Source organism: Agrobacterium vaccinii (genome assembly GCF_021310995.1).
Taxonomy (GTDB): Bacteria; Pseudomonadota; Alphaproteobacteria; order Rhizobiales; family Rhizobiaceae; genus Agrobacterium; species Agrobacterium vaccinii.
Genome location: NZ_CP054150.1, coordinates 2750172 through 2807842 on the forward strand (window position 1 = coordinate 2750172; position 57671 = coordinate 2807842).

The 57671-nt window shown below is 57.2% G+C and carries 54 protein-coding genes (2 of these 54 cut by a window edge); 21 read left to right on the forward strand and 33 right to left on the reverse strand.

The features are described from left to right. The 4 genes from HRR99_RS13455 to HRR99_RS13470 all read left to right on the forward strand — a co-directional run. Positions 1-1812: the final stretch of a translocation/assembly module TamB domain-containing protein gene (locus HRR99_RS13455; protein WP_233122084.1), read on the forward strand. The gene continues 2349 nt to the left of window position 1, outside the view; only the last 1812 of its 4161 coding nucleotides appear in the window; its start codon lies beyond the left edge, outside the window; it ends in the stop codon at positions 1810-1812. 270 nt (positions 1813-2082) lie between these two features. Beyond that, positions 2083-3798 (forward strand): methyl-accepting chemotaxis protein, encoded by a 1716-nt coding sequence (locus tag HRR99_RS13460; protein ID WP_277877892.1) that lies wholly within the window; start codon positions 2083-2085, stop codon positions 3796-3798. Continuing rightward, positions 3798-4274 (forward strand): chemotaxis protein CheW, encoded by a 477-nt coding sequence (locus HRR99_RS13465; RefSeq protein WP_111840404.1) that lies wholly within the window; start codon positions 3798-3800, stop codon positions 4272-4274. The genes HRR99_RS13460 and HRR99_RS13465 overlap by 1 nt, the downstream gene beginning before the upstream one ends. A 329-nt stretch (positions 4275-4603) precedes the next feature. Beyond that, positions 4604-6361: a methyl-accepting chemotaxis protein gene (locus HRR99_RS13470; RefSeq protein WP_233122086.1), complete on the forward strand. Its 1758-nt coding sequence runs from the start codon at positions 4604-4606 to the stop codon at positions 6359-6361. A 69-nt stretch (positions 6362-6430) separates the two neighbouring features. On the opposite strand, the gene HRR99_RS13475 is transcribed toward HRR99_RS13470, so the two are convergent. From HRR99_RS13475 to HRR99_RS13525, 11 genes are all read right to left on the reverse strand, one after another. Beyond that, entirely contained in the window at positions 6431-8086 is a 1656-nt protein-coding gene (locus tag HRR99_RS13475) for an OFA family MFS transporter (protein WP_233122087.1), read from the reverse strand. Positions 8087-8438: 352 nt separating this feature from the next. Next, entirely contained in the window at positions 8439-10460 is a 2022-nt protein-coding gene (locus HRR99_RS13480) for a cache domain-containing protein (protein ID WP_233122088.1), read from the reverse strand. Continuing rightward, positions 10453-11838 (reverse strand): sigma-54-dependent transcriptional regulator, encoded by a 1386-nt coding sequence (locus HRR99_RS13485; RefSeq protein ID WP_233122089.1) that lies wholly within the window; start codon positions 11836-11838, stop codon positions 10453-10455. The genes HRR99_RS13480 and HRR99_RS13485 overlap by 8 nt, the downstream gene beginning before the upstream one ends. 153 nt (positions 11839-11991) lie before the next feature. Continuing rightward, the gene (gene fdhD / locus HRR99_RS13490; protein WP_233122090.1) at positions 11992-12819 is read right to left on the reverse strand and encodes a formate dehydrogenase accessory sulfurtransferase FdhD; all 828 of its coding nucleotides are present in this window, start codon (positions 12817-12819) and stop codon (positions 11992-11994) included. A 165-nt stretch (positions 12820-12984) separates the two neighbouring features. Next, a complete protein-coding gene (locus HRR99_RS13495) occupies positions 12985-13395 on the reverse strand; it encodes a F0F1 ATP synthase subunit epsilon (protein ID WP_111840410.1) in 411 nt (136 codons plus the stop codon). Positions 13396-13462: 67 nt separating this feature from the next. Further along, a complete protein-coding gene (atpD, locus tag HRR99_RS13500) occupies positions 13463-14920 on the reverse strand; it encodes a F0F1 ATP synthase subunit beta (RefSeq protein WP_112499077.1) in 1458 nt (485 codons plus the stop codon). Between the two features lie 24 nt (positions 14921-14944). Next, positions 14945-15823, reverse strand: a complete 879-nt coding sequence (locus HRR99_RS13505) for a F0F1 ATP synthase subunit gamma (RefSeq protein ID WP_112499076.1) — start codon at positions 15821-15823, stop codon at positions 14945-14947. Positions 15824-15851: 28 nt separating this feature from the next. Continuing rightward, positions 15852-17381, reverse strand: a complete 1530-nt coding sequence (gene atpA / locus HRR99_RS13510; protein WP_065700562.1) for a F0F1 ATP synthase subunit alpha — start codon at positions 17379-17381, stop codon at positions 15852-15854. Then, the gene (locus HRR99_RS13515) at positions 17381-17947 is read right to left on the reverse strand and encodes a F0F1 ATP synthase subunit delta (protein ID WP_233123507.1); all 567 of its coding nucleotides are present in this window, start codon (positions 17945-17947) and stop codon (positions 17381-17383) included. The genes atpA and HRR99_RS13515 overlap by 1 nt, the downstream gene beginning before the upstream one ends. Before the next feature lie 260 nt (positions 17948-18207). After that, the gene (locus HRR99_RS13520) at positions 18208-18594 is read right to left on the reverse strand and encodes an AGROH133_08824 family phage infection protein (protein WP_233122091.1); all 387 of its coding nucleotides are present in this window, start codon (positions 18592-18594) and stop codon (positions 18208-18210) included. Between the two features lie 66 nt (positions 18595-18660). Beyond that, positions 18661-20892, reverse strand: coding sequence for a primosomal protein N' (locus HRR99_RS13525; protein WP_233122092.1), 2232 nt, complete (start codon positions 20890-20892; stop codon positions 18661-18663). A 131-nt stretch (positions 20893-21023) separates the two neighbouring features. Between HRR99_RS13525 and HRR99_RS13530 the strand changes: the two genes are divergently transcribed. From HRR99_RS13530 to HRR99_RS13540, 3 genes are all read left to right on the forward strand, one after another. Continuing rightward, positions 21024-21959: a tyrosine recombinase XerC gene (locus tag HRR99_RS13530; protein WP_233122093.1), complete on the forward strand. Its 936-nt coding sequence runs from the start codon at positions 21024-21026 to the stop codon at positions 21957-21959. A gap of 94 nt (positions 21960-22053) precedes the next feature. Next, positions 22054-23148, forward strand: coding sequence for a TraB/GumN family protein (locus tag HRR99_RS13535; RefSeq protein ID WP_233122094.1), 1095 nt, complete (start codon positions 22054-22056; stop codon positions 23146-23148). A 152-nt stretch (positions 23149-23300) separates the two neighbouring features. Continuing rightward, positions 23301-25295: a BCCT family transporter gene (locus HRR99_RS13540; protein ID WP_233122095.1), complete on the forward strand. Its 1995-nt coding sequence runs from the start codon at positions 23301-23303 to the stop codon at positions 25293-25295. Between the two features lie 75 nt (positions 25296-25370). On the opposite strand, the gene lpdA is transcribed toward HRR99_RS13540, so the two are convergent. From lpdA to tsaD, 19 genes are all read right to left on the reverse strand, one after another. Then, positions 25371-26777: a dihydrolipoyl dehydrogenase gene (lpdA, locus tag HRR99_RS13545; protein WP_233122096.1), complete on the reverse strand. Its 1407-nt coding sequence runs from the start codon at positions 26775-26777 to the stop codon at positions 25371-25373. Positions 26778-26842: 65 nt separating this feature from the next. Continuing rightward, a complete protein-coding gene (locus HRR99_RS13550; RefSeq protein WP_233122097.1) occupies positions 26843-27484 on the reverse strand; it encodes a LysE family translocator in 642 nt (213 codons plus the stop codon). 11 nt (positions 27485-27495) lie between these two features. Beyond that, a complete protein-coding gene (locus HRR99_RS13555; protein ID WP_111840531.1) occupies positions 27496-27909 on the reverse strand; it encodes an MAPEG family protein in 414 nt (137 codons plus the stop codon). Positions 27910-27978: 69 nt separating this feature from the next. Beyond that, on the reverse strand, positions 27979-29199 hold the full coding sequence (gene odhB / locus HRR99_RS13560) for a 2-oxoglutarate dehydrogenase complex dihydrolipoyllysine-residue succinyltransferase (protein ID WP_233122098.1): 1221 nt from the start codon (positions 29197-29199) through the stop codon (positions 27979-27981). A 56-nt stretch (positions 29200-29255) separates the two neighbouring features. Next, entirely contained in the window at positions 29256-32252 is a 2997-nt protein-coding gene (locus HRR99_RS13565) for a 2-oxoglutarate dehydrogenase E1 component (protein WP_111840422.1), read from the reverse strand. 160 nt (positions 32253-32412) lie between these two features. Further along, positions 32413-33315, reverse strand: coding sequence for a succinate--CoA ligase subunit alpha (gene sucD / locus HRR99_RS13570; protein ID WP_045230852.1), 903 nt, complete (start codon positions 33313-33315; stop codon positions 32413-32415). A 17-nt stretch (positions 33316-33332) separates the two neighbouring features. Then, positions 33333-34526: an ADP-forming succinate--CoA ligase subunit beta gene (sucC, locus tag HRR99_RS13575; RefSeq protein ID WP_233122099.1), complete on the reverse strand. Its 1194-nt coding sequence runs from the start codon at positions 34524-34526 to the stop codon at positions 33333-33335. A 30-nt stretch (positions 34527-34556) separates the two neighbouring features. Then, positions 34557-35519 carry a malate dehydrogenase gene (gene mdh / locus HRR99_RS13580; protein ID WP_045230854.1) on the reverse strand — a complete coding sequence of 321 codons (963 nt, stop codon included), beginning with the start codon at positions 35517-35519 and terminating at the stop codon, positions 34557-34559. 180 nt (positions 35520-35699) lie between these two features. Continuing rightward, on the reverse strand, positions 35700-36863 hold the full coding sequence (zapE, locus tag HRR99_RS13585) for a cell division protein ZapE (protein ID WP_233122100.1): 1164 nt from the start codon (positions 36861-36863) through the stop codon (positions 35700-35702). Between the two features lie 49 nt (positions 36864-36912). Next, complete coding sequence (locus HRR99_RS13590) at positions 36913-37452, reverse strand: protease inhibitor Inh/omp19 family protein (RefSeq protein WP_233122101.1); 540 nt, start codon at positions 37450-37452, stop codon at positions 36913-36915. Between the two features lie 204 nt (positions 37453-37656). Continuing rightward, positions 37657-38436: a succinate dehydrogenase iron-sulfur subunit gene (locus tag HRR99_RS13595; protein WP_111840426.1), complete on the reverse strand. Its 780-nt coding sequence runs from the start codon at positions 38434-38436 to the stop codon at positions 37657-37659. 17 nt (positions 38437-38453) lie between these two features. Next, positions 38454-40298, reverse strand: a complete 1845-nt coding sequence (sdhA, locus tag HRR99_RS13600) for a succinate dehydrogenase flavoprotein subunit (protein ID WP_233122102.1) — start codon at positions 40296-40298, stop codon at positions 38454-38456. A 6-nt stretch (positions 40299-40304) separates the two neighbouring features. Further along, entirely contained in the window at positions 40305-40685 is a 381-nt protein-coding gene (gene sdhD, locus HRR99_RS13605) for a succinate dehydrogenase, hydrophobic membrane anchor protein (protein ID WP_233122103.1), read from the reverse strand. Between the two features lie 12 nt (positions 40686-40697). Then, positions 40698-41090, reverse strand: coding sequence for a succinate dehydrogenase, cytochrome b556 subunit (gene sdhC / locus HRR99_RS13610; RefSeq protein WP_045230942.1), 393 nt, complete (start codon positions 41088-41090; stop codon positions 40698-40700). Positions 41091-41746: 656 nt separating this feature from the next. Then, positions 41747-42391 carry a class I SAM-dependent methyltransferase gene (locus HRR99_RS13615; protein WP_233122104.1) on the reverse strand — a complete coding sequence of 215 codons (645 nt, stop codon included), beginning with the start codon at positions 42389-42391 and terminating at the stop codon, positions 41747-41749. Between the two features lie 6 nt (positions 42392-42397). Continuing rightward, positions 42398-42838 carry an EVE domain-containing protein gene (locus HRR99_RS13620; RefSeq protein WP_233122105.1) on the reverse strand — a complete coding sequence of 147 codons (441 nt, stop codon included), beginning with the start codon at positions 42836-42838 and terminating at the stop codon, positions 42398-42400. A 5-nt stretch (positions 42839-42843) separates the two neighbouring features. Then, positions 42844-43137, reverse strand: a complete 294-nt coding sequence (locus tag HRR99_RS13625) for a YciI-like protein (protein ID WP_233122106.1) — start codon at positions 43135-43137, stop codon at positions 42844-42846. A gap of 20 nt (positions 43138-43157) precedes the next feature. After that, positions 43158-44147: an NAD(P)H-dependent glycerol-3-phosphate dehydrogenase gene (locus HRR99_RS13630; protein ID WP_233122107.1), complete on the reverse strand. Its 990-nt coding sequence runs from the start codon at positions 44145-44147 to the stop codon at positions 43158-43160. Next, positions 44144-45241, reverse strand: coding sequence for a tRNA (adenosine(37)-N6)-threonylcarbamoyltransferase complex transferase subunit TsaD (tsaD, locus tag HRR99_RS13635; protein ID WP_233122108.1), 1098 nt, complete (start codon positions 45239-45241; stop codon positions 44144-44146). Before tsaD ends, HRR99_RS13630 begins: the two co-directional genes overlap by 4 nt. A gap of 72 nt (positions 45242-45313) precedes the next feature. Here tsaD and hemC point away from each other — a divergent pair, with 72 nt between their 5' ends. The 6 genes from hemC (at position 45314) to HRR99_RS13665 (ending at position 51030) form a co-directional block, all read left to right on the forward strand. Next, positions 45314-46243 carry a hydroxymethylbilane synthase gene (hemC, locus tag HRR99_RS13640; protein WP_233122109.1) on the forward strand — a complete coding sequence of 310 codons (930 nt, stop codon included), beginning with the start codon at positions 45314-45316 and terminating at the stop codon, positions 46241-46243. Positions 46244-46245: 2 nt separating this feature from the next. After that, the gene (locus tag HRR99_RS13645; protein WP_233122110.1) at positions 46246-46983 is read left to right on the forward strand and encodes a uroporphyrinogen-III synthase; all 738 of its coding nucleotides are present in this window, start codon (positions 46246-46248) and stop codon (positions 46981-46983) included. Positions 46984-47055: 72 nt separating this feature from the next. Then, positions 47056-48423 carry a COG4223 family protein gene (locus HRR99_RS13650; protein WP_233122111.1) on the forward strand — a complete coding sequence of 456 codons (1368 nt, stop codon included), beginning with the start codon at positions 47056-47058 and terminating at the stop codon, positions 48421-48423. A 3-nt stretch (positions 48424-48426) separates the two neighbouring features. Further along, the gene (locus HRR99_RS13655) at positions 48427-50025 is read left to right on the forward strand and encodes a heme biosynthesis protein HemY (protein WP_233122112.1); all 1599 of its coding nucleotides are present in this window, start codon (positions 48427-48429) and stop codon (positions 50023-50025) included. Positions 50026-50043: 18 nt separating this feature from the next. Continuing rightward, the gene (locus HRR99_RS13660) at positions 50044-50535 is read left to right on the forward strand and encodes a tellurite resistance TerB family protein (protein WP_233122113.1); all 492 of its coding nucleotides are present in this window, start codon (positions 50044-50046) and stop codon (positions 50533-50535) included. A gap of 204 nt (positions 50536-50739) precedes the next feature. Then, complete coding sequence (locus HRR99_RS13665; protein ID WP_111840440.1) at positions 50740-51030, forward strand: YggT family protein; 291 nt, start codon at positions 50740-50742, stop codon at positions 51028-51030. 83 nt (positions 51031-51113) lie between these two features. On the opposite strand, the gene ppa is transcribed toward HRR99_RS13665, so the two are convergent. Next, complete coding sequence (gene ppa / locus HRR99_RS13670; RefSeq protein WP_233122114.1) at positions 51114-51647, reverse strand: inorganic diphosphatase; 534 nt, start codon at positions 51645-51647, stop codon at positions 51114-51116. 294 nt (positions 51648-51941) lie between these two features. After that, on the reverse strand, positions 51942-52178 hold the full coding sequence (locus tag HRR99_RS13675) for a hypothetical protein (protein WP_233122115.1): 237 nt from the start codon (positions 52176-52178) through the stop codon (positions 51942-51944). Between the two features lie 111 nt (positions 52179-52289). Here HRR99_RS13675 and HRR99_RS13680 point away from each other — a divergent pair, with 111 nt between their 5' ends. After that, complete coding sequence (locus HRR99_RS13680) at positions 52290-53201, forward strand: HpcH/HpaI aldolase/citrate lyase family protein (protein ID WP_233122116.1); 912 nt, start codon at positions 52290-52292, stop codon at positions 53199-53201. Continuing rightward, positions 53198-53404 (forward strand): DUF1737 domain-containing protein, encoded by a 207-nt coding sequence (locus HRR99_RS13685; protein WP_112499048.1) that lies wholly within the window; start codon positions 53198-53200, stop codon positions 53402-53404. Before HRR99_RS13680 ends, HRR99_RS13685 begins: the two co-directional genes overlap by 4 nt. A gap of 27 nt (positions 53405-53431) precedes the next feature. On the opposite strand, the gene HRR99_RS13690 is transcribed toward HRR99_RS13685, so the two are convergent. Beyond that, the gene (locus HRR99_RS13690) at positions 53432-53872 is read right to left on the reverse strand and encodes a metallopeptidase family protein (protein ID WP_062452937.1); all 441 of its coding nucleotides are present in this window, start codon (positions 53870-53872) and stop codon (positions 53432-53434) included. A 326-nt stretch (positions 53873-54198) separates the two neighbouring features. Here HRR99_RS13690 and rplU point away from each other — a divergent pair, with 326 nt between their 5' ends. The 6 genes from rplU to proB form a co-directional block, all read left to right on the forward strand. After that, a complete protein-coding gene (rplU, locus tag HRR99_RS13695) occupies positions 54199-54513 on the forward strand; it encodes a 50S ribosomal protein L21 (RefSeq protein ID WP_045230876.1) in 315 nt (104 codons plus the stop codon). 40 nt (positions 54514-54553) lie between these two features. Beyond that, positions 54554-54823, forward strand: a complete 270-nt coding sequence (rpmA, locus tag HRR99_RS13700) for a 50S ribosomal protein L27 (RefSeq protein WP_111840445.1) — start codon at positions 54554-54556, stop codon at positions 54821-54823. Between the two features lie 129 nt (positions 54824-54952). Beyond that, the gene (locus HRR99_RS13705; protein WP_233122117.1) at positions 54953-55585 is read left to right on the forward strand and encodes a GNAT family N-acetyltransferase; all 633 of its coding nucleotides are present in this window, start codon (positions 54953-54955) and stop codon (positions 55583-55585) included. Next, positions 55582-56160, forward strand: a complete 579-nt coding sequence (locus HRR99_RS13710; RefSeq protein WP_233122118.1) for a GNAT family N-acetyltransferase — start codon at positions 55582-55584, stop codon at positions 56158-56160. The genes HRR99_RS13705 and HRR99_RS13710 overlap by 4 nt, the downstream gene beginning before the upstream one ends. A 182-nt stretch (positions 56161-56342) precedes the next feature. Next, complete coding sequence (obgE, locus tag HRR99_RS13715) at positions 56343-57410, forward strand: GTPase ObgE (protein WP_111840448.1); 1068 nt, start codon at positions 56343-56345, stop codon at positions 57408-57410. Next, positions 57407-57671, forward strand: partial view of a glutamate 5-kinase gene (proB, locus tag HRR99_RS13720; RefSeq protein WP_233122119.1) — the 5' end (the start) only. It continues 905 nt past the right edge of the window; the window shows 265 of its 1170 coding nt (coding positions 1-265); it begins with the start codon at positions 57407-57409; the stop codon falls past the right edge of the window. Before obgE ends, proB begins: the two co-directional genes overlap by 4 nt.

Consider the following 57671-nt stretch of genomic DNA (forward strand, 5'->3'; position numbering starts at 1 on the left):
CTGGTGCTGAAAGGCAGTGCCGACACCGGCACAGGCGCTCTGACCGTCAAACTCGATGCTTTGTCCGCCACACCGCTTGGTATTGCCGTCAAGCTTGCGCAGCCTACGACGATAGCCGTCAATGCTGGCGTAGCGCGCGTATCGGGCCTCGTGATCCAGACCGGCAATGGACGGGTGGAAGTTAGTGGCACAGCAGGTTCAGCGCTCGATCTCACCACCAACATCCGTGCTTTGCCAGCCAATCTCGCCAATGCATTTTCACCAGGTCTTGAAGCGGCGGGAACCATCTCCGGCACTGTGACGGCGAAGGGTTCCGCGTCTGACCCGAGTGTTGACTACGACCTGACATGGTCGGATGCAGCGGTCAGCCAGACCCGCGCAGCGGGAATCGGCGCGCTCGGTATCAAGGCAAATGGACGCTTTGCTGGCGGAACCTTGCGTCTCGACACCAATGTCACCGGTCAAGGTGGCCTGACCCTCTCGGGTGGCGGCACGCTGGGCATCGGCGGCAATCGCCCGCTCTCCATGGCATTCAAAGGCAACCTGCCCTTCGGCGCGGTCGCTGCCCAGACGGCAGCACAGGGTTTCGATGTGAACGGCAAGGCAGCTGTCGATGTGAAGATCGAGGGCACGGTGGCCGCGCCTATCATTACCGGCAGGATAACCACCGATGGCACGCGCGTGACGGATGTGCGCCGAAACCTGACCATCAACAATCTCGGTGCAACAATCGATCTCCAGCGTGACCGGGCGACCATCTCGCGTCTGACCGGGCGACTGGCAGGCGGCGGCAGCATTTCCGGTACCGGTACGGTCGGCATCGCACCCGGCTCGGGCTTTCCTGCGGACCTGACGATCACGCTGAACCGTGCAGCCTATAATGACGGCACATTGTTCACGACCAATGCCAGCGGCACCTTGACGCTCAAAGGTCCTGTTCTGAACTCACCCGTTCTAGGCGGCACGATCACGCTTGAGAAAAGCGCAATCACCATTCCAGAGCGCCTGCCTGCTTCGCTGGCCCAGATCGACGTCAAGCACAAGAATGCACCGCCTGCCGTACGTGCTCAGGAGAGAAAGCTCAACGCCGACAAGGGTGGCTCCGGGAGCTCATCCACCATCGCCCTCGATCTTCAGATCAATGCGCCAAGTGGTATATTCGTGCGCGGTCGCGGTATCGATGCTGAGTTGACGGGTAGCCTGACGGTGCGCGGTACGGCTGCGGCTCCTGCCGTATCCGGCGGCTTTGAAATGCGTCGGGGCCGACTTGAAATCCTGACCCGCCGCCTTGATTTCACCACCGGCGACATCACCTTTGGCGGCGGACTCGTGCCCGTCCTCAATATGGCCGCCGAATCCACCGCTGGCTCTACGACGGTCACGGTATCGGTCACCGGAAATGCCAACGACCCTGCCTTTGCCTTCACCTCCTCACCGGCGCTGCCGCAGGATGAAGTCATGGCACAGCTGATTTTCGGCCAGTCCATGTCCAAGCTTTCCGCATTGCAGATCGCCCGGCTTGCCGACGCTGCCGGACAGCTTGCAGGTGGACGCTCGACATCCCTGTTCGACAGTCTTCGCAGCAATCTCGGCATCGATGATCTCGATATTTCAACGGATTCCGAAGGGCAGGCCCGCGTTTCCGCCGGTAAGTATCTCAATGATCGCACCTATTTAGAGCTGGAACAAAGCGGAAGCTCCGGTGCCAAAGCCATCATCAATCTTGATGTCGGAAAAGGCGTAAAGTTGCGCGGCGAAGCCGGTGGCGATGGCGAAGGTGCGGCGGGCATTTTTTATGAAAAAGAATATTAATATCCGCGAACCCTCAGCCTGTTACGGACTCGGTGACAACTCTGAACGTCTGTAAGCACGCAGGCGAATTCAGATATTCTTAAATATGATCTTGTAGATGAATTGTTGTTGCCTTGAACAGTTGGCTCGCCCGCTGATCACGCCCCGCACGCAACGGCCTAAGCTGCATCGGACACCTCAGCCTGTCCCTGCGATGGAGTTCATCTAGTGCTATCTCTCCTCGGAACACATGCAAAAGCTGTTCTTACCGCCCTGGGCCGCTCCCAGGCGATGATTGAGTTTGATACCAGCGGCAAAATTCTCTCAGCCAACGAAAACTTCTGCCGCGCCATGGGTTACAGCGCCGAGCAGATCGTTGGTAGACACCACAACATGTTTTGCGAGCCTGCCTATGCCCAGAGCGTGGATTACAGCACCTTCTGGAAAAATCTCGGCGACGGAAAATCCGACGCCCGCCAGTATAAGCGCATTGCCAATGGTGGACGCGAAGTCTGGATACAGGCGTCGTACAATCCGATTATTCTCGGCGGCAAGGTCAAGAGCATCGTCAAGCTTGCAACCGTCATCACCGAAGACAAAGCCAGATCTGCCGAAGATGCCGGAAAGCTCGCAGCGCTTTCGCGTGCGCAGGCAGTAATCGAATTCACTACCTCCGGCGACATCATCACCGCCAACGAAAACTTCCTGAATTGCCTTGGATATGGCCTCCATGAAATTCGCGGCCAGCATCACCGTATGTTTTGCGACGATCAGTTCCGCAACAGCCCTGATTATGCGGAGTTCTGGCGCAAGCTTGCGGCGGGCGAGTTCATCTCGGCGGAATTCAAGCGCATTGGCAAGGGCGGCAAGGAAGTCTGGATTCAAGCGTCCTACAACCCCATCATGGATGCGGATGGAAGGGTCTTCAAAGTCGTGAAATTCGCGACCGATGTGACCGAACGGGTGCGTGCTGTGGACGAACTGGCCGGTAGCCTGACCGCACTGGCGAACGGCGACCTCACCGCGACCATCGAGACCCCTTTCATTCCCACGCTGGAAAAAGTCCGCCAGGACCTGAACAGCTCGCTGCAGAAACTTCAGGGCGCGATGCGCGAAGTTGCCGAAAGCGCCAGCGGCATTGCAACGGGATCACGCGAAGTCAGCGAGGCCTCCGACAATCTGGCCAAGCGGACTGAGCAGCAGGCAGCCGCGGTGGAGGAAACCTCCGCAGCGCTGAATGAAATCACCAGAACCGTTGCGCAGAACACCGTGCGGGCCGAACAGTCTGGCGAGCTCGTGGCTAAGACGAAGGCTGGAGCCGAACATTCCGGTGCCGTGGTCGGCAAGGCGATCGAGGCAATGGGCCGCATCTCGCAGTCCTCCAACGAAATCGGCAACATCATCAGCGTTATCGACGACATAGCCTTCCAGACCAATCTGCTGGCTCTGAATGCCGGTGTTGAGGCTGCACGCGCCGGTGAGGCTGGCAAAGGCTTTGCCGTCGTGGCGCAGGAAGTGCGGGAGCTCGCCCAGCGCTCTGCCCAGGCCGCCAAAGAAATCAAGACGCTGATCAACACGTCTGCACAGCAGGTGAAGGACGGTGTCGAACTGGTAGGAGAAACCGGCAAGGCGCTCGACACGATCGTTTCGCAGGTCGCGGAAATCAACGTCAATGTCGGCGCGATCGTCGAGACTGCGCGCGAGCAAGCCAGTGGCCTGAAAGAAATCAACCACGCCGTCGAAGCCATGGACACCAATACGCAGCAGAACGCAGCGATGGTGGAAGAAACGACAGCCGCCAGCCACAGTCTTGCCCATGAAGCAGACGTGCTGAGAAATTTGTTAACGCAGTTTAGATTTGGGAAACATTCTTCTGCTACGAATCAAAGAATGAAGCCGGAGAATAAAGCTCCAGTTGTTCGTACACCAGGCAGGATGCCAAAGTCCGGATACGCAAGCGTCGGTGCGCTCGCACTAGCCCAGAACAAGGATTGGGAAGAATTCTGATGGTTACGATTAATTCTACGAACTTCGGCGGCGATACCCTCGAAATCATCGCGTTTCGTCTGCACGATCAGGAGTTCTGCGTCAAAACGACCACGATCCGTGAAATCCGCGGCTGGGCTCCATCCACCCCTCTTCCGCACGCACCGAAGGACGTCATCGGCGTGATGAACCTTCGTGGCTCGGTTATTCCTATTATCGACCTGGCCTACAAGCTGGGCATGAAGAGCACCGTTGCCAACGAGCGCAGCGCCATCGTCGTGGCTGAAGTCCACAACATGGTCATCGGCATGCTCGTTGATCGCGTGTCTGACATCCTGACCATTCCGGCAAGCCAGGTACAGCCCGTTCCTGAAGTGTCCGCATCCTTCGACAAGTCCTTCTCGGAAGGCATCATTGCCAACGAGCATGGCATGATCTGCTTCCTCAACCTTGCGAAGATGTTCAAGGGCGCAGAACTGGATGACTTGGCCGCGTAAGCGCCATCATCTATACATCGGCGAATTTAAAGCGCCACCCGGAAACGGGTGGCGCTTTTTCTGTTTTATGCTTCTTTTGAACATTTTGTTTCCAAATATAACAATCAACAACAAATCTCATTGTAAGAAGAAAGGAGAGAAAAGAGCTATTTAGACTTAAATTAAACATAGACTCGACTTGAGATCGCTCTTTTGTCAACTCAATATTAATATTACCAATGTCTAATTCAATCAAAGACTGAATAAATGCTCTAAATTAACCCCATTACAAAAATCGCACGCGACACTGAAGTCACTGCCGCGGCATTTTAAGCTCACTTGGAGATGACATGCTTTGGCTGGGAAAAAGCGCGGATGACCGCAACATTTTGGGGGCGATCTCGACCTCGCAAGCCGTGATCGAATTTGACCTCAATGGCAACATTCTCGCGGCGAACAAAAACTTCTGCACTGCTCTGGGATATGACCTGAGCGAAATTCTGGGCAAACATCACAGGATCTTTTGTGATCCCGAATATGTCGCGTCGCCAGCCTATCAGGATTTCTGGTCAAGCCTTGGCAGCGGCAAATACGATGCCCGCGAATATAGACGCATCAGGAAAGATGGTCGCGAAATCTGGATCGAGGCATCCTACAATCCGGTCTGTCGCGGCGGTCAGCCCTACAAGGTCGTCAAAATCGCGACCGACATCACAGCAAAAAAGCTGAAGGCGGACGACGACAAGAGCAAGCTGGAAGCGATCTCCCGTTCGCAGGCCGTTATCGAGTTCACGCCAACAGGTGAAATTCTCACGGCCAACGAAAATTTTTGCAGCACGCTAAACTACACCTTGAGCGAAATTGCAGGCAAGCACCACCGCCTCTTCTGCGAGCCGGGTTATGCCGCATCCAGAGAATATGCCGATTTCTGGAAACGGCTGGCTGCCGGTGAGTTTATTTCCGACGAGTTCGTGCGGTTCGGCAAAAACGGCAAGGAGGTCTGGATACAGGCGGCCTACAATCCCATTCTCGATCATGCTGGCAAGGTTATCAAGGTCGTCAAATTCGCGACGGATGTCACACCGCGCATGAGCGCCATTTCGACATTGGGCGACGCCTTGCGCCAACTTGCAGACGGCGAACTTCGGCAACATCTCGATAAGCCGTTCGTTCCCAGCATGGAAAAGCTTCGGGCGGATTTCAACGAGGTCATCGAGAAGCTGCGCGAGACCATGCAGACTGTCGCTCAGAACTCCGCGACCATCGCATCCGGCTCTGCGGAAATCCGCGTCGCCGCGGACCAGCTCGCCCGCCGCACAGAACAACAGGCCGCCTCACTTGAAGAGAGTGCCGCCGCGCTTGAGGAGATTACGACAACCGTCAAGGATTCCAGCATGCGCGCAGATGAGGCAGGCAAACTCGTCAGCTCGACCAAGGAAAGCGCAGAGGTCTCCGGCGCTATCGTCCACCGCGCCATCGGTGCCATGGACCAAATCTCCCAGTCGTCAGGAGAAATCACCAACATCATCGGCGTCATCGACGACATCGCCTTTCAGACAAACCTGCTGGCACTGAACGCTGGCGTAGAGGCTGCTCGAGCGGGCGAAGCAGGCAAGGGTTTTGCAGTCGTTGCGCAGGAGGTGCGTGAACTCGCTCAACGCTCAGCCAATGCCGCCAAGGAAATCAAGCAGCTCATCAACACCTCGCGCCAGCAGGTGGAAAATGGCGTTGATCTCGTGAACCAGACAGGTGATGCGTTGAAGCAAATCGCCAAACAGGTTGGCCTGATCGATGTCAACGTGGCGGCCATCGTCGAGGCATCGAAAGAACAGGCAAACGGTCTTGCGGAGATCAACGACGCCGTCAACCTGATGGATCAGGCAACCCAGAAAAACGCTGCTATGGTAGAGGAAACCACAGCAGCCAGCCATGGCCTTGCGCGTGAGGCGGAAAGCCTTCGGCAGTTGCTGACGCAGTTCAATGTCGGCAATACACCAGCGCAAGCAGCGCCCCAGCGTCCCAGCGCAGTGCCTGATGCGTCACCCGTACACAAATTGGTGGCATCAGCACGCCAAGGCATGGCGGCGGCACAATGGTCTGAATTCTAAATCTTCGAAGTCTCGGGACCATAAAAAAAGGCGGCACGAGTGCCGCCTTTTCTTTTCGAGCTCACCTGATCAGGTGAACAGCACGAACGTCTTCTGCAGGGTGATCCAGATACCCCAGACGATCGGGATACCGACAACGGCCCAGGCAATCGCTGCCTTGGCGTCGAAGCCGCCCTTGCCGATGCCGAAGGAACCTGTCGGGCCGCTGCTTGCAGCAGACGTTTTGGCCTGAAGGGACGCGACTTCCTCGTCGGACATATACCACTTGTCTGCGAGTGGCTTGACCATCAGGTTGGCGATGAGGCCAAGAACCAGCATGCCAGCCAGAATATACATCGTGAAATCGTAGACCTGAGCGCGCGGAATGCCCGCTGCGATCTGCGCTTCACGAATGTAGTTGACCACGACAGGACCGATGATGCCAGCCGTTGCCCAGGCTGTCAGCAGACGACCGTGGATGGCGCCGACGAACTGCGTACCGAAGATATCGGCGAGGTAAGCCGGGATCGTTGCGAAGCCGCCGCCATACATCGAAACGATGATGCAGAGCATGCCGACGAACAGCGCCTTGTTGCCAAGACCTGCAGCCCATGGAGCGGATGCATAGAGCACGATGCCAAGCGCAAAGAAGGTGAAGTAGGTTGCCTTGCGACCGATGCGGTCAGACAGCGATGCCCAGAAGAAGCGGCCAGCAATGTTGAAGACCGATAGCAGACCGGTGAAACCGGCAGCGATGGCGGCGATCTGCGCAAGCTGCTCTGGCGTCAAATCGGCGAATTTCACTTCGGGAAGACCGATGAGGGAGCCCGCGAAGATTTCCTGCAACATGGGCGACGCCATGCCGAGAACGCCGATACCAGCTGATACGTTGAGGCAAAGAACGAGCCAGATCATCCAGAACTGCTTGGTCTTGTGCGCGTTCTTGAGGTGAACGTGACGTGTGGTGATCATCGAGTTCTTGGCAGCCGGTGCTGTCCAGCCCTCTGGTTTCCAGCCAGCAGGCGGGATGCGGTAACCGAATGCACCAGCCATCATGAAGACGAAATAGATTGCCGCCATGACGAGGAAGGTTTCCCAGACGCCGATGGACACATCGGTGCGGAAGTGGCGCATCAGGGCATCAGCCAAGGGCGCACCAATCATCGCGCCGCCGCCGAAGCCCATGATGGCCATGCCGGTTGCCATGCCCCGACGGTCAGGGAACCACTTGATAAGGGTCGAGACAGGGGAGATGTAACCGAGACCAAGGCCGATACCGCCGATGACACCGGCGCCGAACCACATCAGCCAGAGCTGGTGCGTCATGATACCGATGGCGGCAATGGTCATGCCACCGCACCAGCAGATCGCGGAAACAAAACCGGCCTTACGCGGACCCGCGCGTTCCAGCCATCCGCCCCAGATGGCAGCGGAGCAGCCGAGAAGCACGAAGAACAGCGTGTAGATCCAACCGAGATCGCTCACACGCCAGTCGCAGGTGGTGGTGAAAAGAGCGGATGCGAGGTTGAGGTCAGCACAGGCAACGGTGGAGGTAATGCCGATTGCCTTGGTCAGTGGAAGCCAGAAGACCGAGAAGCCGTAGGCCATGCCGATGCAGAGATGGATTGCCAGCGCTGCCGGTGGCACCAGCCAACGGTTGAAGCCGGGTTTCGCGATAATGCGTTCACGGTCCAGAAGACCGGCACCCGCAGCCACCGGCGCGAGCGTTTCGTTGGTCGCAGTCATGTGTGTCCCTCCATTCACCGCTTTGCGCGCTGAATTTCGATGTTGTTGTTAGCTTCACGGAGGTGACGCGCAGCCCGAAATAACTACGGGCTGCGCCTTCATCCCTTGAAACAAGGTCCCAAGCCCACTTGTCCGAATGCGTAGGCGCTCCTTCTTTGTGACGCTCGCACGCAGGGACATTTGTGTTGCTAGCAACAACGGAGCAATTCCTGTGCCAAAAATGAAATTGTTATTTATCAATACGATAGTCTTACCCATACCATCGCCCGAGACAAATTGTCTCACTTGAGCGACAAAATGTCCGTAATTTTGCTTTTATTTCGCCATTTTCTGATGTGCGAAGCCCTCGCTGTCAGACAGCATGAGGAAGCCAGATCGTAAATGCGGTTCCGGTGCCAACCACACTTGTGACAGTGATGTCTCCGCCTTGCCGCGCCACCAGCATCTGGCTGACCGAAAGGCCCAATCCCGTGCCTTCCTGTCGTTTGGTCGTGAAAAATGGATCGAAAATCCTCGCGACGACATCCTCGGCCATGCCGACGCCCGTGTCCGCGACTGTGACAGCCACGCCCTGCGAACCGTGACGTTCCTCGTCTGCACTGGTCAATGTCAGCGTTCCGCCTTGCGGCATGGCATGCGCAGCGTTGACGATGAGATTGACGAGTACCTGCTGCAACTCGGTCCGGTTCATGGCGAGAAGCCCTTGCGCGCTGTCATTCCTGACGACTTCGACACCAGCACGGTTCAGCACATGCTTGACCAGCGGCATGCAGTCCGAGATCACGGTCGCTGGGCTTTGGCGCTCCACATAACCCGCAAACTCTTCCGGGCGGGCAAATTGCAGGAGCTTGCCGACGATCCGGCTGATCCGGTCTACCTGCTCATCGATGAGGTTGAATTCGGTCGTCGCAACGTCCGCCCCGTCACCAAGCATGCTGCGCGCAACCTCCAGATTGCCCTGAATGACGGCAATGGGATTGTTGATTTCATGCGCAACGCCAGCGGTTATCTCGCCGATGGTCGCCAGTTTCTCGGACATGACGAGCTGCTTGGTGGTCGCTTCCAGACGCAGATTGGCCAGTTGCAGTTCCTGCGTTCGCTGCTCTACCCGGACGTTCAGCTCCTCATTCCAGGCGCGCAGCTCGCCTTCGCGCTGTTGAAGACGATCCAGCAATTCATCGAGATGCACAGCCACCCGGCCAATCTCGTCGCCTGTAGGTGGCAGGCCTGTCCGCGCGCCGAGATCGCCGTCATCAACTTTGGAAATCGTCTGCGTCATGCGTTCTAGAGGTTTGAAAATGCCTCTTGCCCACCGCAGAAACACCGGAATGCTGAGAATGGTGATGCCGAGAAAGGCCGCGATCACCGAACCAAGAGTTTCGTATTTCGCCTGCGCAAAGGGCGCTTCCAGAAAGCCCACATAGAGCATGCCGACACGCTTGCCATAGCTGTCAACAAGCGGCTCATAGGCAGAAATGTACCAGTCGTTGACCACGAAAGCGCTGTCTAGCCAGACCTGCCCTGCCCCCAAAACCGCAGTGTGCACCGCCTCCGACACTCTGGTGCCCAGCGCGCGACGATTTTCGAACAGGCGGACATTGGTGCTGATGCGAACGTCATCCAGAAAAAGGGTGGCCGTGCCCTGGCTTCCCTCCGGCAAACTAGCTTCACGGTAAACGAGATCATTGATCGTATCGATGAAATCGAGATTCTGGTTGAGCAACCGTCCGCCCACGAGCGCCAATGCAGTACCACCCGGCAAACGCATCGGACTTGCGGCATGGATCATCATGCCACGTGTCTCAACAGCCCTGTCCCCTTCATGCGCTGATTTCGTCGGCACGAGTTCCAGATGTGCCCGCTCTGCAAGGGCTGGAGAAAGCCCCGCCAAATCTTCCTGCGAAAAGATATCGATGGAATAAGAAGCCTTGCCTGCAAGCGCCGTTGCACGGACCGGCCAGTCCACCCGAAGTCGCTTCGCATCCGTACCGGCGCTGGCCGAGACATTCCCCACGCCATCAACGACGAACAGAAAATCCAGACCGAGCTGCTGCCGGTTTTCTTCCAGAACCCCGGCAAGCGAGGATTGGTCGCCATCGGCAACGATATCGCGCAAGCGTGCAGAATTTGCGATCGCCCCCAGCCGCTCGCCGGTATTTTCCAGAATGGTCGCAAGATATTGGTGAGCCACGGTCAGGTCGCTATTGACCTTCGTGATCAAAAGCGCGTCGAACTTGCCGCTCCAGCGCACCATAGTCACGCCTAGAAGGAGCGGCAGAATGACCAGTGTTGGCAAAAGAGCGATCGCCAACAGCCGGAAACGAACGGACCTGACAGCATACCAGAACGGTGTCAGCGCCGGTTTCTCAGCCATGCCAGGACGACATTTTACGATCGATGGTTTTGCGGGAAATGCCCAAACGTTTGGCCGCTTCGTCTCTGTTGCCCGCCATCTCGTTCAAAACCGCGAGAATGTGACGACGCTCGACCTCTTCGAGTGTACCTGTTGCAGGAGGGACGGCATTACTGCCCCGCAAATCCAGCGGGAAGCGCCCGAGGATGAGGCTCCGTTCTATGAAATTGCGCAATTCCCGCACATTGCCCGGCCAATGATAGGCAAGCAGCATTGCGCGCACCGTATCATTGATGGCAACAGGCGGCATGCCAAGCTGCTGTGATAACTTATGCATGAAAAGGTCGGTCAGTTCGACCACATCACGCTCCCGGTCCCGCAGTGGTGCGAGATAGATCTGCATGACGTTGATACGGTAAAACAGATCAGCGCGGAAACGTCCTTTTTCCACGTCCGCCGCCAGATCCGCATTGGTCGCGAAGATGAAGCGGATGTCGATCGGCACTTCCCGCTCGGCACCAACGGGTCGTACTTTGCGATCTTCGATGACCCGAAGAAGCTTGCTTTGAAGCGCCATCGGCATCTCACCGATTTCATCTAGAAACACCGTGCCGCCTTGGGCGTGAAGAAAGAGCCCCTCCCGCCGACTATCGGCGCCCGTGAAAGCGCCTTTGACATGGCCGAACAGCTCCGTCTCCAGCATATCGGCGGGAATGGCTGCGCAGTTGATGGGCACGAATGGTTTGTCGGCCCTGTCCGACAATTCGTGAATGGAATGGGCCAATACTTCCTTGCCCGTTCCCGACTCACCCGTCAGCAAAACAGACGTCGGCAAAGGCGCAACGCGACTTATCATGTCGCGGGTCTGCTGGATGGTCGCCGAACTGCCGACCAGCCTGTCCCGCAGGAATATGTGTTCTGACGCCGTTTTCAGCTGGTATCTCAACGCCGAGTTTTCCTGCTGCAGGTTGGACCGGTCAAGCGCGCGGGAAATGGCATTCAGTATCTGGTTGGAACGAAACGGTTTCAAAACGAAGTCAGCCGCACCTGCGCGGATGGCCTGAATGGCGGTGTCCAGATCGGCATAGGCCGTCATCAAAATCGCATCGGCATAGAACCCGATGGCTCTCTGCTCAGCCAACCATTCCAACCCGGTTTTCTTCGGCATGATGTTGTCGAGAATGACGACGTCGAAATGCCGCTCGTCGAGTTTTCGGCTGGCTTCGACGGTGTCGGCGGCCTCATCCACGAAGGCGCACCGCGTCTCCAGCGTCCGCATCAGGAAATTGCGCATGCCGGGCTCATCATCGATGATGAGGATCGACGCTTTCGCCAGCCAAGGTCCGAAATCCGTTTCCTGAACGGCATGCCGCGTCTTCGAGATCAAATCATGCTGCATTGTCGTCTCCCGGAAACGTCATCGCGACGCAGCCCGTCAAATATGGTTCTGGAATGCACACGGAGACCACTGGCACGGTGGCGAGCGTCCGTTGATATCCAGTTGACGAATATCAAAGCAGAAGCAGAAAGCAAAAGGAATGCGGGCAAGCTCTCAAGATTTATCGTCAGGCATATTCAAAACGATCCGATCCGGGCGGGTAAAGATTTCCAAATCCTCGCCCCTCACAAGTGCGACGAGCGTCATTCCAGCCTTCTCAGCGGTTTCGATTGCAAGCGCAGTCGGGGCTGAGACCGCTGCGAGTATCGGACTGCCCAAAATCGCAGCCTTCTGCACCATCTCCACGGAAATACGGCTTGTGACCACAACGACGCCGGTTGAACGAGAGTGACCACTTCGCAAAACGCGACCAGCGAGCTTATCCAAGGCGTTATGGCGGCCAACGTCTTCTCTGGCAGCGATGAGGCCGGACGCCGGAATATAAAAGCCCGCCCCGTGTACCGCTCGTGTATGTCGAAAAATGACCTGCTCTCCATTCAGAGCATCCATCGCTTTGACGAGATCGGTTGTATGGAGGCTCAATTCGACGGACGACACATCGGGTATCGGGCGTACAGCCTGCTCGATGGATTCGATCCCGCATAAACCGCAGCCGACTGGGCCCGCCATGTGACGCTTGCGCGCCCGCAATGCGTCGGCCTGTTGATCGAACAACGTGACCTGAACGTCGAAACCTTGGTCCGTTTCGAGGACGTCAACCGCTTCAATCTGTGAGGCCTCGGAGATTATACCTTCGGTCAGGCTGAAACCATAGGCGAAATCCTCCAGATCGACCGGTGATGCCATCATCACCGCATGGGTCGAGCCACCATAGGAAAAGGCAACAGGAATCTCTTCTGGTACGTTGCGCGCGTCTTCCTTGACGGCACCATTTTTAAGCGAGATGCGCTTGACCGAACGATAGGCTGGAACTTGAGACATGCGAGATACCCTTGTGACGTCACTCGCCAACCTAGCGACGCATAATCGCTATAACCCAGTTTGTGGGTTTAACGAACACAACGCTTGAAAAACAAAAAGCGGCCAAATTGGCCGCTTTTCTTATGTTTTAGTAGGCAGTCATTCCTTGGAACCTGCCCGGTGCTTTCAAGCGGCGACGAGAACCTCATGAAGGTTCGTCAATTCATAAAGATGCTTTTCAAGCTTTGTCAGATGCTCGTGGTGATGGTTGCCTTCCTGAATTTCAGAACGGGCAGCATCGATACGCTTCTGCAAATCGTCCGGCGTGATGTCGTCAGCAGCCGTTGCGGATTCGGCCAGCAACGTGCAGCCGCTCTGAACGATATCCGCGAAGCCACCGAACACGACGTATTTATGCGTTTCGCCCGAAGCAAACTTCACGGTAACAAGACCTGGCTTGATCGTGGTCATGACAGGCGCATGGTTCGGCAGAACAGTCATTTCGCCAAGCGTGGCAGGAATGACAACTTCAGTGACCGTCTCGGAAACAAGCAGGCGCTCTGGGGAAACAAGTTCGAATTTGAAACTGTCGGCCATGGCTATTTACTTCTTTTGCGTTGGGCGGCGGACGAAAGCGCGTGGGGGCCACGCGCTTTCAAGATAATCAGGCGGCTTCAGCAGCCATCTTCTTGGCCTTTTCGACGGCTTCTTCCATCGAGCCAACCATGTAGAACGCAGCTTCCGGCAGGTGGTCGTACTCGCCGTTGACCAGACCCTTGAAGCCCTTGATCGTGTCTTCAAGAGCAACCAGCTTGCCTGGAGCACCGGTGAAGATTTCAGCAACGAAGAACGGCTGCGACAGGAAGCGTTCGATCTTACGAGCGCGCGCAACGGCCAAACGGTCTTCTTCAGACAGTTCGTCCATGCCGAGGATGGCGATGATGTCCTGGAGAGCCTTGTAGCGCTGCAAAGTCATCTGAACCTTACGGGCAACTTCATAGTGCTCTTCGCCAACGATCATCGGGTCAAGCATGCGCGAGGTGGAGTCGAGCGGGTCAACAGCCGGGTAAATACCCTTTTCAGCGATCGAACGCGACAGAACCGTCGTTGCGTCCAAGTGGGCGAACGAGGTTGCTGGTGCCGGGTCGGTCAAGTCGTCGGCAGGTACGTAAATGGCCTGAACCGAGGTGATAGAACCCTTGGTCGTGGTGGTGATGCGTTCCTGCATCTGGCCCATGTCGGTCGCCAGCGTCGGCTGATAACCCACAGCGGAAGGAATACGGCCCAAGAGAGCCGACACTTCGGAACCAGCCTGCGTGAAGCGGAAGATGTTGTCCACGAAGAACAGAACATCCTGGCCCTTGTCGCGGAAGTCTTCAGCGATGGTCAGACCTGTCAGAGCAACGCGAGCACGCGCGCCTGGCGGTTCGTTCATCTGGCCGTAAACGAGAGCAGCCTTGGAGCCTTCGCCACCGCCCAGCTTGTTCACGCCGGATTCGATCATTTCGTGGTAAAGGTCGTTGCCTTCGCGGGTACGTTCACCCACGCCGGCAAACACCGAGTAACCACCATGCGCCTTGGCGACGTTGTTGATCAGTTCCATGATCAGAACGGTCTTGCCAACGCCAGCGCCGCCGAACAGGCCGATCTTACCGCCCTTGGCGTAAGGCGCCAGGAGGTCGACAACCTTAATGCCCGTGACCAGAATCTGGCCATCTGTGGACTGCTCGACGTAGGAAGGTGCTTCCTGGTGGATGGCGCGCATGCCGGATGTGACCAGCGGACCTGCTTCGTCAACGGGCTCGCCGATGACGTTCATGATACGACCGAGCGTCTCAGGACCAACGGGAACGGTGATCGGAGCGCCCGTGTCACGAACGGCCTGACCGCGAACCAGACCTTCGGTCGAGTCCATGGCGATTGTACGCACGACATTTTCGCCGAGGTGCTGCGCAACTTCGAGAACCAGACGGTTGCCGTTATTGTCAGTTTCAATCGCGTTGAGGATCGCAGGCAGGTCGCCTTCGAACGCCACGTCGACAACAGCGCCGATAACCTGCGTAACCTTGCCGGTCGCGCCAGTGATCGCTGCGGTTTTCTTTGGGGTAGCTGCCTTAGCCATTATCCTTACCCTCTTTCCTTAACCTCAGAGCGCTTCCGCGCCCGAAATGATTTCAATCAGTTCCTTGGTGATCTGAGCCTGGCGCTGACGGTTATAGGAAAGCGTCAGCTTATTGATCATTTCACCGGCGTTGCGCGTGGCATTGTCCATCGCGCTCATCTTGGCACCCATTTCGCCAGCCACGTTTTCGAGCAGAGCCCGGAAAACCTGAACCGAAATGTTGCGCGGAATAAGGTCTTCCAGAATGGAAGCCGCATCCGGCTCGTATTCGTAAATCGCCGTCGTTGCAGACTGCTCGACCTCGACGGCGGGAGCCGCAGCAGGAATAAGCTGCAGACCTGTCGGGATCTGGCTGATGACCGACTTGAACTCGGAATAGATCAGCGTGCAGACATCGAACTCACCGGCGTTAAAACGCGCGATGATCTTCTTGGCGATACCATCGGCGTTCTCGAAACCCACCCGCTTCACGTCACGCAATTCGATGCGCTCGATGATGTTGGACGAGAATTCGCGACGCAGGCTATCGTAGCCTTTTTTGCCGACAGTCATGATCTTGACCGTCTTGCCTTCTGCAATCAGCTTGCGAGCGCGATCACGGGCAAAACGGGAAATCTGTGCATTGAAACCACCGCAAAGACCACGGTCTGCCGTGCAGACGACGAGCAGATGCACGTCGTCCTTGCCCGTACCGGTCATCAGAACCGGAGCAACGTCTGCCTCTACCGCCTGAGCGATGTTGGCAAGAACGGCACCCATGCGCTGCGAGTAAGGCCGGGCGGCCTCCGCAGCTTCCTGGGCGCGCCGAAGCTTCGCCGCAGCGACCATTTTCATCGCCTTGGTAATCTTCTGCGTCGCCTTTACGGAGGCTATGCGGTTTTTCAGATCCTTTAGTGAAGGCATCCGTTATCCGTCCCAGTCACGAGGCTAATCAGGAGAAAGACTTGGCGAAGTTCTCAAGAGCAGTCTTCAACTTGCCCTTGGTGTCATCGCTAACAGCCTTTTCCGTGCGGATGGTGTCGAGAATGTCCTTGCCTTCCGAGCGGAGGTAAGACAGCAGACCCTGTTCGAACTTGCTGATGTCAGCAACAGCGACCTTGTCCAGGTAACCGTTAACACCAGCGAAGATCACAGCAACCTGTTCTTCCGTCTTGAGCGGGGAGAACTGTGGCTGCTTGAGCAATTCGGTCAGACGTGCACCACGGTTCAGCAGGCGCTGTGTGGAGGCATCGAGGTCGGAACCGAACTGGGCAAATGCTGCCATTTCACGATACTGGGCAAGCTCACCCTTGATCGAACCGGCAACCTGCTTCATGGCCTTGATCTGAGCGGCAGAACCAACGCGAGACACCGACAGACCGACGTTAACAGCCGGACGGATACCCTGATAGAACAGGTCGGTTTCAAGGAAGATTTGGCCGTCGGTGATCGAGATCACGTTGGTCGGAATAAACGCGGAAACGTCGTTACCCTGTGTTTCGATGACCGGCAGAGCCGTCAGCGAACCATTGCCAGCATCGTCGCCCATCTTGGCGGCGCGCTCGAGCAGACGCGAATGAAGGTAGAAAACGTCGCCAGGGTAAGCTTCGCGGCCCGGAGGACGACGCAGAAGAAGCGACATCTGACGGTAGGCAACAGCCTGCTTGGAAAGGTCATCGTAACCGATCAGCGCGTGCATGCCGTTGTCACGGAAGTATTCGCCCATGGCGCAACCAGCAAACGGTGCCAGATACTGCATCGGAGCAGGATCGGAAGCCGTTGCAGCAACGATGATCGAATACTGAAGAGCGCCACGCTCTTCCAGAACCTTCACGAACTGAGCAACAGTCGAACGTTTCTGGCCGATAGCGACGTAAACGCAGTACAGCTTTTCGCTGTCTGGACCGCTATCGTGAATGGCCTTCTGGTTCAGGATCGTGTCGAGAATGATCGCTGTCTTGCCGGTCTGACGGTCACCGATGACGAGCTCGCGCTGGCCACGACCAACTGGGATCAGAGCGTCGATGGCCTTGAGGCCTGTCGACATCGGTTCATGAACCGACTTGCGCGGAATGATGCCGGGAGCCTTGACGTCAACACGCGAACGGCGCGTTGCGTTGATCGGGCCCTTGCCGTCAATCGGGTTGCCGAGAGCATCGACCACGCGGCCGAGAAGCTCTGGACCGACAGGAACGTCAACGATGGCGCCGGTCCGCTTGACGGTGTCGCCTTCCTTGATGTCACGGTCAGAACCGAAAATAACAACACCGACGTTGTCGTTTTCGAGGTTGAGTGCCATGCCGCGAATGCCGCCTGGGAACTCGACCATTTCACCGGCCTGAACATTGTCGAGGCCGTAAACGCGGGCAATACCGTCACCGACGGAAAGCACCTGGCCGACTTCCGAGACTTCTGCCTCGTTGCCGAAATTTTTGATCTGGTCTTTTAGAATAGCGGAAATTTCCGCGGCGCGGATATCCATCAGCCAACCTCTTTCAGTGCAAGCTTAAGGGTGGAAAGTTTGGTGCGAAGAGACGTATCGGTCTGGCGCGAACCAACCTTGACGATAAGACCGCCAAGAATGGATGGATCGATGGTCAGAGCGACCTTCACATCCTTACCAGTAACGCTCTTCAGCGCCGCTTTCAGTTCAGTTTCCTGCGCTTCGTCCAGCGCATGAGCCGAGGTAACCTCGGCAGTAATCTCACCGCGATGCGCGGCAACGATTTCACGATAGGCAACGACCATGCCGGGAACGGCAAACAGACGACGATTGCCCGCAACGACTTTCAGAAAGTTTGCAGTCAGGCCAGCGATACCGGCTTTTTCTGCAATGGCGGAAATAGCGCTGGATTGCTCTTTCGCCGAAAAGACGGGGCTCGCAACCAGACGCTTCAGATCGTCGCTTTCATCAAGCAAGCCCTGAAACTTTTCGAGGTCGGCACCAACCGCTTCAATGACACCCGCTTCCAAAGCAAGCTCGAAAAGCGACGACGCATACCTTTCCGCTACACCGGATGTTCCATGGGAGGTATCTGCCACGGGCACTTTTTCCCTGCTAATCGTCCAAGAAGACGGCGCCAATTCCTCAGCTTTCCAAATTCTTGAAATCGTTTCAATTTCCCCGAAAAAGGCCGGAATTCCCCCCTGCCTTATCTCGATTTCGCGGTCCGTCTAGCATAGGAAGCCGGGACTCGCAACACGCGTAGTAACGGAAAGTGGCGTTTGAGCAAGAGCCAAGCCGTTAAATTTTCCGACATCACCCCGCAGAAGCCCATATCAGCGGCATGAATGCCGCATCGGCTTTTTTAAACAAACCCGAATACGTAAATCAGAGTCAGCGCGGCCAAGGCTGAATGCACAACCAGAAGTAAGCAATTTCGCATTGTTGCGCCCCCGTCCGACAGAATCGACAGGACCGCGCCGAAAGCAGCAAGCGCGAAAGAAGCACCAAATGCGAGATAGACCATAGGCTGCGCAAGCAGCAGAGCAGTTGCTCCGAAGCCGAGGTAAAAACCGGCGAGCGACGAACGCAACAGCACGAGGCCATCCCGGCGCTCCGCCTGAAACTGCATACCGAACAGACGAAACGTCACGCCAGGCGCAAACATGATGACCAAACCAATGATGGCAGAGACGGCTGCGGCAGAAAATGCCAGTTGCTCGCCGAACTCGGTCGGAAAATAGAATTCCATTGTTGTCCCCAAATCAGGTGTTCCCCGACAGCCTTATGGCATGACGGGCTGTAAGTGGAAAAGGCGTCACAGAAAACTTTGCGGATCGATATCGATCTGGACGTGGATCGACCCACGCTCCTTGGGTCCGTTGCCCAGCATCGCCCGCATGAAGGCCTGCATGTCGGAATTTCTCTTGCCGTGGACCAGAAGCCGGAACCGATACCGCCCGCGAATGAGCGCAAGCGGTGCTTCGGCAGGACCAAGCAACATGATGCCGGATGCCTGCGGCGCGGAGGCCCGCAGGCCTCTGGCATGCGTTTCGGCCTCGGCGCGCGTATCGGCGGAAATGATGACCGATGCCAATCGCCCGAATGGCGGAAGCAGGGCTTTCTCCCGCTCCATCACCTCTCTGTCATAGAAGGCAGCCGCATCACCCGAAACGATGGCCTGCATGACAGGGTGTTGCGGCTGATAGGTCTGCAAGAGACCATGACTTTTGAGACCCGTGCGGCCCGCACGCCCAGTCACCTGCGACAGGAGCTGAAACGTGCGCTCCGCAGCTCGCGGGTCACCATTTGCCAGCCCGATATCGGCATCGACGATACCCACCAGCGTCATGAGGGGAAAATTGTGACCTTTGGCCACGAGTTGGGTGCCGATAACGATATCCGCCTCCCCTTTCACGATGGCTTCGAGTTCCAACCGCAGCCGTTTTACGCCCATCAGGTCGGACGACAGCACGATGGTCCGCGCTTCGGGGAAGTGTTTCTCCACCTCTTCAGCAATGCGCTCCACACCGGGACCGCAAGCCGCGAGATGATCGAAGGTGCCGCATTCCGGGCAATGGTCCGGCGTCGGTTGATTGTGGCCACACTGGTGGCATTGGAGTTGGCTGCGAAAACGGTGCTCCACCAGCCAGCTGGAACATTGCGGGCATTGAAAGCGATGGCCGCAGACGCGACACAATGTCAGAGGAGCATAACCACGCCGATTGAGAAACAGCAGCGATTGCTCGCCCTTTTCCATGGTCTTGGCGATGCCGCGCAAGAGCACCGGCGACAGGAAGCCGCCACGTTCCGGCGGGTGTTTGCGCATATCGACCAGATGCAGGTCCGGCATGGCCGCATCGCCAAAGCGCGTGTGCAGATGGATGGTGTTATAGCGCCCCGAGGTGCCGTTGACTTGGCTTTCGACAGATGGCGTGGCAGACACCAGCACGACCGGGAAGTCGGCGATTCGCGCGCGCACGACAGCCATGTCCCGCGCATTATAATAGACGCGGTCTTCCTGCTTATAGGCCGGGTCGTGCTCCTCGTCGACAATGATAAGGCCAAGATTGTCGAACGGCAGGAAGAGTGCGGAGCGCGCGCCCGCCACCACGCGCACCTCGCCCGTCACCGTCTGGCGCCAGACTTTTTCGCGCAGACGCGGTGAAAGATCGGAATGCCATTCCGCCGGTTTGGAGCCGAACCGGTCCTGAAAGCGGTCGAGAAAAGATGCCGTCAATGCGATCTCGGGCAGCAGGATCAGTACCTGCTTGCCTTGCCGCAGGGTTTCGGCCACGGCTTCGAAATAGACCTCAGTCTTACCGGAGCCCGTGACACCATCGATCAGCGAAACAGCAAAGCCGCCTTTCCTTACGTCCTCAAGAATCTCGGAAGCCGCCTGCCTTTGCGGCCCTTCCAGACGGGGCTCGACATAGTCAGGGTCCGGCTCTGCGACTACGGATGGAGCGGGCAGAAAGACCGTTTCAAAAATGCCCTGCTTGGCAAGTCCGTCGATGACGCTTGCCGAAACACCCGCCGCGTTGGCAAGCCCGCTCTTCGTCCAAGCATGACCCTCGGCGGCCAGTTCCAATACCCGCGCCCGGGCAGGCGTCGAGCGCTCCGGGCGTGCTTCCGTCAGCCGCAGGCCTTCGATCATCGGCTCCGGGTCGAAAGCGGCAGGAGCGCGCAGCGCCATGCGGGCCACGAGCCCGGGCGGGGACAGTGTGTAAGCGGCCACCCAATCGATGAAGCGGCGCATTTCATTGCGCATTGGTGGGCAATCGAAAGATTTCGTGATGGGTCGAAGCTTTTTGGGATCGATGGAAGCTCCATCGGCCTTGTCCCAGACGACGCCGATAACCTGCCTCGGGCCCAGCGGTACCTGCACGATGGACCCCGGCTCCACCACCATGTCGGCTGGCACCGAATAGCTGTACGGCCCCGGTGCAGGCATAGGCACCAGAACAGGTACCGCCGCAACGGGTTCGGGAAGAGCGGGCTTGTGCTGGTCGAACAAGGCCGCAAACAGATCAGTCGAATCTTTTGCCATAGGCTGGCGACAATGCACTCTGAGAACAGGAAAAGGAACCTTTAGCGGAGACAGTCCCTGCCTGTCATCCGCATTTTAACCAAATGCAGACGGCACCTGGTTAGTCTTGCCGCAAACGATGGGATTTTACCATGGACGAGATTTTGACCTTTGCCGACCCCGAGCTTTTGGCAGAGCGACAGGTCTGGCTTTCCTCTCTGGCGGGTGAGAGGCGGCTCGCAGATAACACGCTTGAAGCCTATGAGCGTGACACCAGACAATTTTTGACGTTCATGACCGGCTATCTCGGCAATCCGACCAGCATCGGCAATGTCAGCAATTTGCGCCCTGTCGATCTTCGCGCTTTTCTCGCGTCACGCCGTAAAGAGGGTGCGGGCGCACGCTCGCTGGGAAGACATCTTGCCGGGTTGCGGTCGTTTCTTCGGTATCTCGAGAAAAAGGGCATGGTCAACGCAGCCGGTGCAACCGCCATGCGTGCGCCGAAACAGCCGAAATCCCTGCCGAAACCGCTCACAGACCGGCAGGCCCTGAAAATTACGACTGTCAACGCGCAGCTTTCCGAAGAGCCATGGATCGCCGCCCGCAATGCTGCGGTGCTTGCTTTGCTTTACGGTTGCGGCCTGCGTATCTCCGAGGCGCTGGGGCTGACCGGGGCTGATCTTTCGCACGGTGCGCGCAGCCTTCGCGTGACGGGCAAAGGCAACAAGATGCGCCTCGTACCGCTTCTCCCTGTCGTCTTTGAGGCTGTAGACACCTACCGCAAGCTCTGCCCCTATCATATCGAAGACGACGAACCGCTGTTTCTCGGTGCGCGCGGCGGCACGCTCCAACCCGCCATTGTTCAGCGTGAGATGCAGAAACTGCGTGGCGCGTTCGGTCTGCCGGAAAACGCAACACCGCATGCGCTGCGGCATTCTTTTGCCACGCATTTGCTGGCTGGCGGCGGGGATTTGCGCACGATTCAGGAATTATTGGGCCATGCCAGCCTGTCCACAACGCAGATTTATACCGGCGTCGATACGGCACGTTTGTTGGAAATCTACGACAATTCCCATCCTCGGGCATAAAAGATTTAAAGCGCAAGATTTGCTTAACTATACCCATTAACCGTCCGTCCAAATCCCCGGTCTTATAAGTGCTGCCAGAAAACGGGGTGATTCGATGATCGATCTTTCCAGGCCTCAAAACCTGACATCACTGATGATGGGCCGCATGGGCGACGCGTTGCTGTGGCTGCTGGCCGCACTGCATGTCGCAGCGATTGCCGTTCTGGTCACGACCTTGCTGTCCGTTGGCGAAGCTCATGCTGCCGACGACCCGATCGAGTGCAAGGGGACCAACCTGCTGGTCGAGATGCAGAAGAAGGAACCTGCGCGCTACGACGCCATTGTTGCCGAAGCGAAAGAGACGCCCAACGGCAAGGGCGCATTCTGGAAAATCGAAAAAACAGGCGTCGAGCCCTCATGGCTTCTCGGCACGATGCATATTTCCGATCCGCGCGTGCTGCAAATGCCCGACGGTGCAAAAGAGGCTCTTGCAAAGGCCGACACTGTCATTGTCGAATCGGACGAGATTACCGATGAGAAAAAGGCTGCCGCATCTTTGCTTGCACGCCCGGAGCTGACCATGTTCCTCGACGGCAAATCGATGACCGACCTGTTGTCGCCTCAGGACGTGGCGAAGCTGGAGAGCGGTCTGAAAGAACGGGGTATTCCGCTCGATGCCGTCGTCAAAATGAAGCCGTGGATATTGTCCAGCTTCGTGGCACTTCCCGCCTGCGAATTTGCCCGCAAGGCGCGTGGCGCGAGCTTTCTGGACATGAAGCTTGCCAAGGATGCGGTCAGCGAAGACAAGACGCTCGTCGGTCTGGAAACGCTTCTGGAACAGATCACCGCCATGTCCGACCTACCGCTGTCCTTTCATGTGCAGTCGCTGATCCAGATGCTGGAACTGGGCGACCGGATGGATGACGTCATGGCGACGATGATCGATCTCTACGTGGAGGGCGAGATCGGCATGATCATGCCCATGATGAAAAGCATCGATCCCGAGCATGACGATCTGGGGAAAGATGGCTATGCCGCTTTCGAGCAACGCCTGATCAATGATCGCAACCACGTCATGGCGAACAATGCCGCACCGCATCTCGAGAACGGCAATGTCTTCATGGCTGTTGGCGCACTGCATCTGCCGGGCAAAGTCGGCGTCATCGAACTGCTGCGCGCAAAAGGCTTCACCTTGACGGCCGTCCACTAAAGACAATCTGGACGTAAGCCACTGTATAATTAGAATTTTCTAAATTTATGCACTCACAAAATATGCAACTATTTGGCGCGCAATTCATTCTCCGCTCCGCATAGCACTGCCAAGGCAGCGCTTGCTTTCTATGTGGATTTGAGGGGACTGACATGGCTGACGAAGACGCTTTGGAAAAGAAACGCGTGGGTTTGACGGAGGGTGTCAACAAACACGTCTTCCTCTGGTCTGTTGGACTGACGCTGGTTTTCGTCATCGCCGGTGTCGTCACCCCGCAGGGGTCTGCCGCCCTGTTCAGTGGCATGCAGTCATGGATCGTGACGGAACTGGGCTGGATTTACCTGCTCTCCGTCGCTGTCTTTCTCATATTCATGCTCTATCTCGGGTTTTCCAGCCACGGCAAAATCAAGCTTGGGCCGAATCATTCCGAGCCCGATTACAGTTATGGCGCATGGTTCTCCATGCTGTTTGCCGCAGGCATGGGCATCGGCCTCGTCTTCTTCGGCGTCGCCGAGCCAGTCAAACACTTCACCGCGCCACCGACTGGCGATCCCGCCACCATCGAAGCCGCCCGCACGGCCATGGAAATCAGCTATTTCCATTGGGGTCTACACGCCTGGGCGGTTTATGCCGTCATCGGCCTGTCGCTCGCTTATTTCTCGTTCCGTCACGGTCTGCCGCTCACCATGCGTTCGGCGCTTTATCCGCTGATCGGTGATCGCATCTACGGGCCGATTGGCAATGCTGTCGATATCTTCGCCGTCATCGGCACGCTCTTCGGTGTCGCCACATCGCTTGGTCTCGGCGTGCTCCAGGTCAATGCCGGTTTCAACCATGTGCTTGGCTGGCCGATCAGCTTCTGGATACAGCTGCCGCTAATCGTCGTCATCACCGGCATGGCAACCGTGTCCGTTGCGACCGGGCTGGATAAGGGCATCAAGTTCCTCTCGAACCTGAACATGCTGATGGCTGTTGCCCTGATGCTGTTCGTCTTCGTCATGGGTCCAACGACATTCCTTCTGCGTGCCTTCGTGCAGAACCTCGGTGCCTACCTCGATCAGTTCGTTCTGCGCACATTCTACATGTACGCGTACGCCCCTGATAAGGGACCGAGCGAGTGGCTGGGTGACTGGACGCTGTTCTATTGGGGTTGGTGGATCGCGTGGTCGCCATTCGTCGGCATGTTCATCGCCCGCATTTCGCGCGGTCGCACCATCCGCGAGTTCATCGCAGGCGTTCTCCTTGTTCCCGCCGGTTTCAGCTTCGCCTGGATGACGGTGTTTGGTGATACCGCTCTGTCCATGCATCTGACCGGCGCAACGACGGCCGTATCCGAAGCGGTGGCCAACGATGTGACGCTCGCTCTCTTCGTGTTCCTCGAGCAGTTTCCATTCGGCGTTTACGTCTCGTGGTTTGCCATGGCGCTAATCGTGTTCTTCTTCGTCACAGGTGCCGATTCCTCAGCGCTCGTCATCGATACGCTGACATCGGGCGGACGCGAGGACGGACCAACGGCACGGCGTGTTTTCTGGGCCATCGTCTCTGGTGTCATCGGCGCTATCCTTCTCTCGACCGGTGGACTGGATGCTTTGCAGACCGCCTCCATCGCCGGTGCCCTGCCCTTCACCTTCGTCATGCTGTTGATGTGCTGGGGCCTTTGGAAGGGACTGCAAAAAGAAGGTCTTCGCCAGAATGCCTTGGTGCAGAGTCTGCGGCCACGCCAATCGGCAAGCTGGCAGCGACAGTTGCAGGGCATTCTCAACCACCCCGGCAAAGCTGAAACCGAACGTTTCCTGCAGGAAACGGCAACACCGGCATTGGAAGCCGTCGCGCTTGAGCTTGAGAAGCGCTCCCTCACGTCGCAGCTGGACAACAAGGACGACAGGCTGAAGCTGACCGTTACGCCGGGAGAAGCGGAAGAGTTCATCTACGGCATCCGCATGCGCCGTTATGAGACGCCCGGCTACAGCTTCTTCGAAAGCCAATCCAGCCGCAAGAAAGCCGAATACTATTATCGAGCAGAAGTCTTTCTGTCGGATGGCGGGCAAGATTACGATGTGATGGGCTTCACGAAAGAAGAGCTCATTCAGGACGTGCTCCTGCAATATGACAGGCACTTCCAGTATCTTCACGCCATAAGAACGTAATACGACGCGCAAAAAGCACGTATAAAAAAAGGCCGCAGTCCGTAAAGACTGCGGCCTTTTTGTTGGCTTGAAAGCTTACATGTGGATCGGCTTGAAGAAGGTCGCGAGTGCCGCTTCCTTCACCGCTTCAGACATGGTCGGGTGCGCATGGCAAGTACGGCCCAGATCTTCCGAAGAACCGCCGAATTCCATCAGCACAGAAATTTCCTGGATCAACTCGCCAGCGCCGAAGCCGAGGATATGACCGCCGAGAACCTTGTCGGTTTCCTTGTCAGCCAGAATTTTCACGAAACCGTCCGTGACCTGCATGGCGCGAGCGCGACCATTGGCCGTGAAGGGGAATTTGCCGACCTTGTAGGCAATGCCCGCAGCCTTCAGTTCCTCTTCCGTCTTGCCGACGGAGGCGACTTCCGGCTGAGTGTAGACCACGCCGGGAATGACATCATAATTCACATGGCCGTGCTGACCAGCGAGAATTTCCGCCAGTGCGACGCCTTCGTCTTCCGCCTTGTGGGCCAGCATCGGACCCTTGACCACGTCGCCGATGGCGTAAATGCCGTCGACATTGGTCTTGTAATGACCGTCGATCTCGACGCGGCCACGGCTATCCAGCACAACGCCTGCTTCCGTCAGACCGAGACCCTCGGTGAAAGGCTTACGACCGGTGGAAATCAGCACGACATTGGCGTCGAGCGTTTCAGCCGCACCGCCCTTGACCGGCTCGAACGTAACCTTAGCGCCATCACCAGCCTTTTCGACGGCAGTGACCTTGGCGCCCAGCTTGAAATCGATGCCCTGCTTGGCAAACAGACGCTGCGCCTGCTTGGAAAGCTCGCCATCCATGCCAGCGAGAATATTGTCAAGATATTCAACGACCGTGACCTTGGCGCCCAAACGCGACCAGACCGATCCGAGCTCGAGGCCGATGACACCGCCACCGACGACGATCATCTTTTCTGGAACCTTCGTCAGCGCAATGCCACCCGTAGAGGAGACAATGACCTGCTCATCGATATCGACCTGCACGCCCGGAATGCCCGCGATGTCGGAACCGGTCGCAATGACGATGTTCTTGGCTTCGATTTCCTGAACCTCACCTGCATCGGTGGTGACGGAAACCTTGCCGGCAGACACGATCTTGCCGAGACCCTGGAAGGTGTCGACCTTGTTTTTCTTGAACAGGAAGGAAACGCCATCGACGTTGGCCTTCACCACACCGTCCTTATGCGCCATCATCTTGTCGAGGTTGAGCGTCGGCGCAGCAACTTCAATACCAAGGCTATCGACGCCGTGGGCCACATGCGCGAAAACTTCCGATGCGTGCAGAAGCGCCTTCGAAGGAATGCAGCCAACGTTCAGGCAGGTACCGCCATAGGTCGCCCGCTTCTCGATAACGGCGACCTTCAAGCCAAGCTGTGCCGCCTTGATCGCGCAAACATATCCGCCGGGGCCTGTGCCGATTACAACTACATCATATGCCATGTGTTCGTTCCTGATAGATTGGGGGCGGCGACATGAGCCGCCCTACTTTCGTTTGACCTGAAAAATCAGGCCGACTTTTCCGTTGCCAGTTTGATGCCGAGCGCGATGAACACGACGCCGCTGGTCCGGTCGATCCATTGGCTGGCGCGGGCAAAGGCTGCGCGCATGCGTGGCGTCGTCATGAACATGCTGACGCCGACGAACCAGAGTATGAGGCAGCTTGCCATGACGAAGCCGTAGCCGAATTTGATCGGAACTGGCGTGTGCGCATGCACCACCGTCGAGAAGATCGACAGGAAGAAAAAGACCGGCTTCGGGTTGAGCGCATTGGCAGCAAAACCGAGCGTGAAGGCTTTTAAACCTGACTGGCTTTTCTGCTGCACGACATCAACGCCATCGGCCTCTGGCATCTCCATCTTGCCAGCCCGCAAAGCCTTGACACCGATATAGATCAGATAGGCAACGCCGAGCCATTTGACGATGTTGAAGAGATAGATAGATTGCGAGATGATCAGCCCGAGCCCTAGGATCGTGTAGGTCACGTGGAACATCAAAGACGTTCCGACTCCAAAGCTCGTGATGATGGCTTGGCGGCGTCCGTGCAAAAGAGCCTGCCGCATCACCATCGCCAAATCGGCGCCCGGTGAAATGATCCCGAAAAAGAAGATTGCCATCAAAGATGCAAGTTCGATCAGATATTGGTGCATCAATCTGCCTCCTAGAACAGCAAGACGAAGAGCATGAGCAAGAGCCCGATCATGGAGCCGACCCAGACCAGCGACCGGATATAGGGGATGCCTGCCAGATACAGCGGTATGTAGACGATGCGGCAGACAATCCAAATCCAGGCGCCAATTAACGCAAGGCCAACCGGGTCACCTGCCATGATGACGCCGAAGGCCAAGGCGACGAAGGCGACGTAGGTTTCGAGAAAATTCGAGGCTGCGCGCTCGGCGCGACCAGCGAGTTTGCCTTGCACTTTTTTGCCATCGTCACGCGGACCGGCATTCCAGCTGCTACCAAGCTCTTTCGTCGCGATCATAGCCTGCAGCGCGATATGCATCATAAGAATGAGCACACTGACCCCTATGAGGGGTAGAAACGGTGATGCGGCGAGGAAAGTGGGTTGCACAAGCAAGCTCCTGAGACAATTTCAGCGGGATTTCACTTGAAACCCCGCTGACCGAAAAAGCAAGTTCGATCAGAGATCGAGAACCAGACGCTCGGGATCTTCAAGGCTTTCCTTGACGCGGACGAGGAAGGTCACGGCTTCCTTGCCGTCAACGATGCGGTGATCGTAGGAGAGCGCCAGATACATCATCGGACGGATGACGACCTGACCGCCGATAGCGACCGGACGCTCCTGGATCTTGTGCATGCCGAGAATACCGGACTGCGGTGCATTGAGGATCGGAGAAGACATCAGCGAGCCGTAGACGCCACCATTTGTGATGGTGAAGGTGCCGCCCTGCATGTCGGCCATGCCAAGTGAACCGTCGCGGGCTGCCTTGGCAAGACGACCGAGTTCCTTCTCGACGCCAGCGATAGAGCGCTGGTCGGCATCACGAATGACCGGAACGACAAGACCCTTGTCGGTGCCGACAGCCATGCCGACGTGACAATAGTTCTTGTAGATGATGTCGGTGCCATCGATCTCCGCATTTACCGCAGGCAGTTCCTTCAGGGCATGCGTGACGGCTTTCGTGAAAAAGCCCATGAAGCCGAGCTTGACGCCATGCTTCTTCTCGAACACGTCCTTATAGCGATTGCGCAGTTCCATGACCGCAGTCATGTCCACTTCGTTGTAAGTGGTGAGCATGGCGGCTGTGTTCTGCGCATCCTTCAGGCGGCGGGCGATGGTCTGACGCAGGCGCGTCATCTTCACGCGCTCTTCGCGAACAGCATCGCCTTCGGAAGAAACCGGGCGGGGTGCAGCGACGGCAGCCGGGGCTGCGACTGGGGCAGACGTGCCCTTGGCAACAGCGGCCAGAACGTCGCCCTTCAAAACCTGTCCGCGCTTGCCGGAACCATCGACCTGATCGGCAGAGAGGTTGTTTTCTGACAAGAGTTTGCCAGCAGCCGGTGCAGGCGGCATGGAGCTTGGCGCAGCAGACGAAACAGCAGCAGCAGACTCAGGTGCCTTTGCAGGCGCAGCAGCCGGTGCGGATGGAGCAGCGCCCGCAGTACCTTCTGCGATCTGGCCAAGCAGAGCGTCAAGACCAACCGTCTCGCCATTCTGGGCAACGATTTCTGTCAGTACACCGGAGGCGGGTGCCGGAACTTCAACGGTTACCTTGTCGGTTTCCAGCTCTACCAGCGGCTCGTCGGCCTTGACGGTATCGCCAACCTTTTTGAACCAGGTTCCGACAGTTGCTTCGCTGACGGACTCGCCGAGGGTTGGTACGCGGATTTCAGTGGCCATGATCTAGTTCCGTTTCATCAAATAGCTGTTTTGAGAGGGTGCGGTGGGAAGAGTTTTCACTCTCCCAACGCGTCTTCCAGGAATGCCGCGAGCTGCGCGAGGTGCTTGGACATCAGGCCCGTCGCTGGCGATGCAGCTGCCGGGCGACCCGTGTAACGGACCTTCTGGTACTTGGCATCGATGTGGGCCAGAACCCATTCCAGATAAGGGTCGATGAACGACCACGCACCCATGTTCTTCGGCTCTTCCTGGCACCAGACCATCTCGGCGTTGCGGAAGCGGGACAGCTCGTTGATGAGCGCCTTGGCCGGGAACGGATAGAGCTGTTCGATGCGCAGCAGATAGACGTCGTCAATGCCACGCTTTTCACGCTCTTCGAGCAGATCGTAGTAGACCTTACCCGTGCAAAGCACGACGCGACGGATTTTCGAATCCTTCTGCAGCTTGATCGGACCGTCCTTGATGACCTCCGCATCGTCCCACAGCAGACGGTGGAAGGAGGACTCGCCACCCAGTTCCGTCAGCGAAGAGGTCGCACGCTTGTGGCGCAGCAGGGACTTCGGCGTCATCAGGATCAGCGGCTTGCGGAAGTCGCGCTTCACCTGACGGCGCAGGATGTGGAAGTAGTTAGCCGGCGTCGTAACGTTTGCAACCTGCATGTTGTCTTCGGCGCACATCTGCAACCAGCGTTCCAGACGAGCGGACGAGTGCTCGGGACCCTGGCCTTCATAACCATGCGGCAGAAGGCAGACGAGACCGGACATGCGAAGCCACTTGCGCTCACCAGACGAGATGAACTGGTCGAACACGACCTGCGCACCGTTGGCGAAGTCACCGAACTGGGCTTCCCAAAGCGTCAACGCATTCGGGCGAGCCAGCGAATAGCCATATTCGAAGCCGAGAACAGCTTCTTCCGACAGCATCGAATTGATGACTTCGTAGCGCGCCTGCGTTGGTGCAAGGTTTGCAAGCGGAATGTAACGCTCTTCCGTCTCTTGATCATAAAGAACCGAGTGGCGCTGCGAGAACGTTCCGCGCTCGCAATCCTGACCGGAGAGACGGATTTTGTGACCGTCGACAACCAGCGAGCCGAACGCCATGGCTTCCGCCATCGCCCAATCCAGACCTTCGCCAGTCTCGATCATCTGCGCACGGTTCTCCATGAAACGCTGGATCGTCTTGTGTGCCTTGAAGCCTTCCGGGATGGTCGACAGCTTGCGGCCGATTTCCTTCAGCTGCTTCATCGGCGCGCCGGTCTTGCCACGACGCTGCTCATCGGCATTGTCGGCGGCACGAAGACCGGACCACTGACCGTCCAGCCAGTCGGCCTTGTTGGGCTTGTAGCTCTGGCCGGCTTCGAATTCCTGCTCCAGATGCGCGCGCCAGTCGGCCTTCATCTTTTCGAATTCGCCTTCGGTGATCAGACCTTCGGCAATCAGACGCTCGGCATAGATATTGGCAACCGTCTTGTGCGCACGAATGACCTTGTACATCTTCGGCTGTGTGAAGGATGGCTCATCACCTTCGTTATGGCCAAAGCGACGGTAGCAGAACATGTCGACCACAACAGGCTTGTGGAATTTCATGCGGTATTCGGTCGCGACCTTCGCTGCATAAACAACAGCTTCAGGGTCATCACCATTGACGTGGAAGATCGGTGCTTCGATCATCTTGGCAACGTCAGATGGATAAGGCGACGAGCGGGAGAAACCCGGGTTCGTCGTGAAGCCGATCTGGTTGTTGATGATGAAATGCATGGTGCCAGCAACACGGTGACCGCGAAGACCAGACAGTCCGAGAATTTCCGCAACCACGCCCTGACCTGCAAAAGCAGCATCGCCATGCAGCAGCAACGGCAGAACCTTTGCGCGCTCGGACAGCGGAATGGTGTCACCATCCCATGCCTTGGCCAGCTGATCCTGCTTAGCGCGGGCCTTGCCCATGACCACAGGGTTGACGATCTCAAGGTGAGACGGGTTGGCCGTCAGCGACAGGTGAACCTTGTTACCATCGAATTCGCGGTCGGAAGAGGCACCCAGATGGTACTTCACGTCGCCGGAACCTTCGACATCGTCAGGCTTGAACGAACCGCCCTTGAACTCGTGGAAAACGGCGCGGTGCGGCTTGCCCATGACGTTGGTCAAAACGTTGAGACGACCACGGTGAGCCATGCCCAGCACGACCTCTTCAAGGCCGTCCTGACCACCACGCTTGATGATCTGTTCGAGCGCCGGGATCAGCGATTCACTGCCATCGAGGCCGAAGCGCTTGGTGCCCTTGAAGCGAACGTCGAGGAACTGCTCGTAGCCTTCGGCTTCGACGAGCTTCGAGAGGATAGCCTTCTTGCCCTCAGCGGTGAAGGCAACGCCCTTGTCCGGGCCTTCGATACGTTCCTGAATCCAGCCTTTTTCGTCCGGGCTGGACATGTGCATGAACTCGACACCGAGTGTCGTGCAGTAGGTCCGTTCGAGAATTTCGATCATCTCACGAACGCTGGCATATTCGAGGCCAAGGACGTTATCGATGAAAATCTTGCGGTCGTAATCGCTTTCCTCGAAGCCATAGGACTTCGGCGACAGCTCGTTGTAGTCCTCAACCGCGCTGGCGATGCCGAGCGGATCGAGCTTTGCATGCAGGTGGCCGCGCATGCGGTAGGCTCGGATCATCATAATGGCGCGCACGCTGTCGCGTGTCGCCTGAAGAACCTCTGCTTCGCTGACGGTCTTGCCGGTTTCAGCGCCCTTGGCTTCAGCCTTGGCCTGAACCTTCTTTTCGATGGCCTTTTCGACGGTGGCCCAGTTACCATCCAGTGCCGAAATCAGATCGCCATTGGCCGCAATCGGCCAGTTGGAGCGCTTCCAGGAAGCACCCTGCGCGGCTTTCTTCACATCTTCTGGATTATCGGAAAGCCCCTTGAAGAAGCTCTGCCATTCTGGCGATACGGAGGATGGATCCTCCTCATACCGGGCGTAGAGCTGCTCGATATAGGCTGCATTCGCGCCGTCCAGAAACGACGTGATCGAAAACTGCTCGTTGGCTTCTTGCCTTGCCATGGTGCTTTCGCGGACGTATTCGCCCGCCTCCTCAATCCCGTTGATGACCGTTGTCGGTCTGCCGCTTTAGTCTCCGATGCAAAAGCATCGACTATTCCTCTTGCGGCTTCGGGCAGGCCGCCGTTTCCGACCCCTGCCCGCTGCCAGATATATGTCTGTCTCAGCCCTTGAGGACTTCGACCAGCGTCTTGCCAAGGCGTGCAGGCGAAGGCGACACCTTGATACCAGCCGCTTCCATGGCCGAAATCTTGGATTCTGCATCGCCCTTACCGCCGGAAACGACAGCACCGGCGTGACCCATGGTGCGGCCCTTAGGCGCCGTACGACCGGCGATGAAGCCAGCCATTGGCTTCTTACGGCCCTTCTTGGCTTCGTCGATCAGGAACTGTGCTGCTTCTTCTTCCGCTGCACCGCCGATTTCGCCGATCATGATGATCGACTGTGTCGCTTCGTCAGCCAGGAACATTTCCAGGATGTCGATAAACTCGGTACCCTTGACCGGGTCGCCACCGATGCCGACAGCCGTCGTCTGACCAAGGCCTTCGTTGGATGTCTGGAACACGGCTTCATATGTAAGTGTGCCAGAGCGCGACACAATACCGACCGAACCCTTGCGGAAGATCGAGCCCGGCATAATGCCGATCTTGCACTCTTCAGGCGTCATGATGCCTGGGCAGTTCGGGCCAAGCAGACGCGAGTTGGAACGGTCCAGCCGTGCCTTGACGCGAACCATGTCCATGACAGGAATGCCTTCGGTGATGCAGGTGATGAACGGAATTTCCGCATCGATCGCTTCGATGATGGCATCGGCAGCGCCTGCTGGCGGAACGTAGATCACGGATGCATCAGCGCCGGTCTTTTCCTTGGCTTCCGCAACGGTCGCATAGATCGGCAGGCTTTCGCCCTTCGAACCTGTCCAGGTCTCACCACCCTTTTTGGGGTGAATACCGCCGACCATCTGCGTGCCGTAATAAGCAAGCGCCTGTTCGGTGTGGAACGTGCCGGTCTTGCCGGTCAGACCCTGAACGAGGATCTTGGTGTCTTTATTTACAAGAATAGACATTATTTCCAGTCCCTCAATTAGGCGTTGATCGCCGCAACGATCTTCTTGGCTGCATCGTCAAGGTCGTCAGCAGCCGTAATTGCAAGACCCGATTCGTTCAGAAGCTTCTTGCCCAATTCGACATTGGTGCCTTCGAGACGCACGACGAGCGGAACCTTGAGACCAACTTCCTTCACCGCGGCGATCACGCCCTCGGCGATAACGTCGCACTTCATGATGCCGCCGAAGATGTTGACGAGGATGCCCTCGACCTTCGGGTCAGCCGTGATGATCTTGAACGCAGCCGCAACCTTTTCCTTGCCAGCGCCACCGCCGACGTCGCAGAAGTTTGCAGGTTCTTTGCCGTACAGCTTGATGATGTCCATCGTTGCCATGGCAAGACCGGCACCATTGACCATGCAGCCGATGTTGCCATCAAGCGCCACATAAGCGAGGTCCCACTTGGAGGCTTCGATTTCCTTGGCGTCTTCTTCGGTTTCGTCGCGCAGCAGCTTCACGTCGTCGTGACGGAAAATTGCGTTGCCGTCGAAGGACATCTTGGCGTCGAGAACGCGCAGGTGACCATCGGTCATGACGATCAGCGGGTTGACTTCGAGGAGAGCCATGTCCTTTTCGACGAAGGCCTTGTAGAGCGCAGGGAAGAGCGCATTGGCGTCTTCTGCAGCAGCGCTCGAAAGCTCCAATGCTTTGGAGATCGCTGCGATGTTCTCAGCCGTTACACCGGCTTCAGGCTCGATCGCGATCGTGTGGATTTTCTCAGGCGTGTCGTGGGCGACAGCTTCGATGTCCATGCCGCCTTCCGTGGAAACCACGAAAGCAACCTGACCAACGGAACGGTCAACGAGCAGCGAGCAATAGAGTTCGCGGTCGATGTCTGCGCCGTCTTCGATGTAGAGGCGGTTGACCTGCTTGCCAGCATCGCCGGTCTGCGCTGTGACCAGCGTATTGCCGAGCATGTCCTTGGCGTGAGAAACGACTTCCTCAATGGACTTGGCCAGGCGAACACCGCCCTTTGCATCGGGGCCGAGTTCCTTGAACTTGCCCTTGCCGCGACCACCAGCGTGGATCTGGCTCTTGACCACGTAAAGCGGGCCAGGAAGCTGCTTTGCAGCGGCTTCGGCTTCTTCGACCTTGAGGATAGCAACCCCTTCGGCCACCGGCGCACCATAGCCCTTCAGAAGAGCCTTGGCCTGATATTCATGAATATTCATGGATTAATCCCTGTTTGTGCCGAAAGGCAATTACTTCAGCGACGGAGCAATGTTGACGCAGGCTTCGCAAAGACCTGCAACCGCGCCGACGGACTTCTGGAAGGCAGCTTCCTCGTCCTTGTTGAGTTCGATTTCGATGATGCGCTCGATACCGCCTGCACCGATGATCGTGGGAACACCGACATACATGTCGTTGACGCCGTACTGGCCGGACAGATAGGCGGCAGCAGGCAGAACGCGCTTCTTGTCCTTGAGGTAGGACTCAGCCATTTCGATAGCCGAAGCAGCAGGCGCATAGTAGGCCGAACCGGTCTTCAGCAGGCCGACGATTTCCGCACCGCCGTCACGCGTGCGCTGAACGATCTCTTCCAGACGCTCGGCAGTGAGCCAGCCCATCTTGACGAGGTCCGTCAATGGAATGCCGCCAACGGTGGAGTAGCGCGCCAAAGGCACCATGGTATCGCCGTGGCCGCCGAGAACGAATGCCGTCACGTCCTGAACGGAGACGTTGAATTCTTCAGACAGGAACAGACGGAAGCGCGCGCTGTCAAGAACGCCAGCCATGCCGACGACCTTGTTCTTCGGCAGGCCGGAGAACTTCTGGAGAGCCCAGACCATGGCGTCGAGCGGGTTGGTGATGCAGATCACGAAAGCGTTCGGGGCATATTTCTTGATGCCAGCGCCGACCTGTTCCATGACCTTGAGGTTGATGCCGAGAAGATCGTCGCGGCTCATGCCGGGCTTGCGGGCAACACCGGCAGTTACGATGCAAACGTCTGCGCCTTCGATGGCGGCGTAGTCGGAAGCACCCGTCAGCTTGGCATTGAAACCTTCGACCGGACCGGACTGGGCAATATCCAGACCCTTGCCCTGCGGAATACCGTCAGCAATATCGAAGAGGACGATATCGCCCAGTTCTTTCAGGCTGGCCAAATGCGCCAGCGTGCCGCCGATCATGCCAGAACCAATAAGTGCAATCTTTTTGCGAGACATCGAATGCTTCCTCTCGAGCTTCAATTCAATTTCGCCGCTGATGTATGGCGGCTTTAAATTGTCGCACTCGACTTAGCTTTATTGCAGATAAATGGCAACAGATAGTTTTGATGTCAGTATTTTCAATCGTTTAGATCATAAAATACTTACGTAAACGTAAGAAATTAAGTTATAAAAGTGTCACGCAGCGGCGCGTTTTTCATTGTGTAACGCCAAATAGTCGGCGCTTCGCATCTCGAACAACCGCGATGCGGTGCGATCAAACTCGAAACCTTCCGTACCCTTGCGCTTACCCAGCAAATCTTCCGGCATAGCCGCAGCCGACGCAAAGACTCTCACAGTACGATCGTAAAAGGCATCGATGAGGATAATGAAACGCTTCGTTTCATTGCGCTTGTCGGCGTCCAGCAGCGGAATATGGTCGATGAAAACGGTATCGAACCGGTCAGCGATGGCCAGAAAGTCCGAAGCACCAAGAGGCTTTTCACAGAGATCGGAAAATGAAAAACGCGCTACGCGACCGGCAGCCTGCGGCACAGGGACCGAGCGCCCCTTCCTGGCAATCTCGGTGGGTGCGCTGACGTGACCTTCTGTCAATTGCCGCCAGGCCGCATCCATAGCCTTGTCGGCGGCCTCGCCCAATGGCGTAACATAGACCGGCAGGCTCTTGATCTTTTCCATCCGATAGTCGGTCGGGCTATTAAGCGTGACGACCTCGACATGCTGCTGGAGCAGATCGACAAAGGGAAGAAACAGGCTGCGATTGAGCCCATCCTTGTAGAGATTGTCCGGCAAGACGTTCGACGTCGTCACCAGCACACAGCCATTGGCGAAAAGTTCGGTAAACAGGCGGGCGAGGATCATCGCATCGGCAATATCCGTGACCGAAAACTCATCGAAACACAGCAGTTCCGCCTCGGCCAGCAACTGTGCGGCGACCGGCGGAATAGGATCTGCCTGCTTGGTCTCGCCGTTCTTCAATTTCTGACGATGCGCATGAACGCGATTATGGACGTCTGCCATGAATTCGTGAAAATGGCAGCGGCGTTTCTTCTCGATCGGCGCCAACTGAAAAAACATGTCCATCAGCATGGTCTTGCCGCGCCCAACACTACCCTCGACGTAGAGACCTTTGACGGACGAAGCAGGTCCGGCTTTCTTGGCAAACATCCAGCCCAGCGCGCTTTTCTTCTTGGCGGGTTTGCGGATTTTGAGATCGGTCAGAATACGATCGAGATGGGCGGCCACATCCAGTTGTGCGGCGTCTGCCTTCAGCTCGCCAGAGGCGGTCAATGTGTTGAGTTGCTCAACGACGCTATGATTGTAGTCCGGTAATGGCTTCATAAACAGGCCTCAGACGCGAGCAACGTGAAACGCTGCCCGCGTGACAAAATTATCGGCTGAGGCTGAGGGGCTGACCGCTGTTGGTCGTGCCGTCATAACGTGTATCGCCGGTCTTGTAGACACGACCGATCGTATCGCCGGCGCGGTTCTTGAACTGAACCATTTTGTTGGAGACTTCCCATGATCCCATGGACGACAGTTCACCCGCGCAACCACGCGTACCACCACGCGAGCCACTGCCGAGGTTCGTCAATGTCAGGAACATATCGCAGCTTGCGCCACCATTGGACACGCGCCAGTTGCCGACCATGGCTTCCTTGGTAACATCCATGGCTGCAGCCGGAGCAGCAGAAGCAACATTCGTACCGCCGGGTGCTGCATTGGCAGGCGCATTCGGGAACTGTGTCGATCCACCGGGAGGTGGCAAGGCGCCGGACTGAACCGAGGGCACCGGCTGCGCCTGAAGCGGCGGAGTATAACCGGGATTACCGCTTGGAGCGCTATTGTTGTTGTAATCGAAGGAGGTACGCTGGCAACCGGCAAGGCTCATAACGACCGCTAGACCCGTCACCACATATTTCAAATGCATTTCAAGCTCCCGATTTTCTGCTTCGGCAGGACCATGTCTACACAAAACGGCTGAATTATTACCAAAGCATTAGCTAACGCAAGCCGCTACCGCGATAATTGCAATTTCAGTCGATTTTTATAGAAATTTCCAGCCCCGTTATTATCAAACAGGCCACGACGGGGAAGTCGCGGCCTGTTCACTATCTTCGATTATGAGCCACCTTTAAACGCGACGCTCGACCATCATCTTCTTGATTTCGGCGATCGCCTTGGCAGGGTTCAGACCCTTCGGGCATGCCTGCGCGCAGTTCATAATGGTGTGGCAGCGATAGAGGCGGAACGGGTCTTCGAGGTTATCGAGACGCTCGCCGGTCGCTTCATCGCGGCTGTCGATCAGCCAGCGGTAGGCTTGCAGCAGAACGGCAGGGCCGAGATAACGGTCACCGTTCCACCAGTAGCTGGGACAGGAAGCCGAGCAGCAGGCGCACAGAATGCACTCATAGAGACCATCCAGCTTCTGGCGGTCGTCATGGCTCTGCTTCCATTCCTTGGCAGGCGTCGGAGACACCGTCTTCAGCCAAGGTTCGATGGAGCGATGCTGGGCGTAGAAGTTCGACAGGTCAGGAACGAGGTCCTTCACGACCGGCATGTGCGGCAAAGGATAGACCTTCACCGTGCCGGTGATTTCTTCCATGCCCTTGGTGCAGGCCAGCGTGTTCGTGCCATCGATGTTCATGGCGCAGGAACCGCAAATGCCCTCGCGACAGGAACGGCGCAACGTCAGCGTCGGATCGACATTGTTCTTGATGTAGAGAAGCGCATCGAGAACCATCGGGCCGCAATCATCGACATCGATGTAATAGGTATCGATGCGCGGGTTCTGGCCGTCATCAGGGTTCCAGCGGTAAACCCGGTATTCGCGAACATTCTTCGCGCCCGCCGGCTTAGGCCAGACCTTGCCTTCGGTCATCTGAGAGTTCTTGGGAAGAGCAAGTTCAACCATGTCCAGTTCCTCTCAAATCAATAGACGCGTGCTTTGGGCGCGATCTTCTGGAGATCGATGCCCTCGGCGATGAGATCGGTGTGAACCGGACGGTAATCAAGCTTCACATCGCCCTGCTCGTTGACCCAGGCCAGCGTGTGCTTGCGCCAGTTGACATCATCTCGACCACCGAAGGGACCATCGACGAAGTCTTCACGCGCATGGCTGCCACGGCTTTCCTTACGGGCTTCCGCGCCGTAAACGGTCGTGATGGCATTGGCCATGAGGTTTTCCAGTTCGAGCGTCTCAACCAGATCGGAGTTCCAGACCATCGAGCGGTCTGTGACCTTGATGTCGGGTAGCTCTTTCCAGATCGCCGAAATGCGCTTGCAACCGCTTTCCAGCGATTCCTGTGTGCGGAACACGGCTGCATCGTCCTGCATGGCGCGCTGCATCTTGTCGCGCAGAACAGCAGTCGGTGTGCCGCCATTGGCGTTGCGCAGACGGTCGAAGCGATCCATGATCTTGTCGCAGGCAGCGACGTTGAGCGCTGGAACGGCGCTGGCACGATCAATGACTTCGGCTGCACGAATGGCTGCAGCGCGACCAAAGACAACAAGGTCGATCAACGAGTTGGAGCCGAGACGGTTGGCACCATGAACCGAAGCGCAACCGGCTTCACCCACGGCCATCAGGCCTGGAAGGATGCGCTCTGGGTTTTCGCTATCAGCGTTCAGCACTTCACCCCAATAGTTGGTGGGAATGCCGCCCATATTGTAGTGAACCGTCGGCAGAACCGGGATCGGCTCGCGCGTCACGTCCACGCCTGCGAAAATCTTGGCGCTTTCGGAAATGCCCGGCAGGCGCTCGTGCAGAATAGCGGGATCGAGGTGATCCAGATGCAGGAAGATATGATCCTTGTTCTTGCCAACGCCACGGCCTTCACGGATTTCCATGGTCATGCAGCGCGAGACGACGTCACGCGAGGCGAGATCCTTGGCGGATGGCGCATAGCGCTCCATGAAGCGCTCGCCTTCGGAGTTGACGAGATAGCCGCCTTCACCGCGCGCACCTTCGGTAATCAGACAGCCTGCGCCGTAAATACCGGTTGGGTGGAACTGAACGAATTCCATGTCCTGAAGTGGAAGACCGGCGCGGGCAACCATGCCGCCGCCGTCGCCTGTGCAAGTGTGCGCAGATGTCGCCGAGAAGTAGGCGCGACCGTAACCACCGGTCGCCAGAACGACCATCTTGGCGGTGAAGCGATGGATCGTGCCGTCATCGAGGTTCCAGGCAACGACGCCCGTGCAACGGCTGCCATCATCAGACATGATGAGGTCGAGCGCGAAATATTCGATAAAGAATTCGGCGTTGTTGCGCAGCGACTGGCCGTAAAGCGTGTGCAGAATAGCATGGCCAGTACGGTCGGCGGCAGCGCAGGTACGCTGCACCGGAGGACCTTCACCGTAATTCTGCATGTGACCGCCGAACGGGCGCTGGTAAATCTTGCCCTCGGCGTTACGCGAGAACGGCACGCCGTAATGCTCCAGCTCATAGACTGCCTTAGGCGCTTCCATGGCGAGATACTGCATGGCGTCCACATCGCCCAGCCAGTCGGAACCCTTTACGGTGTCATAAAGGTGCCACTGCCAGCTATCCGGCGTCATGTTGTTGAGCGAGGCTGCAATACCGCCCTGTGCCGCAACCGTGTGCGAACGGGTCGGGAAAACCTTGGTGATGCAGGCTGTCTTGAAGCCCTGTTCGGCCATGCCGAGCGTCGCGCGAAGACCCGCGCCACCGGCACCGACGACGATCACATCATAGGAGTGGTCGACGTAAGTATAGGCCTTGCCGTTCTGAGTAGGTGAACTGATCGATGCCATGACGGATTATCCTGCGAATGCGATTTTCAGAACGGCGAAGAGACAGAGACCAGCCATGATCACCGAGAAGAAGGTGTTGAGCATCAGAAGAACCAGTTTCGGAACTTCCGCATGCACGTAGTCTTCGATGATGACCTGCATGCCCAGCTTCATGTGGATGATACCGGAGACGACGACAAGAACCATCGTTACGGCAACCAGCGGGTTCGAAAGAGCCGAAGAAACCACGTCGTACGGCGCACCGCCATACATCACCAGAAACACGACGAAGAAGATCAGCAGCGGCACGTTGGCAATCGCGGTGACTCGCTGGCGCCAGAAGTGCTCGGTGCCTTCTTTGGCAGAGCCCAGACCGCGAACCTTATTGAGAGGTGTACGCATATCCATGACAGTATCTCCTCAGCGCACGATCAGGGCGACAACCCAGATCAGCGCGGTCAGACAGATGGAAACCACCCAAGATGCCTTGGCGATCTTCGTGGTGAAATGCTTGTCGAAGCCATGACCCAGATCCCACATGAAGTGGCGAAAACCACCCAGCATGTGATGAACCAGCGCCCATGTGTAGCCGATCAAAACGAGCTTTCCGATGATGGAGCTCATGGCCCACTGAACCCAGCTATAGGCATCAACGCCCGACGCCGTCGCGATCAGCCACCAGGCGACCAGCAACGTGCCGAAATAGAGCGCGGCACCGGTAATGCGGTGCACGATCGACGCAAGCATGGTTGGAATAAGCTTGTAGACTTGAAGATGCGGCGACAATGGCCGATTGCTTGTCGTATTCGCCATATAAACCTCACGGCGTTCCTGCGCACCGAATTGCGGGCGCCCCCAAACAACGCACATAAAGGAAAAATGTGCATTGCACCAACCGCGACCTTTAATAGCACGGAGCCATGACCACAAGCGCAATTGACCTTCGAAACGAATTTAATCGATTGGGTATCGCAGAATCTTTCGTGTTTCACGGATCGAAAATAAAATATCAAGCATTTCCAAGTGTCACAGATCAAAATATCTTACGTAAACGTCAAATTTAATTCCGATTTACGACCCCAGAAAATGGAGCGATACAGTCATGTTTTATATCCGAATCATGCTTGCTTCGGCTCTGATAGCAACGTCGTTTTCAACGGTCGCGAGTGCGCAATCCTCTGAGACATCACGCGACTTTGGTTATTCTCATACCCGACATCAAGGCAAATCGTACTATAGTGGAGATGGCCTGCCATCGCATCTCAGAGGCGTCGGGACCTATTCAGGCGCGTTTTACGCAAGCCGCGCGCCACGCAACGGGAATTATTTCACGGTTGAAGGCTCAGGAAGAGGCGTCCGCTATAGCAACGACACAGCCTCACCGAGGATTATCCATGTCGATAGTAGAGCAAGCGGTGAAAATTGCTCGTATGAAGCAGGCGTCTGCGTCATCAGGCCCTGATGATCGATCAGACGAACTCCCAGACCGTCGTCTTCTTCACGTCGCTGTCTTCCAGCGCCCGCGTGACCGGCACCTCGTAGGTCGCACAGGCCCTCAAGCGATCTAAGGGCAAATAGGCCCTACCCGGGTCCCCAACCAGAACTTTCACACCTTTTACAGCGAGCGCGGAAAGCCAGGGTGTCAAAGCTTCGGCAAAAGCGCGATCGTAAAAAACATCTCCGGCCAGAAGCACCTCGGTGTCCATATCGGAGCCAATGACGTCACGACCTGAGAAGCCGATAACAACGTCGTTTTCGCAAGCGTTGAGCCTTATCGCTGTCTCAGCCCATGGGTCTATGTCTACAGCCGTTACCTGCATCGCACCAGACTTCGCCGCGGCGATAGCGACCAGCCCGGAACCGCTTGCGAAATCCACCACGCGCTTGCCTTGCACCGTCTCGGGATTATCGATGATGTAACGCGCAAGTCCCTGCCCGCCTGCCCAGGCAAAAGCCCAGAACGGCGGCGGCAGGCCGATTTCCTGTAGCTCTTCTTCCGTCTTCAGCCACAGATCGTGGGCCTCACTCGCCAGATGAAGCCTGACCTCCGGCACATGCGGCGGCACCATGATGCTCGTATTGTCGCGGATGAAGGTTTCAGGCTCGGTTTTCAATCGACATCATTTCGTGCGAGGCGGCTTGTCGAGCTTACCCATGCGGCAGACTTCCAGATATTCGTCTTCTGTCACCGGCTGCACGGAAAGCCGCATGGATGTGACCAAAGACATATCCGCAAGCTTCTGGCTGGCCTTCACGTCCTTCAAGGACACCGGCTGCGGCATGTCGCAGACTGCTTTGATGTGGACGCAATCCCAGCGATGATCACCCTCAGCCGACGAATCCGGCTGCGACAACTCGCAGACCTCGACAATGCCGACGACTTCCAAGCCTTCATTGGAATGGTAGAAGAATCCCTTATCGCCAATTTTCATGGCGCGCATATTATTGCGTGCCTGATAATTGCGAACGCCGGTCCACTCTTCCCCCGCATCGCCCTTGGCCTTTTGCTGCTCCCAGGACCATGTCGCCGGCTCGGATTTGAAAAGCCAGTAATTCGCCATCTGTCTTACGCTCCAGGATTGTTGAAGACCCAATTATAGGGCTTCACATCGACGCTCTCGAACAGAGCGGCCTTTGCATAGGGGTCAGCATCCGCCAGTGCCCGTGCAGCGTCGATATCTGCTGCCTCGACAATCACCAGACTGCCATTTGGCTTGCCATCGGCATCCAGAAACGGACCTGCCATTTTCAGGATGCCGTCGGCATTGAGCTTGTTGAGATGCTCCAGATGCACGGGGCGGGTTTCCATGCGCACATGCAGATGGTCGGGCTTGTCTTTGCAGATGAAGGCAAACAGCATTTTCGTCTCCTCTTGTCGCCCTATTCGGTGGTGATCGGGCGCGTCATCAATTGTTGTATGGCGGTTTTCACATCCAGCCGCCCATCGATAATGGCTGCTACCGCACTCGTCACCGGCATCTCGACACCAAGGTCTGCGGCGATCCGCGACGCGATGGAGGCGGCATAGGCGCCTTCGACAAGCCCACCGTGGAAAGAGGCGGGATCACCGCCCTGCCCCAGCAGAATGCCGAAGCGCAAATTGCGTGATTGATGGCTGGTGGCCGTCAGGACAAGATCGCCCAGCCCGGAAAGACCGCGCACCGTATCCGCAATGCCGCCCATGGCCGCAACCAGACGCGACATTTCCGCCAGTCCTCGCGAGATCAGCGCGGCCCTGGCGGAATCGCCAAGCCCCGCCCCTTCGACGATACCGCAGGCGATTGCCAGCACATTCTTCAACGCGCCGCCAAGCTGCACGCCTGTTCGGTCCGTAGAGGCATAAAGCCGGAACGTCTGGCCTGAAATCGTCTGCGCCAATCGCTCGGCCACGGCACGGTCACCAGCAGCGACGGCCATGGCTGTGGGCAGGCCGCTCGCGATATCGGCAGCAAAGCCGGGGCCTGAGAGCACGCCAACCGGATGGTTCGGCAATTCATGCTCCAGCACGTCGGTCAACAATTGCCCGGATGAGCGATCGATGCCCTTGGCGCAGGTCACGACGACAGCATCTTTAGAGAGATAGGGGCCGTAGGACCGAGCCGCATCCGCTTGGGCCTGCGAAGGCATGGCAAACAGAACGATATCGGCAGCATGAAGCACATCGGGCTCTGCGGAATAGTGAAGCGCATCCGGCAAGAATATCCCCGGCAAAGCCGCTTCGTGAACACCGAGGTTTCGCAAGTCCGCCATCAAAGCGGCATCGCGGCCCAGAAGGGTCACGTCGTGACGGTTCTCCAGCGCGACTACGACGGCGATGGCCGTTCCGAAAGCGCCAGCACCAATGACGACAAGCTTTTCCCTGTCACTCATGCCTTGGCTCCGCGCTTGCCAAACCCGATCAACGTCTGCGCCTGTGCGTCCAACGGCCAACGAGAACGTGGCTGCACATCAAGACTGTCAGGCTCCATGCCCTGTGCCATACGCTCCAGCCCTGCCCAGGCAATCATCGCAGCATTGTCGGTGCACAGTTCCAGGGGTGGCGCGACGAAGCGGAAGCCGTTGGTATCGCACAGGGCCTGAAGCGTGCTGCGAATCTCCTTGTTGGCAGCGACACCACCCGCAACCACCAGCGCCGGGCCGCCCTCGACAGAGGGAAATTCACTCGAAAACCGTTGCAAGCCGCGACCGATACGGTCCTTCAAGGTGCGCGAAACTGCTTTCTGGAATGACGCGCAAATATCAGAGATATCCTGTTCAGACAGCGGAGCAATGGCGGTAGCGGCCTGCCTTACGGCTGTTTTGAGACCTGAGAAGGAAAAGTCCAGACGAGCTTCGCCGACCATGGGGCGCGGAAGTGCGAAACGATCGGCATCGCCATTGGCAGCCGCCTTTTCGACCGCTGGCCCGCCGGGATAGGGTAATCCCAAAAGCTTAGCCGTCTTGTCGAACGCTTCGCCCAGCGCATCGTCGATGGTGGTGCCCCAGCGTTCGTACTGTCCAACGCCACGCACGAGAATCAGCTGCGTATGCCCACCGGACACCAGGAGCATGAGATAGGGAAACGACAGCCCATCCGTCAGCCGCGCCGTCAGCGCATGACCTTCCAGATGGTTGACGGCATAGAGCGGTTTACCCGCCGCCTTGGCGATGGCCTTGCCTGTCATCAGGCCGACGATCAGACCGCCGATCAAACCCGGACCGGAGGTGGCGGCAACGGCGTCGATATCCGCCAGCGTCACACCGGCCTTGGCCAACGCTTCTTCTATCAACGTATCCAGCGCCTCGACATGCGCGCGCGCTGCAATCTCGGGCACCACACCACCGTAGGCACTGTGCTCTTCCAACTGCGACAAAACGACGTCGGAGATGATTTCCCCACGCCCGTCAGCATGCCGAACCACCACGGATGCAGCGGTTTCGTCACAACTTGTCTCTATGCCGAGGATACGAAGAAAGGGGGTCATCAGCCGGTTCGTTGATTGCGGTGCTCAGGAAACTTGGGTACGAACACCTCCGGTAACAATGGATAGAAGCGGATGCAAACAAAACCTTTCCGAATCGGCACACGCGCCAGCCCGTTGGCACTGGCGCAGGCACACGAGACGCGCGATCGCCTTGTGGCGGCCCACGGTCTTGCGACCGAGATGTTCGAGATTGTGCCGATCTCCACAAAGGGTGACCGCATCGCTGACCGCGCACTTTCGGAAGTTGGCGGCAAGGGTCTGTTCACGGAAGAACTGGAAACACAGCTTCTGTCCGGCGAACTGGATTTCGCCGTTCATTCCTCCAAGGATGTGGCGACAAAGCTGCCTGATGGATTGCATCTTTCCGCATTTCTTCCACGAGAGGATGTCCGCGATGCCTTTATCGGCCGCGCCGCGCCGAGGCTGACCGAATTGCCACATGGTGCGACCGTAGGCTCCGCATCGCTGCGCCGACAGGCATTGATCCGCCGCGTCAGGCCCGATCTCAACGTCATCCTGTTTCGCGGTGCAGTGGCCACGCGTCTGCGCAAACTGGAAGATGGCCTGGCAGACGCGACATTGCTCGCTTTTGCCGGGCTGAAGCGGCTTGATATGGCAGACGTTCCGACGCAGGTGCTTGAGACCTCGGACTTTCTGCCAGCGCCTGCGCAGGGCGCCATCGGCATCGAAAGTCGCATCGGTGACACGCGCATCGATGATCTGCTGGCTGCCATCAACCACTGTCCCACCTTCGATGCCGTATCCTGCGAACGTGCGTTTCTATCGGTTCTCGACGGCTCCTGCCGTACACCCATCGCCGGCTACGCGACCTGCGAGGGGGACGATATGCACTTTTCCGGCCTTATCCTCACACCGGATGGTCGCACCGAACACAGTGTCGAAATAACGGGCAAATGCACGCAGGCCTTGGCACTCGGCAGACAGGCAGGCGAACAGGTTCGCGCTGCCGCTGGCACTGGTTTCTTTGAAGGTTGGACCTGACCATGCGCGTCGTCGTCACCCGCCCGGAAGCATCAGGGCTGAAGACGGCGGAGCTTCTGCGCGAACGCGGGCACGACCCTGTGATGCTGCCACTGACCAGACCGATCCATGATTCTGACGCTGTTGCATCAGCATTTTCGAAACGCTTTGACACACTTGCGATAACGAGTGCCGAAGCCATCCGAGCCATAGTGGCATGCGGCGTGGATATGGACACGATCCGACACGCAACGCTGTTTGCGGTTGGACAAGCATCGGCCAATGCAGCGCGTTCTGCAGGTTTTGAAAACGTCGTCGCGGGCAAGGGCGATGGCGAGGAACTGGCCCAGACCATCTTTGACATCGGCATCGAGAGACAGGCGGGCACAGTTCTTTATCTGGCGGGCTCTGTAAGAGAGGTCGGCTTCGAAGAGCGCCTCTCAGCGCTGCACATTCCATTTGAAACCGTTGAAGTATACGGGATGGAGCCGGTAAACTGGGACCGTGCCGGTTTGGAGGCCATCGTGTCCTCGCGACCAATAGATGCCGTTCTTTTTTACTCCAGCGAGGCCGTTCGAGGGTTTTTCGATCTGATGCATCGCACTGGCGTTCAGATTGTTTCCGCTCACATCAAATTCATCTGCATCAGTGATAAGGTTCTCTCTCTCATTCCAGAACCGCTGCAAGCCAAGGCATTTGCAGCCAGGACACCCCGTGAGACCGAAATGTTTGATCTGCTTGATCGGATCACGGGAACCTAATTCCCTCTTGCCCCTTTCCTTTGCCGTTATCACTGACTAGGTTTAGGGAAATGCAGGCAGAATGAGGTTGTCATGGTATCGGGAAAGCCGCCACGCCACTCCAAGTCCACCGCCGAGCCGGTCACGATTGATCTGGACGCCAAAGACGTGAAAGAAATCGGCAAAGATGCGGACACTGCGGTCGGTTCAACCGCTGCAAAAACCGATACGGTAGAGACACCTACCCCCGCTCAGAGCGCACCTGCGACGACACCTGATGAGAACCCCAAACCGATCTGGGACCAGCAGGTCAAAAAGCCTATCGAGCCTGAGCCGAACATTCACAAGGCCGATGATGCCAAACCCGCGCCCGACACGGCGCAGGCATCGCCGAAGGCGACCTCGGTACCGCCTTTAAAAAAAGATACGCCCAAGCCTGACGAGGCGAAGAAGGAACAGCCCAAGGCGGAGACGAGCAAACCCGCCGTGGACACCAAATACTCTTCGACGACAGCGACGACCCCGAAAACCACGACAGGAAACGAAGCCGGTAGTTCAAGCCTTCTCCTTGCGGGCATCGTTGGCGGTCTGATTGCGCTTCTGGCAGCAGGAAGCATGCAATATGCTGGTTATCTGCCACCGTTTTCTGGCAACAATGCTTCTTCCGACGAGCTCGCGACGCTCAAGTCTCAGGTCACAGCACTTCGCGAGCAGGCTGCAAGTAACCCAAACTCGTCTGCCGATACATCTGCACTTGAAACGCGCCTTGCCGCTCTGGAAAATTCCGCGTCGACCGCGAGCGGTGATATCGCAGGTAAAGTCACCGCACTCGAATCCACCGTCGCTGCGCTACAGTCGGAGAAGACAGCGCAGGATGCGGCCAACGCCGACCTGACGCGACGTCTGACCGATGCTGAAACCAAGATCAATGAGCCTCGGGACGATATTGAAGTCGCCCGCGCCATCGCCTCAGCCGGTCTTAAAGCTGCGATTGACCGCGGCGGCCCGTTCCTGACTGAACTGGACACGCTTTCAAAGGTTACACCCGATGACCCAGCCGTTCAGTCGCTTCGCCCATTCGCTGCGACTGGCGTGCCGTCTCGTGCCGAGCTTACGCGCAATTTCCCCGATGTAGCGAGTGCCATGCTCGATTCGCTGCGCCAGAGTGATCCCAACCAGGGCGTCATCGATCGGCTAACCGAAAGCGCCCTGTCGCTGGTGAAAGTCCGGCCTGTCGGAAACGTAGAAGGTGAAGGTGCCGAGGCGAAGATTGCCCGGATGGAAGACAAGCTGCGAAACGGTGACCTCAAGGGTGCGTCACTGGAATGGGACGGTGTCCCAGATACTGCCAAGGCTGCATCAGCTGATTTCAAGAAGTCGCTCGATGCCCGTGTTCAGGTGGAAGACCTCGTGAACGGAACGTTGACCCGCGCCATCACTCGCACTGGCCAGCAGGGATAAGATATGACCAAGATCATCAGCTTCGTCGTCTTCATACTTGTCGTTGCCTATGGCTTTTCCTGGCTTGCAGACCGCCCGGGGGAACTCTCCCTGGTCTGGCAGGGCCAGTTGATCGAAATGAGCCTCATGACAGCAGCCTGCGCCGTCGCAGCGTTGATTGCCGCGGTCATGATCGTCTGGTGGATTTTCAATACCCTGTGGAATTCTCCACACGTCGTGCGTCGTTACTTCCGCTCTCGCAAGCGCGACCGTGGCTATCAGGCGCTCTCGACCGGCCTCATTGCTGCCGGAGCCGGCAACGCCCTGCTCGCTCGCAAGATGACGGCGCGCACGCAAGGCCTGCTGAGCGCTGATCAGGAACCACTCATTCACTTGTTGGAAGCGCAGGCAGACCTCATCGAGGGCAAATATGACGCCGCGCGTCGCAAATTCGAGGCGATGGCACAGGACCCCGAGACGCGCGAGCTTGGTCTTCGAGGCCTCTATATGGAAGCCCGTCGCCAAGGTGCAAATGAAGCCGCCCTCGAATACGCTGAGGATGCAGCCAAGAATGCACCTTATCTGCCATGGGCCGCGCAGGCGACTTTGGAAAGCAAGTCCCGCAATGGAGAGTGGGATGATGCCATCCGTTTGCTAGATCAGCAAAAGGCCGCAAGTGTCATCGAGCGTGGCGAGGCGGAACGTCTCAAGGCCGTACTCCTGACGGCAAAGGCGGAAGAGAAATTCGAGAGCGACCCGAAGGCCGCACGCGAAGACGCCAAACAGGCACTTAAGCTGTCGAAGGCGCTGGTGCCCGCTGCGCTCGTTGCCGCAAAGTCTTACCTGCGCGAGGACAACCTGCGCAAGGCGGCAGCGGTTCTGGAACCCGTCTGGAAAATTGCGCCCCATCCGCAGATTGCGCAGGTTTACGTGCGGGCACGCAGCGGCGATACCGCCGTTGATCGCCTGAAGCGTGCGGAACGGCTGGAAAGCCTGAAGCCCAACAACGTCGAGTCACTGTTTGCCGTCGCGCAGGCCGCCCTCGACGCTGGCGACTTCACACGGGCCCGGATGAAGGCGGAAGCCGCCGCCCGAATGGAGCCGCGCGAAAGCGTCTTTCTTCTGATGGCCGACATCGAAGAGGCAGAAACGGGCGATCAGGGTCGTATACGCCATTGGATGTCCCAGGCATTGCGCGCACCGCGTGACTACGCCTGGGTGGCGGATGGCGTCGTCTCGGAGAAATGGCTCCCCATCTCTCCAGTTAACGGACGCCTAGATGCATTCGAGTGGAAGACGCCGTTCGGCCAGATGGAAAGCCCGGTTGAAGGTGTGACCGTTGACCACGCGCTGTCATCCCTGCCGGAAATCACCGAGCCCGAAGTGCGCGAGCGGATCATCGAGATACCAGTGCCGGTAAAGCCACCTGAGCCTGTCGTCGTCGCTGAACCTATCAAGACGGCAATTGTTGAAAAGCCGCCCGCACTGAGAAAAGAAGAACCAAAGCCCAACGCTGAAAAGCGGCCTGAACCGGTACCTTTTTTCGGTGGTTTGCCGGACGATCCTGGCGTGAAAAAGCCTAATGCCGAGCCGGATGAGAAGACCCGCCTCAAATTGTTTTGATCGATTTCAAGGAAAATCATGTTCGATCGCATTCAGTCCTTTTTCCAAAACCTGACCCAAGGCGGATCGCAACAGGATTTCGCACCCGACGATCTGAGGGTCGCGATCGCCGCTCTCTGTTTTCAGGTCATGGAGGCCGATGGCACCGTTTCCGACGTCGAGCGTAAACGCCTGCGTGAACTCCTTCAGGAGCACTATCAGCTCTCCTCCAACAAACTGGAAGCCTTGATGGACGCTGGTCGCGAGGCTGGCAGAGAAGCGGTTGATTATTACCGCTTCACAGCAGACATCCGCCGCCACCTCGACGAAGAAAAGCGCATCGAACTGATCGGCATCCTCTGGGACATCGTCTATGCCGACGGAGAGCGCAACGAAATGGAAGATCACGTGATCTGGCGCGTTGCCGACCTGCTCGGCGTATCTGTCCGCGACAGGGTGTTGCAACGCCAACAGGCTGCAACCCATGTGAACATTTCCGAGGATAACGAAAGTCACAAAGACGCGGTTTGACACCAAATCTTGCTGGCGTCGGTCTTGGCAACAATTTCCTGAGTTTTATGGCGGTGGTGTGGTCGTGCCGGGTAAAGCCTTGCCGCTCTCAAAGCTCCTCATGAAAGAGGCCGGTTAACCAAGCGCGACGGGCACATTGGCGCTTCCACTTGCCGGTTGATCTGCGAATGTCTAAATGTCACTCAACAACGATTGGAGACATTGATGCTTGCCCTGTTTCAGACAATAGATCTGGCCCTGAACCTCTATACATGGGTGCTGATTGCCAGCGCTCTCTTCTCTTGGCTCTACGCCTTCAACGTCATCAATTCTTCGAACCAGTTCGTCGGCTCGATTGGCAGCTTCCTTTACAATGTCACGGAGCCAGCGCTGCGTCCCATTCGCCGCGTTCTTCCCAACCTCGGTGGCATCGATATTTCGCCCATCATCCTGTTGCTCCTCATCTTCTTCATTCGCTCCTTGATGTGGAACACCATTTACCCGTTGGTTGCCTGAACCTTAGTCTCAGACACAAAAAAACCTCCGGATCGGCGACGACCCGGAGGTTTTCAATCATTCGATCAAGCTTGATCTAAATATCAGGCCTGAGCCTTGTAGCGCTCGATGGCTTCGACGATCAGCTTTTTGGCAACGTCCACGTTCTGCCAGCCGCCCATCTTCACCCATTTGCCGGGCTCCAGATCCTTGTAGTGCTCGAAGAAATGCTCGATCTGCTTCAGCGTAATTTCTGGCAGGTCGGTATAGTTCTGCACCTTGTCGTAGCGCTGTGTCAGCTTCGGCGCGGGAACCGCGAGAATTTTCTCGTCCTTGCCGCCATCGTCTTCCATGATCATGACGCCGATCGGGCGCACGTTGATAACGCAGCCTGGAACGAGCGGACGCGTGTTGCAGATCAGCACATCGATAGGATCGCCATCTTCCGACAGTGTATGGGGCACGAAGCCGTAGTTGCCCGGATAGGTCATCGGGGTGTAGAGGAAACGGTCAACGACGAGAGCGCCCGCATCCTTGTCCATTTCGTACTTGATCGGGTGTCCGCCGACCGGCACTTCCACAATCACATTGATGTCATCCGGCGGGTTCTTGCCGATAGAAATTGCATCGATACGCATTCGCTTCCCTCGATTAGGTGGGTTTAACTGGCATGTCGATACTGGGAAAACGACCGCTTTGCAACACAACATCGCCCATTCGACGCAAACTCATCGAAGCAAATACAGGTTCAATTGCAGTGATTTGTCGCGCAAATAAGCGATCAGAGGCGTGGGCAACAATATAGTGCCATGGACTTTTCAGAAAACGTCATTCGACGTACGCAGCACAGGTGAGACGCCTGCAATGCAAGAAGAAGCCTCGGAATGCCCGTCGCTCCTGCTTACTTAGAGACTTTGAACCGGTCTTCGGAATCAGAGATCAATGATTGTACCGCGACCATCGTTCCAGACGCGCATGGTCTGCTGCTCATCTCTGCGGGTCTTGACCGGAATAGGCTCTTGCTTGAGACGGGAAGACGCCAGCCTGACCACGCTAATAACGGCGAGTACGCCTACAAAAGCGACCGTTAGAGAAGCGGTAAAGAGTGCGACAAGCGCCAGAACTGCGATGCTTGAAGCCGCGATGAAGAATGTACGTATGCCCTGCATTGTCCAAACCTTTCTGTCCTGACGAATGTGGTCCTTCCCTGCAACGCTTGCAAGAGGAATCACACTGTCTATCTTCTTGCGAATGTCACAAAAGGTTGACACAAGTACGGCATGGCCGATTTTTATCTCGACAATACTGTTCGTCCGCGACGCTCCCTTCTTTCGGTGCCGTCCATCAATTCACGCGCATTGGCAAAAGTACCGAATCTGGATTGCGACGGCGTGATTTTCGATCTGGAAGATTCCGTTGCACCTGACATGAAAGACGACGCGCGCCGCAATCTCCTGTCTTTCTTCAAAGAGACACGGTTGAACGAGCGCGAATCCATCATCCGTATCAATCCGCTTTCCAGTGCTGCGGGACGTGCTGATCTCGTCGCGGTTCTGGAATGCAGGCCCAGTGCCGTGCTGGTGCCGAAGGTCGATCACCCCTCCGATATTCACGATATCGCCGACGTTCTGGCGGAAGCCGATGCGCCCGAGGACATAAAAATATGGGCGATGATCGAGACGCCAAAGGGCGTCCTGAATGCCGCCGCGATTGCCGAAGCGTCACACACCCAAGGCTCTCGTCTTGGCGGCTTCATCGTCGGCCTCAACGATCTTCGCAAGGAAACACGCGTTCCTGCCCAACCGGGGCGCCATACACTGATGCCTTGGCTCATGCAGATCGTGCTGGCCGCCAGAGCTTACGGACTTGAGGTCATCGATAGCGTTTCCAACGACTTCAGCGATCTGGACGCATTTGCCAGCGAATGCGACCAGGGCCGCGCCATGGGCTTCGATGGCAAGATGCTGATCCACCCGGCCCAGATCGATGCCGCCAACCGGGCATTTGCACCGACGCATGAAGAATTGGCCGATGCGAAACAGATCATTGCCGCTTTCGCCAAGCCGGAATCTGTGGGATTGAATGTCATCAACGACAATGGGCGAATGATCGAGCGGCTTCACGTCAGCGAGGCTGAGAGACTGGTCGCGCTGATGAACGTCATTGCCCGAAGAAAAGGACAGGAAACATGAAGGTCTATCGTTTTATCACGGGCCCCGATGATGCAAAGTTCTGCCATCGCGTTACCGAAGCCCTCAATAAGGGCTGGGAACTGGCTGGCTCGCCAAGCTACGCGTTCAACGCGGCGGCAGGCATCATGCATTGCGGACAGGCCGTCACGAAAACGGTCGAAGGCAAGGAATACAACCCGGATATGAAGCTGGGCGAGCAGTAAGGCTCAAAAATGCGGCGCAACGGCGGATCAGCGATCCGTCGCTGCCTCGTCTGCGCTTTCTTCGATCCGCTCCATATCGTCGTCGGACAAGCCGAAGTGATGGCCGATTTCGTGGATGAGGACATGGGTGATGATATCGCCCAGCGTTTCCTCGTTCTCGGCCCAGTAATCCAGGATCGGACGACGATATAGCGTGATGCGGTTGACCATCTCGCCGGTTTCCATCGTGAAACGCTCGGAAATGCCGCGCCCTTCGAACAGGCCGAGCAGGTCGAACGGCGTTTCAAGCGCCATGTCTTCGAACACCTCATCGGTCGGAAAATCCGCGATTTCGATGATGAGGTCCTTCGTCAGCGCACGAAACTCTTCCGGCAAATGGCCATATGCCTCGATAGCAAGTGATTCAAACGCTGAAATTGTCGGCGCGTGGCGGTCCCGCCAATCGTCGGTTTTGTCTATGCGGGCCATTTCTGCTCCTTGTTGTGACGCCCATATAAACCCTTGGCGAAAAAATTTCGAGGCCTGTTTGCCACAAGGGTTAAAATCACAGGCGATTCTTGCTCGTCGCCTTGTTTTCAGGGCCTTTTGATCTTGACAGAAACGATGACCTCGCGTATTTCGCAGCCAAATTGATGGCGTATTGCGCCTTCTGTTTGCATCGCTTTGTCAAAAGCGGTTTCACCGGCAGGGTTCCAAGAGGCCTCAAACCTCCTAAATCTCCGCTATTCGACTGATAAAAAGACGGCCAGCACGCATTTGCGCGCAGAGCCGGAACGAACATGAAAGGGTAAAAAATGTTCGCAGTCATCAAGACCGGCGGTAAGCAGTACCGTGTAGCGGCCAACGACGTGCTCACAATTGAAAAGTTGGAAGCAGACGCTGGCGCAACTGTAGAATTCACCGAAGTTCTCGTGATCGGCGTTGGCGCCGACGCACAGTTCGGCGCACCTTTCGTTGCTGGCGCAACGGTCAAGGCTGAAGTTGTCGAACACAACCGCGGCAAGAAGGTCATCGCCTTCAAGAAGCGTCGTCGTCAGAACTCCAAGCGTACGCGCGGTCATCGTCAGCATCACACCGTCGTCCGTATCACGGACATCGTTGCAGCCTAATCGGCGCGACACGGGAAACTAGGTTTAAAGGAGCAATCCAATGGCACATAAAAAAGCTGGTGGTTCTTCGCGTAACGGTCGCGATTCCAACTCCAAGCGCCTTGGCGTAAAGAAGTTCGGCGGCGAAGCTGTCATTCCAGGCAACATTATTCTGCGCCAGCGCGGCACGCAGTGGCATCCGGGCGCCAATGTCGGCCTCGGCAAGGACCACACGATTTTCGCGCTGACAGCCGGTAATGTAGCCTTCCGCACGAAGGGCAATGGCCGCGTATACGTGTCTGTGGCACCGAAAGCGGAAGCAGCAGAATAAGCCGGTCGCGTCATATGCAGCCGGTGTCCCAATGACCCGGCTGAGACGTAACAGGTTCAGTCACAAAAAAGGGGAGTTGGGGCACCACCCAACTCCCCTTTTTTCTTAACCTCATGGAGGGACTGAACCATGCAAGCTGAATTGTTAAGGGTAGACCAATCACGGTCACCCGAAGAAAGTCCGAGACCGGACCGGTCAAGGAGCGATTGCCCCGTCTTATTGTCGCAAAGGCTCGTTCTGCGTAAGCCCCACGAAGAAGACATTGACGCCCTTGCCCATCTTGCCAACAACGCCAACATTGCGACCATGGTGTCGCGTATGCCGCACCCTTACACGGCCAAAGATGCCACGGATTTCGTGCGACGTGCAAATGTGGGCGAGATTGGCAAGTGCGTCTATGCGATTACCCGCATGGAGAACGGCGAGTTTATGGGCTGCTGCGGGCTGGAACCGCAGGAAGACGAAAAGACGCTCGAAATGGGCTACTGGCTGGGTGAGCCCTACTGGAACAGAGGTTACACCACCGAAGCGGCCCATGCCCTGATCGACATGGCGTTTCGGACCCGTGATATCGACCAGATCGATGCCCGTTGCCGCGTCACCAACCTCGCATCGCGCCGCGTCATACAAAAGTGCGGCTTCCAGCTTCAGGGTTCCGGCATGGTCGGTTCGCTGGCGCTTGGCGGCATGGTTCCGGTTGAATGGTACAGGCTGGATCGCAAGACATGGGTCTCGCTCAGAAGTTGGGGAGATGTGCGATGAGCACGGCTCAGTCGATGCGCTCTCCAGCGGCTGCGCAAAGCCCCTGCCCGACATTGAACACTACCCGTCTGGTGCTGCGCCCGCAGCGCCTTTCGGATGCGGGCAGCATTGCGGAATCGCTCAGTGATTTTCAGGTCACGCGCATGTTGGCGCGGGCTCCGGCGCCCTATTATAAGCAGGATGCGCTGGAGTGGTTGATCCTTCGCACATCCGGCACTCTGCCGGACTGGGATTTTGCGATAACCTGCGGCGATGACACTCTGATCGGCGCGGTCTCGATCGAAAGGCTTCATGACGAGTGGCGCCTCGGCTACTGGCTGGGTCGCGCCCATTGGGGCAAGGGCTACATGACCGAGGCCGTGGCGGCGGTCGTTAAGCATTTCTTCGAGCACAAGCCCGGCGAAGTGCTCTATTCCGGCATGTTTGCTGACAACCCGGCCTCGTTGCGCGTGCAAGACAAGATCGGTTTTCACATCATCGGATGCAAGGAAGTCTACGCTGTTGCCCGGGCAAGCATGGTCACGCATCTGGACACCGCACTGACGGCAGAAGCATTTCACGCAGCCCGACCGTGAAGAAATCGAAACAAGGCCGGTTTCAGCGCAAACCGGCCTTGCCCTATCGGCTCTTGCACCACGATAATCTTTGACCTTGAGAGCCTGCGCCTATATTTGGATCGGCAGATCCTTTTTTTTAAAAAAGCAAGACCGCATGCCATTGCTGGAATTGCCACGAAGCTGACAGAACGGCCAAGACGATGAAATTTCTCGATGAAGCAAAAGTTTACATTCGCTCCGGTGATGGCGGCGCAGGCGCCGTGTCGTTCCGGCGTGAAAAATTCATCGAGTTCGGTGGCCCTGACGGCGGTGACGGCGGACGCGGCGGTGACGTGTGGGTCGAGGTCGTCAACGGCCTCAACACGCTAATCGACTTCCGCTTCCAGCAGCACTTCAAGGCCACCATCGGCCAGCACGGCATGGGCAAGACGCGCACCGGCGCCAAGGGTGCCGACGTCGTCCTGCGCGTACCCGTCGGCACGCAGATTTTCGAGGAAGACAACGAAACCCTGATCATGGACCTGACCAGAGAAGGCCAGCGCTTTCGTCTGGCCGCAGGCGGCAATGGTGGTTTCGGCAATGCCTATTTCAAATCCTCGACCAACCAGGCACCAACCCACGCCAATCCCGGTCTTGCGGGCGAGGAAAAGACGATCTGGCTTCGCCTGAAGCTGATTGCCGATGCCGGTCTGGTCGGTCTGCCCAATGCGGGCAAGTCCACCTTTCTGGCCACGGTCACGCGCGCGCGCCCGAAGATCGCCAACTATCCCTTCACGACGCTGCACCCCAATCTGGGCGTTGCGACCATCGATGGACGTGAATTCATTCTGGCTGACATTCCTGGTCTGATCGAAGGCGCGCATGAAGGTGTCGGCATCGGCGACCGGTTCCTCGGCCATGTCGAGCGCACCCGCGTTCTGCTCCACCTCGTTTCCGCGCAGGAAGAAAACGTCGGCAAGGCCTACAAGACGGTCAAGAAAGAGCTTGATGCCTATGGCGGCGGGCTGACGGAAAAGCCCGAGATCGTGGCGCTTTCGCAGATCGACGTATTGGACGAGAAAGAGCTGAAAAAAAAGGCGAAGGAATTGGAAAAGGCCTGTGGCCGTCCTCCGCTTCTTCTGTCTGCCGCAGCTCATATAGGTATGCTGGAAGCCCTCCGCGAGCTTCGTGACATCATCGTATCCGACAGCCGTGGCGGCGACACTGCCATGCCGGATCGCTCCATGCCAGTGGAAGACGAGATCGAGGATGGAGACGACCGCCTATGACAGCGGCGCGAAAACCTCTCGGCAAACATCACCGCATCGTCATCAAGATCGGTTCTGCCCTGCTGGTTGACCGCACAAGCGGCCTCAAGACCGATTGGCTGGATGCGATCTGCGAAGATATCGCGGCGCTGAAAAAGAATGGCGCGGACGTGCAAGTCGTATCATCAGGGGCGATTGCGCTGGGTCGCACCGTTCTGGGCCTGCCTTCCGGCGCCTTGAAGCTGGAAGAAAGCCAGGCAGCCGCGGCGGTTGGCCAGATCG

What these genes read in the sequence shown, in the direction of transcription:
- hemC (WP_233122109.1), top strand. Translation starts at nt 45,314, where the DNA reads ATGCAAACAAAACCTTTCCGAATCGGCACACGCGCCAGCCCGTTGGCA.
- HRR99_RS13625 (WP_233122106.1), bottom strand. Translation starts at nt 43,137, where the DNA reads ATGCTGTTTGCCTTCATCTGCAAAGACAAGCCCGACCATCTGCATGTG.
- HRR99_RS13465 (WP_111840404.1), top strand. Translation starts at nt 3,798, where the DNA reads ATGGTTACGATTAATTCTACGAACTTCGGCGGCGATACCCTCGAAATC.
- HRR99_RS13680 (WP_233122116.1), top strand. Translation starts at nt 52,290, where the DNA reads ATGGCCGATTTTTATCTCGACAATACTGTTCGTCCGCGACGCTCCCTT.
- HRR99_RS13470 (WP_233122086.1), top strand. Translation starts at nt 4,604, where the DNA reads ATGCTTTGGCTGGGAAAAAGCGCGGATGACCGCAACATTTTGGGGGCG.
- HRR99_RS13630 (WP_233122107.1), bottom strand. Translation starts at nt 44,147, where the DNA reads ATGAGTGACAGGGAAAAGCTTGTCGTCATTGGTGCTGGCGCTTTCGGA.
- sucD (WP_045230852.1), bottom strand. Translation starts at nt 33,315, where the DNA reads ATGTCTATTCTTGTAAATAAAGACACCAAGATCCTCGTTCAGGGTCTG.
- HRR99_RS13535 (WP_233122094.1), top strand. Translation starts at nt 22,054, where the DNA reads ATGATCGATCTTTCCAGGCCTCAAAACCTGACATCACTGATGATGGGC.
- HRR99_RS13540 (WP_233122095.1), top strand. Translation starts at nt 23,301, where the DNA reads ATGGCTGACGAAGACGCTTTGGAAAAGAAACGCGTGGGTTTGACGGAG.
- HRR99_RS13675 (WP_233122115.1), bottom strand. Translation starts at nt 52,178, where the DNA reads ATGCAGGGCATACGTACATTCTTCATCGCGGCTTCAAGCATCGCAGTT.
- HRR99_RS13690 (WP_062452937.1), bottom strand. Translation starts at nt 53,872, where the DNA reads ATGGCCCGCATAGACAAAACCGACGATTGGCGGGACCGCCACGCGCCG.
- HRR99_RS13705 (WP_233122117.1), top strand. Translation starts at nt 54,953, where the DNA reads ATGCAAGCTGAATTGTTAAGGGTAGACCAATCACGGTCACCCGAAGAA.
- sdhC (WP_045230942.1), bottom strand. Translation starts at nt 41,090, where the DNA reads ATGGCGAATACGACAAGCAATCGGCCATTGTCGCCGCATCTTCAAGTC.
- HRR99_RS13480 (WP_233122088.1), bottom strand. Translation starts at nt 10,460, where the DNA reads ATGGCTGAGAAACCGGCGCTGACACCGTTCTGGTATGCTGTCAGGTCC.
- HRR99_RS13595 (WP_111840426.1), bottom strand. Translation starts at nt 38,436, where the DNA reads ATGGTTGAACTTGCTCTTCCCAAGAACTCTCAGATGACCGAAGGCAAG.
- atpA (WP_065700562.1), bottom strand. Translation starts at nt 17,381, where the DNA reads ATGGATATCCGCGCCGCGGAAATTTCCGCTATTCTAAAAGACCAGATC.
- HRR99_RS13550 (WP_233122097.1), bottom strand. Translation starts at nt 27,484, where the DNA reads ATGCACCAATATCTGATCGAACTTGCATCTTTGATGGCAATCTTCTTT.
- odhB (WP_233122098.1), bottom strand. Translation starts at nt 29,199, where the DNA reads ATGGCCACTGAAATCCGCGTACCAACCCTCGGCGAGTCCGTCAGCGAA.
- HRR99_RS13525 (WP_233122092.1), bottom strand. Translation starts at nt 20,892, where the DNA reads ATGGCAAAAGATTCGACTGATCTGTTTGCGGCCTTGTTCGACCAGCAC.
- HRR99_RS13475 (WP_233122087.1), bottom strand. Translation starts at nt 8,086, where the DNA reads ATGACTGCGACCAACGAAACGCTCGCGCCGGTGGCTGCGGGTGCCGGT.
- HRR99_RS13645 (WP_233122110.1), top strand. Translation starts at nt 46,246, where the DNA reads ATGCGCGTCGTCGTCACCCGCCCGGAAGCATCAGGGCTGAAGACGGCG.
- HRR99_RS13665 (WP_111840440.1), top strand. Translation starts at nt 50,740, where the DNA reads ATGCTTGCCCTGTTTCAGACAATAGATCTGGCCCTGAACCTCTATACA.
- atpD (WP_112499077.1), bottom strand. Translation starts at nt 14,920, where the DNA reads ATGGCTAAGGCAGCTACCCCAAAGAAAACCGCAGCGATCACTGGCGCG.
- obgE (WP_111840448.1), top strand. Translation starts at nt 56,343, where the DNA reads ATGAAATTTCTCGATGAAGCAAAAGTTTACATTCGCTCCGGTGATGGC.
- ppa (WP_233122114.1), bottom strand. Translation starts at nt 51,647, where the DNA reads ATGCGTATCGATGCAATTTCTATCGGCAAGAACCCGCCGGATGACATC.
- lpdA (WP_233122096.1), bottom strand. Translation starts at nt 26,777, where the DNA reads ATGGCATATGATGTAGTTGTAATCGGCACAGGCCCCGGCGGATATGTT.
- rpmA (WP_111840445.1), top strand. Translation starts at nt 54,554, where the DNA reads ATGGCACATAAAAAAGCTGGTGGTTCTTCGCGTAACGGTCGCGATTCC.
- HRR99_RS13530 (WP_233122093.1), top strand. Translation starts at nt 21,024, where the DNA reads ATGGACGAGATTTTGACCTTTGCCGACCCCGAGCTTTTGGCAGAGCGA.
- HRR99_RS13505 (WP_112499076.1), bottom strand. Translation starts at nt 15,823, where the DNA reads ATGCCTTCACTAAAGGATCTGAAAAACCGCATAGCCTCCGTAAAGGCG.
- HRR99_RS13520 (WP_233122091.1), bottom strand. Translation starts at nt 18,594, where the DNA reads ATGGAATTCTATTTTCCGACCGAGTTCGGCGAGCAACTGGCATTTTCT.
- HRR99_RS13655 (WP_233122112.1), top strand. Translation starts at nt 48,427, where the DNA reads ATGACCAAGATCATCAGCTTCGTCGTCTTCATACTTGTCGTTGCCTAT.
- fdhD (WP_233122090.1), bottom strand. Translation starts at nt 12,819, where the DNA reads ATGTCTCAAGTTCCAGCCTATCGTTCGGTCAAGCGCATCTCGCTTAAA.
- sdhA (WP_233122102.1), bottom strand. Translation starts at nt 40,298, where the DNA reads ATGGCATCGATCAGTTCACCTACTCAGAACGGCAAGGCCTATACTTAC.
- HRR99_RS13495 (WP_111840410.1), bottom strand. Translation starts at nt 13,395, where the DNA reads ATGGCCGACAGTTTCAAATTCGAACTTGTTTCCCCAGAGCGCCTGCTT.
- HRR99_RS13650 (WP_233122111.1), top strand. Translation starts at nt 47,056, where the DNA reads ATGGTATCGGGAAAGCCGCCACGCCACTCCAAGTCCACCGCCGAGCCG.
- sucC (WP_233122099.1), bottom strand. Translation starts at nt 34,526, where the DNA reads ATGAATATTCATGAATATCAGGCCAAGGCTCTTCTGAAGGGCTATGGT.
- zapE (WP_233122100.1), bottom strand. Translation starts at nt 36,863, where the DNA reads ATGAAGCCATTACCGGACTACAATCATAGCGTCGTTGAGCAACTCAAC.
- HRR99_RS13485 (WP_233122089.1), bottom strand. Translation starts at nt 11,838, where the DNA reads ATGCAGCATGATTTGATCTCGAAGACGCGGCATGCCGTTCAGGAAACG.
- rplU (WP_045230876.1), top strand. Translation starts at nt 54,199, where the DNA reads ATGTTCGCAGTCATCAAGACCGGCGGTAAGCAGTACCGTGTAGCGGCC.
- HRR99_RS13660 (WP_233122113.1), top strand. Translation starts at nt 50,044, where the DNA reads ATGTTCGATCGCATTCAGTCCTTTTTCCAAAACCTGACCCAAGGCGGA.
- tsaD (WP_233122108.1), bottom strand. Translation starts at nt 45,241, where the DNA reads ATGACCCCCTTTCTTCGTATCCTCGGCATAGAGACAAGTTGTGACGAA.
- mdh (WP_045230854.1), bottom strand. Translation starts at nt 35,519, where the DNA reads ATGTCTCGCAAAAAGATTGCACTTATTGGTTCTGGCATGATCGGCGGC.
- HRR99_RS13685 (WP_112499048.1), top strand. Translation starts at nt 53,198, where the DNA reads ATGAAGGTCTATCGTTTTATCACGGGCCCCGATGATGCAAAGTTCTGC.
- HRR99_RS13710 (WP_233122118.1), top strand. Translation starts at nt 55,582, where the DNA reads ATGAGCACGGCTCAGTCGATGCGCTCTCCAGCGGCTGCGCAAAGCCCC.
- HRR99_RS13590 (WP_233122101.1), bottom strand. Translation starts at nt 37,452, where the DNA reads ATGCATTTGAAATATGTGGTGACGGGTCTAGCGGTCGTTATGAGCCTT.
- HRR99_RS13620 (WP_233122105.1), bottom strand. Translation starts at nt 42,838, where the DNA reads ATGGCGAATTACTGGCTTTTCAAATCCGAGCCGGCGACATGGTCCTGG.
- HRR99_RS13460 (WP_277877892.1), top strand. Translation starts at nt 2,083, where the DNA reads ATGATTGAGTTTGATACCAGCGGCAAAATTCTCTCAGCCAACGAAAAC.
- HRR99_RS13565 (WP_111840422.1), bottom strand. Translation starts at nt 32,252, where the DNA reads ATGGCAAGGCAAGAAGCCAACGAGCAGTTTTCGATCACGTCGTTTCTG.
- sdhD (WP_233122103.1), bottom strand. Translation starts at nt 40,685, where the DNA reads ATGGATATGCGTACACCTCTCAATAAGGTTCGCGGTCTGGGCTCTGCC.